Raw genomic sequence first — 57,008 nt, forward strand, 5'->3', positions numbered from 1 at the left:
TGCCGTTCCCACCGCCCTGTTGGCCCTTCTGCTCCTGTTCCTGCCCGCGGCCGCCGCGCTGGGCGCGCCCGCGCCCACCCCGACCGTCGAGCTGTCCGCGTCCCAGGCGGGCAAGGGCGGGGACCTCACCGTCAGCGGTGCCGGGTGGCGGGCGAAGACCCTGCTGATCCTGCTGATCTGCGGGAAGTCCTCGCCCGGCACGGGCGTCATCGGCGGCACCAACTCCTGCGCCAACGCCGACGGACGCGCGGTCACCACCGACTCCCGGGGCGCCTTCGACAAGAGGCTGCCGGTCGCCGAGCCGCCCGAGCCGTGTCCCTGTGTCGTGCACGTCGCCACGGTGACCGGTGAACAGCAGGTGGTGGACGCGGAGTTCGTGGTGGCGGGCCACCCCACCGAACCGCTTCCCGAGCAGACCGGCGACGGCCGCCTCGCCGTCCTCACCCCAACCCGGCTGCGGGGCGCGTCGGGCCTGCTGGTCCTCTTCGGCGCCCCGCCCTCCCGGACGCTCGAGTTCACCGTCGGCAATCTCGGGACGACGCCCGTGAAGGACCCCGTCTTCCAGGTCGGCACCGCCCACGGGGTGTTCGCGCCCCAGTGGGAGGAGCAGCAGTGGCGCGGCACGATCAAGCCGGGGGCCAAGGCGCGGATCGAACTGCCCGTCCGGCTCGCGGCAGGCGCCCACGGCGACTACGCGGTCTCGGTGAAGTACGGGGGCAAGGTCGTCGCCGAACAGCCCTGGGGCGTCGGCCGGCCCTGGGGCGTGACCGTCTTCTGGATCCTGCTGGCCCTGGTGGTGCCCACGGCGCTGTTCCGCATCGGCATGGCGGTCGTCGACCGCGTACGGCCGCCGGGCTCGCGGCACGCCCGCCGCACCGGCCGGGCCCGCCCGCCCGCCTCCCCCTCGACCACCACGGCGGCACTGCCGTGGTTCACCCCTGACTCCGCACCGTCAGAGAACCGGACCGACCGGCCCACGACGAAGGGACATTCGTGAGTACGCAACGGAGGATGAGCGCGGCCGGGGTCGCGCTGATGCTCGGCGGCGCGGGGATCCTGCTGGCCGCGAGCCCCGCACAGGCCGCCGAGGTCTCGTACGCGACGGAGTGCATTCCGCCGCCGATCTCCGGCCTGCCGCCCGTCCAGGGCACGACCACGGTGCAGATCACCGCGCCGGCGGAGGCCAAGGTGGGCGACGAGGTCGAGGTGGTCTGGAAGACGGTCCAGGCCGCCTCCAAGAACCCGGACATCCTGGACCTGCAGAAGGACACGGTCAAACCGACCGGCACGATCACCCTCGGCGGCGCCGCCACGGGCGAGCTGGCGATGGAGGGGCCCCGGCAGAACCCGCCGATCCCGAAGAACAGCCCGATGGTGCTGCCCGACATGAAGGGCACGCTGAAGCTGGAAGAGGCGGGCGAGGTCACGCTGACACCGGGGCCGTACGCCATCAACGTCTCGAAGCCGATCTCGACGGACACCAGGTGCGCGCCGAAGGAGACGGTCCGGGTCGGGGCGACGATCAAGGTGTCGCAGGGCGGCGGCACGAGTTCCGGAGGAACCACCTCCGGCGGCACGAGCTCCGGCGGAACCACCTCCGGCGGAACCACCTCCGGCGGAACCACCTCCGGCGGAACCACCTCCGGCGGAACCACCTCCGGCGGAACCACCTCCGGCGGAACCACCTCCGGCGGTACGACGGACGGAGGGGCGAGTTCGGGTGGTACGACGAGCGGCGGCGGCTCCGGCGGGACGTCCGGCGGCGGTGGCGGTGATCAGACGGACTTCGAGGGCAAGGAGATCGAGGTCGCGTACGAGTGCAAGACACCCATCGGCGACAAGAACGCCGTCTCCCCGGTCCGCATCAACGCCAGGAAGAACGGCGGCGACTACGGCCTCACCGTGAAGTTCTCCAAGTCCGTCATGGACAGCCCGGCCGACATCCCCAAGGACTCGGTCAAGCCGTCCATGGAGGTGAAACTCGGCGGCGCCGACAAGGGCTTCGTCCATGTCGAGGGGCCGACGAACAAGGACCCCATCAAGGCCGGCGACCCGATCGAGATCCCCGACCTGACGGGCACGTACAAGCCCGGTGCCACGGGCCGGACGACGCTCAGCCCGGGCGTTCTCACGGTGAAGGCGCTCGGCACGACCACCACCTGCACCCCGCCGGCGGACGTGCCGTTCTCCCTCGAACTCGACACCTCGGCCCAGCCGGGCGGAGCGGCCGGCGGCGGCACGAGCGGCGGCGCCGGCGGCTCCGCCACGAGCGGCGGCCTGGCCCAGACCGGCGCCGAGGACACCGGGGCCCTGCGCGCCCTGGCCCTGGTGGCGGGCACGGCGATCCTGCTGGGCGGCGCGGTCTTCACGTTCACGCCGTGGCAGCGCCTGCGCGGCACCCCCTGAACGGCGGAGGGCCGCCGCACCGAATCGGTGCGGCGGCCCTCCGTGCGCGTACGGGGCGTGTCAGTGCACGCCGCCCATGAGCGGCTGCACCTTCCTGCGGTACATGAAGATCGCGACACCGGCGATCACCGCGAGCGCGCCCTGGCTGGCGAACCACCACTCGGTGTCCGTCGGCGCGCCCATCAGCTGGAGCAGGGCGATGACCGAGTCGCCGGCGGTGACGGCCAGGAACCAGACACCCATCATCTGGGACGCGTACTTGGCGGGCGCCAGCTTCGTCGTCAGCGACAGGCCGACCGGGGACAGGGTCAGCTCACCCACGGTCTGGATCAGGTAGACCGAGCACAGCCACAGCGGGGTGACCATGACGCCGCCCGCGGAGGCGGCCTGGGCCAGCATCATCACGAAGAACGAGGCGCCGATGAGCACCAGGCCCTGCGTGAACTTGACCAGCGTGCTGGGCTCCTTGGAGCGGCGGGCCAGCGCGACCCACAGCCAGGCGAAGACCGGGGCGAGCGCCATCACGTACAGCGGGTTCAGCGACTGGAACCAGCTGGCCGGGAAGTCGAAGCCGAACAGGGTGCCCGAGGTGTTGTTCTCGGCGAACAGGCTCAGCGTGGAACCGGTCTGGTCGTAGATGCCCCAGAAGACGGCGGCGGCGACGAAGAACCAGACGTACGCCGACATCCGCGAGCGCTCGACCGGCTCCAGGTCGGAGTCGCGCTTGATACGGATCAGGTACCAGGCGGGCAGGACGAGACCCAGGATGGTCAGCGGCCACAGCACCCAGTCGATGGTGAACGAGCCGGAGAGGCCGACGACGCCGTAGGCGGCGGCCGCGACGGCGAGCCAGATCAGGGCCTTCTTGATGATGCCGGCGCGCTCGGCGTCGGACAGCGGGGCGGGCACCTGGTTCGACTCCGGGGCCAGGTTGCGGAAGCCCAGGAAGAAGAAGGCGAGACCGAGGGCCATGCCGACACCGGCCATGGCGAAGCCGTAGTGCCAGTTGATCTTCTGGCCCACGTAACCGATCGTCAGCGGGGCGACGAAGGCACCGAGGTTGATGCCCATGTAGAAGATCGTGAAGCCACCGTCACGGCGCGGGTCGTTCTTGTCCCGGTAGAGGTGGCCGACCATCGTCGAGATGTTGGCCTTGAGCAGACCGGAACCGGCGGCGATGAGCGCCAGACCGATGAAGAACGAGATTTCCATCGGCAGGGCCAGCATGAAGTGGCCGACCATGATGACCGTGCCGGAGACCGCCACGGTCTTCCGCGCGCCCCACACCCGGTCGCCGAACCAGCCGCCCGGCAGGGCGAGCAGGTAGACCATGGCGTTGTAGACGGAGTAGATGGCGACGGCGGTAGCCGTGTCGAAGCCGAGACCGCCCTTGGCCACGGAGGCCGACAGGTAGAGAACGAGCAGAGCCCGCATGCCGTAGAAGCTGTAGCGCTCCCACATCTCGGTCATGAAGAGATTGGCCAGACCGCGGGGGTGGCCGAGGAACGTCTTCTTGTAGCCAGGGGTGCTGGCCGAGTCCCTCGTCAGGCTGGACGCCATGGTCGATCCTTGCTCGCTCGGGACGCGGCGCTTCGTGAGCGGTGACGCGCCCGGTGGGGTCACTTCGCGCTGCCGTCAAGACCGGCAGGACAATCCTTTGCAGAAATGAGACCTTTGGCGCGTGGATTCGTCCAAAGGTCCCCAGTCACTACATCAGGCGTCTCGACACCTTACGCCATGACAGTGCGACATATAAAAGGACTTGAGATATGAATCACAGGTAAACGCGGAACCATCTGCCCTGAATCGAAGGCCGTCACCAGGATCGCATCCCTGAGTCCGGGCCCTTGTGGATCACGCCCCGGCGGCTGGGCCATGCGGACTACCATCACCTTCATGACCCGTGTACTGCTCGCCGAGGACGACGCATCCATCTCCGAGCCACTGGCCCGAGCCCTGCGCCGGGAGGGCTACGAGGTGGAGGTGCGCGAGGACGGTCCGAGCGCCCTCGACGCCGGACTCGCGGGCGGGGTCGATCTCGTCGTGCTGGACCTGGGGCTGCCCGGTATGGACGGCCTGGAGGTCGCGCGGCGGCTGCGCGCCGACGGGCACACCGTGCCGATCCTGGTGCTCACCGCGCGGGCGGACGAGGTGGACACCGTGGTCGGTCTCGACGCGGGCGCCGACGACTACGTCACCAAGCCGTTCCGCCTCGCCGAACTGCTCGCCCGGGTCCGGGCCCTGCTCCGGCGCGGCGCCGCCGAGCCCGCGCCCGCCCCCGCCACGCACGGCGTGCGGATCGACGTCGAGTCGCACCGCGCCTGGATGGGCGAGGAGGAGCTCCAGCTCACCGCCAAGGAGTTCGACCTGCTGCGCGTCCTCGTGCGCGACGCCGGACGGGTCGTCACCCGCGACCAGTTGATGCGCGAGGTCTGGGACACCACGTGGTGGTCGTCGACCAAGACCCTGGACATGCACATCTCCTGGCTGCGCAAGAAGCTCGGCGACGACGCGGCCAACCCCCGGTACATCGCGACCGTGCGCGGCGTGGGCTTCCGCTTCGAGAAGTCCTGAGAGGCACACGCCATGAGCCCTGACACGCAGACCCCATGCGCCGCCGTCTGATCCACTCCACGCTCGCCGTGGTGCTCGTCGTGATCGCCGTCTTCGGTGTCTCGCTGGTCCTCGTCGAGACCCGCACCATCAGCAGCAGCGCGCAGGAGAGCGTGGACTCGGAGGCGCTGCGCCTGGCCAGCATCGTCGACAGCAGGCTGGTCGGCGGCGAGCCGGTCAATCCGGACATCATCGCCCAGCAGGGCGACGTCACCCGCTACGCCCTGATCCGCATCGCCGGCCGCGACCCCATCGAGATCGGCAAGCGTCCCGGCGGCAGCGTCATCCGCGGCACCGCCGAGGGCGAGCGCAACATCACGGTCACCGTGGAGGAGTCTCGCTCGGTGGTGACGCGCGAGGTCGGCCGGTCGCTGCTGATCATCGGCGCGGTCGCGCTGGTCGCCGTCGTCGCGGCCGTGCTGCTCGCGGTACGGCAGGGAAACCGGCTCGCCGCGCCGCTCACCGACCTCGCCGAGACCGCCGAACGGCTCGGCTCCGGCGACCCCCGCCCCCGCCACCGGCGCTACGGGGTCCCCGAACTGGACCGGGTCGCCGATGTGCTGGACGCCAGCGCCGAGCGGATCGCCCGCATGCTCACCGCGGAGCGCAGGCTCGCCGCGGACGCCTCCCACCAGCTGCGCACCCCGTTGACCGCGCTGTCGATGCGGCTGGAGGAGATCACGGTCACCGACGACCCGGAGACCGTGAAGGAGGAGGCGAGCATCGCGCTGAACCAGGTCGAGCGGCTCACCGACGTCGTGCAGCGGCTCCTGACGAACTCGCGCGATCCCCGGATCGGTTCCGCCGTCGCCTTCGACCTCGACGAGGTCGTCAAGCAGCAGCTGGAGGAGTGGCGCCCGGCCTACCGCAGCGCGGGCCGCGCGATCGTCCACTCCGGCCGTCGCGGCATGCAGGCCGTCGGAACCCCGGGCGCGGTCGCCCAGGTGCTCGCCGCGCTCATCGAGAACTCGCTCATGCACGGCGGGGGCACGGTCGCGGTACGGACCCGGGTGACCGGCAACCAGGCCGTCGTCGAGGTGACGGACGAGGGGCCCGGCGTGCCGGCGGACCTCGGGGCCCGCATCTTCGAGCGGACCATCAGCGGCCGCAACTCCACCGGCATCGGCCTGGCCGTGGCCCGGGACCTCGCCGAGGCGGACGGCGGCAGGCTCGAACTGCTCCAGCAGCACCCGCCGGTCTTCGCCCTGTTCCTGAGTAAGGTCGCCCCCAAGCGCAAGGACGATGCCGGGCCGACCGTGAGGTGACGCGGCCGCCGGATCAGCGGGCGGCGCGGCCCGGCACGGGCTCCGGCCCGGCCCCCGCCCGGCGCTGCTCCAGGAGCGATTCGGCCTGCTGGACGGGCAGCGCCCGGAAGACCCAGGTCCGGTACGACCAGAACCGGAACAGCGTCGCTATCCCTATGCCGAGGAACTTGAACATGTTGTTCTGCAGCGGGGTGTTCCAGCCGAGGCCGTACGTCGCCGCGTACAGGATGCCGTGCTCGATCACCAGGCCGGCCCCGCTGAACGCCAGGAACAGCGTCAGTTCCCGGGTCCGGCCGCTCCTGTCGCGGTCACGGTAGGTGAAGTAGCGGAAACCCACGTAGTTGAAGCAGATCGCGACGAGCGTGGCGATGATCGACGCCCGGACGACCGGGATCTCGGTCGTGCTCCGCACCAGGTTGAAGACCCCGAGGTTGACGAACACGCCCGCGCCGCCCACCGCGCCGAACTTGGCGACCTCGCGCGCGAGCTGCCGCACCCGCTCGCGCAGTCCTCCGCCTGGTTCACTCATGGGGGACCAGCCTCATCGGATCGGCAGCGTCGAGCGGCAGCGTCGACACCGCCATGCTAACCAGCGGCTCTCCGGGTCGCCTGTGAGTCCTGAGAGTGATGTGACGGCCGCTACATCGCTTGTCGGAACCTACGGCGGACAGGGCCGGTCGGCTCGGCAGATACCCTGAAGGGGTGACGTTCCCGGTAGTCGGCATGGTCGGCGGCGGTCAGCTCGCCCGTATGACCCATGAGGCGGGTATCCCCCTCGGCCTGAAATTCAAGCTCCTCAGTGACACCCCCCAGGATTCGGCGGCCCAGGTCGTCAGCGATGTCGTCATCGGCGACTACCGCGACCTGGACACCCTGCGTGAGTTCGCGCGCGGCTGTGACGTGATCACCTTCGACCACGAGCACGTGCCGTTCGAGCACCTGCGGGCTCTGGAGGCGGACGGCATCCCCGTCCGGCCGGGCCCCGACGCGCTGGTGCACGCCCAGAACAAGGGCGTCATGCGCGCCAAGCTCACGGAGATCGGCGCGCCCTGCCCGCGCCACCGGATCGTGGCGGACCCGGCCGACGCGGCCGCCTTCGCCGAGGAGGGCGGGGGCTTCCCGATCATCCTCAAGACCGTGCAGGGCGGATACGACGGCAAGGGCGTGTGGTTCGTCCGTACGCAGGCGGACGCCGAGGCCCCCTTCAAGGCCGGTGTGCCGGTCCTCGCCGAGGAGAAGGTCGACTTCGTCCGCGAGCTCGCGGCGAACATCGTCCGGTCCCCGCACGGCCAGGCCGTCGCCTACCCCGTCGTCGAGTCGCAGCAGGTCGACGGCGTCTGCGACACGGTGATCGCGCCCGCGCCCGGCCTGTCGGACGAGCTGGCCGGCGAGGCACAGCAGCTGGCGCTGCGCATCGCCGAGGAGCTCGGCGTCGTCGGCCATCTCGCGGTCGAGCTGTTCGAGACGGCGGACGGGCGGCTGCTCGTCAACGAACTCGCGATGCGCCCGCACAACTCCGGCCACTGGACCCAGGACGGCGCGGTGACCTCCCAGTTCGCCAACCACGTCCGTGCCGTGCTCGACCTGCCGCTCGGCGACCCGCGCCCGCGTGCCAAGTGGACCGTGATGTGCAATGTTCTGGGCGGCGACTACCCCGACATGTACGCGGCCTACCTCCACTGCATGGCGCGGGACCCGCAGCTGAAGATCCACATGTATGGCAAGGACGTGAAGCCCGGCCGCAAGGTGGGGCACGTCAACACCTACGGCGACGACCTGGACGACGTGCTCGAGCGCGCCCGCCACGCCGCCGGCTATCTGCGAGGAACGATCACCGAGTGAGCAGCATGAGCCCCGTCGTCGGCATTGTCATGGGATCCGACTCCGACTGGCCCGTCATGGAGCTGGCCGCGCAGGCCCTGGACGAGTTCGAGATCGAGTACGAGGTCGACGTCGTCTCCGCGCACCGCATGCCGCGCGAGATGATCGCGTACGGCGAGGAAGCCGCCGGCCGGGGTCTCAAGGCGATCATCGCGGGCGCCGGGGGAGCTGCCCACCTGCCGGGCATGCTGGCCTCCGTCACCCCGCTGCCCGTGATCGGTGTCCCCGTTCCGCTGAAATACCTCGACGGCATGGACTCGCTGCTGTCCATCGTGCAGATGCCGGCGGGCGTCCCCGTCGCCACCGTCTCGGTCGGCGGCGCACGCAACGCCGGCCTGCTGGCCGCCCGCATCCTGGCCACGCAGGACGAGGAACTGCTCGGCCGGATGCGCGAGTTCCAGCAGGAGCTGAACGACCAGGCCACGGAGAAGGGCAAGCGTCTGCGTTCCAGGGTCGGAGGTGCGGAGTCCTTCGGCTTCGGGAAGTAACAGCCCATGGACACCCCCACGGACCACCTCCGCCGGGCGCGGGAGCTGCTCGCCGCCCATCCCGTCGTCGACGGCCACAACGACTTGCCCTGGGCGCTGCGCGAGCACGTCCGCTACGACCTGGACCGGATGGACATCGCCGGTGACCAGAGGGGCCGCTTGCACACCGACATCCCGCGGCTGCGCGCCGGCGGGGTCGGCGCGCAGTTCTGGTCCGTGTACGTGCGCAGCGACATGGCGGGTGACGAAGCGGTCAGTGCCACGCTGGAGCAGATCGACATCGTCGACCAGCTGATCACCCGCTACCCGGCGGACCTCGTGCGGGCGCTCAGCGCCGAGGACATGGAGATCGCCCGATCCGAGGGCCGTATCGCGTCCCTGATGGGCGCCGAGGGCGGTCACTCCGTCAACAACTCGCTCGCCACACTGCGCGCCCTGTACGCGCTGGGCGTGCGCTACATGACGCTCACGCACAACGACAACATCGCGTGGGCGGACTCGGCGACCGACGAGCCGGGCGTGGGCGGCCTGTCCGCGTTCGGCCACGAGGTCGTCCGCGAGATGAACCGCATCGGCATGCTCGTCGACCTCTCGCACGTCGCCGCGACGACGATGCGCGACGCGCTCGCCACCTCGGCGGCGCCGGTGATCTTCTCGCACTCCTCGTCCCGTGCGATCTGCGACCACCCGCGCAACATCCCCGACGACGTGCTGGCCCTGCTGCCCGCCAACGGGGGCGTCGCGATGGCCACCTTCGTACCGAAGTTCATCCTGCCCGCGGCCGTCGAGTGGACGCGGGCCGCGGACGAGAACATGCGCGCGCACGGGCTGCACCATCTGGACACCACGCCGCAGGCCATGAAGATCCACGAGGCGTTCGAGGCCGCGAACCCGCGGCCGGTCGCGACCGCGGCGACCGTCGCGGACCATCTCGACCACATGCGCGAGGTCGCCGGCGTCGACCACATCGGCATCGGCGGCGACTTCGACGGGACGGCCTTCACCCCGGCCGGCCTCGACGACGTGGCGGGCTACCCCAACCTGATCGCGGAGCTGCTCGGCCGCTGCTGGTCGGAGGCCGACCTGGCCAAGCTGACCTGGCAGAACGCGGTCCGTGTGCTGCGCGCCGCCGAGGACGTGGCCCGCGATCTCCAGGAGCTGCGCGGCCCGTCCAGCGCGACGATCGACCAGCTCGACGGGGTGTGACGGACGGGGGGTGCGCCGCTCCTCGGCGGCGCACTGCCCGAACGCAACTCAGCAGGCGCAGAGACAGAACGGGTGACCGGCCGGGTCGGCGTACACCCGCCAGCTCCGCTTGCGGTCCGCGGCGTCCAGCACGGTCGCGCCGATCGCCAGGACTCGCTCCTCCGCCGCGTCCATGTCCTCGACGGTCACATCGAGGTGGAACTGCTGCGACTTTTCGGGCGACGGCCACTTCGGCGGCACGTGTCCGGGCGAGAGCTGGAAGGCGAGGGGCGCGCCCGGCACGCCCTTCAGGTCGACCCAGCCCTCGCTGTCGTCCTCGATCTCCCCGCCGAGCAGCTCGGCGTAGAAGCGCCCGAGAGCGACCGGGTCGGGACAGTCCAGGACGACGGCTCCGAGTTTCGCGATGCTCATGCTTCCTCCTTGGTGTTACCCCTATGCACGCTCAACCGGTAACGGTTACTGCATGGTCCCGCATAGGAGGTAACGTCGCAAGCATGAATGACAGGGCACCCGCTCCTGGAGGCCTCGCGCTGATCGAGGCCCTGGTCAACACGCTGGACATCGACAGCGGTGCGGACAGCCTCGACGCGCCGGAGGCACAGGCGCGATTCGCCCTCACGCCGCAGGACGTGCCCGCGGCCCGTGTCCTGCGCGAAGCCCTGCGCGAGGCATGCCTGGCCCATGCGGGTCACGGGACGTCGACCGCCCTCGACGCCCTCCTCGCCGACGCGCCGCTGCGCGTCACGGTGTCCCCGTCCGGCGAGGCCGCGCTGCGCCCGTCGGGCCCGCCGACTCTGCTCGCGCGGGTCGCCGAAGCCGTCGCGACGGGGGCGGCGGACGGTACATGGATGCGCCTCAAGGCGTGTGAGGCCGACGACTGCCAGTGGGCGTACTACGACCGCAGCCCGGCGGCCCGCAGCCGCTGGTGCTCCATGGCGGTGTGCGGCGCCCGCGCCAAGATGCGCACCTACCGGGCCCGCCGTACCGCGGGCGCCGACTGACGGGCGGCGGACCGCCCCGGACCGGATCAGGCCCGCGGGCGTCCCATGGCGCGGTAGGTCCAGCCGGCCTCGCGCCACTGGTCGGGGTCGAGGGCGTTGCGGCCGTCCAGGATGATCGGGGTCGTCACGGCCTCGCCCAGTTCCGCCGGGTCGAGGTCGCGGAACTCGCGCCACTCGGTCAGGTGCAGCACCACGTCCGCGCCGCGTACCGCCTCCAGCGCCGAGTCGGCGTAGCCCAGGGTGGGGAAGAGGCGGCGTGCGTTGTCCATGCCCTTGGGGTCGTAGACCGTGACCTGGCCGCCCTGGAGGTGGATCTGGCCGGCGACGTTGAGGGCGGGGGAGTCGCGGACGTCGTCGCTGTCGGGCTTGAAGGTGGCGCCCAGCACCGCCACCCGCTTGCCGAGGAACGAGGAGCCGCCGACGGCTTCCCGGGCCAGCTCGACCATGTGGCCGCGGCGGCGCATGTTGATGGAGTCGACCTCGCGCAGGAAGGTCAGGGCCTGGTCCGCGCCCAGCTCGCCGGCGCGCGCCATGAACGCGCGGATGTCCTTGGGCAGGCAGCCGCCGCCGAAGCCGACCCCGGCCCGCAGGAACTTCTTCCCGATGCGCTCGTCGTGCCCGATCGCCTCCGCCAGCTTCGCCACGTCACCGCCGGCGGCCTCGCAGACCTCGGCCATGGCGTTGATGAAGGAGATCTTGGTCGCGAGGAAGGAGTTGGCGGCCGTCTTGACGAGTTCGGCGGTGGGGAAGTCGGTCACGACGAAGGGCGAGCCCTCGGCCACGGGCGTCGCGTAGACCTCGCGGAGCAGCTTCTCGGCGGCCTCGCTGCGCACGCCGACGACGATGCGGTCGGGGTGCAGGGTGTCGTCGACGGCGAAGCCCTCGCGCAGGAACTCCGGGTTCCACGCCAGCTCCACGTCGCCCGGGGCCCGCTCGTCGAGGAGGGCCGCCAGCCGGTCGGCGCTGCCGACGGGAACGGTGGACTTGCCGACGACCAGGGCCGGGCGGGTCAGCCGGGGGGCGAGGGAGGCGAAGGCCGCGTCGACATAGGACATGTCGCAGGCGTACTCGCCGTGCTTCTGCGGTGTGTTCACGCACACGAAGTGGACGTCGCCGAACTCGCCGACCTCCTCCCACGACGTGGTGAAGCGCAGCCGCCCGGTCGAGCCCTCGATTCCGGCGACGTGCTTGCGCAGCAGCTCCTCGAGACCGGGCTCGTACATCGGTACCCGCCCCGCCGAGAGCATCTCGATCTTCTCCGGGACGACGTCCAGCCCCAGCACCTCGAATCCCAGCTCCGCCATCGCCGCGGCGTGCGTGGCGCCGAGGTAGCCGGTGCCGATCACCGTGATCTTGAGGGCCATACGGATGCTCCAGTGCCGATGCGTGCGGGGTCCGCGCCCGAGCATATCGGCCGTGTCCGGGGTCCTCCCGGCATCGGATGACAGCGCTGTCGGCAAACTCACGTAGGCCACGGTCGACGCCGCCGTCTAAAATTGGGTTACTTAACGGTAGTTAGCACTTGGGGAGTGAGAGACCTTGGCAGGATCGGCCGATTTCGATCTGTACCGCCCGTCCGAAGAGCACGACATGCTCCGCGAAACGGTCCGCTCCCTCGCCGAGGCGAAGATCGAGCCGTTCGCCGCCGCGGTCGACGAGGAGGCGCGCTTCCCGCAGGAGGCGCTCGACGCGCTCGTCTCGTCCGACCTGCACGCCGTGCACGTACCGGAGTCCTACGGCGGTGCGGGCGCCGACGCCCTCGCGACCGTGATCGTGATCGAGGAGGTCGCCCGCGTCTGCGCGTCGTCCTCCCTGATCCCGGCCGTCAACAAGCTGGGCTCGCTGCCGGTGATCCTCTCCGGCTCCGAGGAGCTGAAGAAGAAGTACCTGGGCCCGCTCGCCAAGGGCGACGCGATGTTCTCCTACTGCCTCTCCGAGCCCGACGCGGGCTCGGACGCGGCCGGCATGAAGACCAAGGCCGTGCGCGACGGCGACTTCTACGTCCTCAACGGCGTGAAGCGCTGGATCACCAACGCCGGTGTCTCCGAGTACTACACGGTCATGGCCGTCACGGACCCTTCGATGCGTTCCAAGGGCATCTCCGCCTTCGTCGTCGAGAAGTCCGACCCGGGCGTCTCCTTCGGCGCGCCGGAGAAGAAGCTCGGAATCAAGGGCTCGCCGACGCGCGAGGTCTACCTCGACAACGTCCGCATTCCCGCGGACCGCATGATCGGCGCGGAGGGCACGGGCTTCGCGACGGCGATGAAGACCCTGGACCACACCCGCATCACGATCGCGGCGCAGGCTCTCGGCATCGCGCAGGGCGCGCTCGACTACGCCAAGGGCTACGTCAAGGAGCGTAAGCAGTTCGGCAAGCCGATCGCGGACTTCCAGGGCATCCAGTTCATGCTCGCGGACATGGCGATGAAGATCGAGGCCGCCCGTCAGCTGACCTACGCGGCCGCCGCCAAGTCCGAGCGCGGCGACGCCGATCTGACCTTCCAGGGCGCGGCGGCGAAGTGCTTCGCCTCCGACGTGGCGATGGAGGTCACCACGGACGCGGTCCAGCTGCTCGGCGGCTACGGCTACACCCGTGACTACCCCGTCGAGCGCATGATGCGCGACGCCAAGATCACGCAGATCTACGAGGGCACGAACCAGGTCCAGCGCATCGTCATGGCCAGGAACCTCCCGTAGTGACCCGGACGACGGCCCCCGGCAGCGCGTTGGGGGCCGTCGGCATGTCCGGCCCTACCGCTCGTCCTGCGGGAGGTGCGTCTTCGCGTCCTCGTACGTCCCCTTGCCCGGCTGCTTGGCGGGGGCGTAGAAGAGGTGCAGCACCCCCGTCTCGAAGGTCTCGGAGGAGAGCAGCTTCAGCGGGATCGGAGCGTCGCCCTCGTCGAACAGGCGCATGCCCTTGCGGACGGCGATCGGGTGCACCAGCAGCTGCAGCTGGTCCAGCAGCCCCGCGGCCAGCAACTGCCGGACGACGGAGACGGAACCGCTCATCGCGATGGCGCTGTCGCCCGGCTCCTTCTTCAGCGCCGTGACCGCCTCGACGAGGTCACCCTTGATCAACTCGGAGTTCCGCCAGGTGAACTCCAGCTGCTGCCGCGAGACGACGATCTTCCGGGCGTCGCCGAGGATCTTGGCGAAGGGAGCGTCCTCACCACCGGCCGCCTCCCGCTCGGGCCAGGCGCCGGCGAAGCTGTCATAGGTCCTGCGACCCAGGATCAGGGTGTCGGCCCTGCCGAGGACCGAGTCGACGGCGGCGCCCATCTCGTCGTTGAAGTAGGGGAAGTGCCACTGGTCGGGCGCCTCCACGACTCCGTCGAGCGAGATGAACAGCTGCGCGATGATCTTCCTCATGCCGGCCTCCACAAGTAATCGGTGCTCTCCCCTCAGTAGACGGCATGGGCCGGCCGGACTCATCGGTGACGCGACGCCGGGATCCGATGGCACGGACGTCGCGCGATAGGTCAAACGGGCTGTAGGAAGCCGGCTTCCGGTCCTGTGAGCCAGCGCAGGTGGTCCACCAGCCGCCCCACGGTCCGCGGGTCGCGCAGGATGATGCCTATCTCCACGTTGTCGCTGAGTGCACGATCGGTGAGGTTCGCGCTGCCCAGCAGAGCGATTCGGCGGTCGGCCGCTATTACCTTGGCGTGCAGACTGCCGCGGGCAGAGACGTCCGCGCGGTGCCAGATACGGACCTGGCCATGGAGCTGGCCGAAGGCCCGCGCAGCTGCGGTGGACTCCTCCAACAGGAGGTCTATACGGACGTTCCGGTCGGCGGCAGCGCGGAGTTCCGTCACGATCTCCGCGATCTTGTAAGCGGCGAAGCTTGCTATGAGCAATGAGTCGCGCGCTGATCGGATGACATCGATGGCAATGGCGCTGGTAAGGCGGACGGGTATCGCGTGGCTCGTCGGACCGCTTACGACGAGCTCTGCGGGCGGTGCTTCTGTCTGCTCGTAGGCATCCGCTGTCGAGAGGGACAGAGCGATGGCCGTTCCTGGCAGACCGGGCGCTTCGTCCCGCCATGCTGCCCGCATCGCGCCCAATTGCGAGGACAGACCAGCCGCCGGATGAGCTGCCGCCCATCTGTCGAGCAGAGGGTCTGCCGGACCATCGGCCAGGCGTAGGTGGCGCTGGGGGTCGGACATGCGGTGGGACGGCAGCCGCTTCGCGAGGGCCGCGAGGAGCACGGGAAGTCTGCCGTTCATGACAGGAAGGCCCTGAGGTCCCCTGCCAGGGTCTCGACGAGCAGCGCTCGGTCCAGGTAGTGGTTGCCCCGTTCGCACGAGGTCTCGGCGGCGAAGAGGCATGCGTGACAGGCGGCCCCGTGCAGGCGGCCGTGGACACGGGGGTCGTGTTCCGCGCACATGGGGTCGGAGCTGCAAAGGCGGGCCTTTCGAGGGCTTGGTCGATGACGGGCCCGAGGCGGTCCCGGTGGCCGAGGGAGACCAAGCCGCCCAGAGTGCCTTCGCTGTCGGGCGCTGCCGTGTACAGCAGGATGCCAGCCATGGGGTCTTTCCCGGAACGGGCGTAGACGCGCTCGGCGATTCCAGAGGCGCCATAGCCGCATTCGAGGGCGAAAGCGCGGATCAGGACGTGGGCGAGCGTGTGCAGGAGCACGTACCGGATGCCGGGCCACTGGGGCTCGATCCCGCGTGCCAGGCACCAGGTCACATGCGTCGCTTTGAGTACCCTCTCGCGGGCGAGGACCTCGGGACGCTTCTCCCAGTCGGCGAGGCGCTCCTCGCGGAAGGCCAGGAACACGCCCTCACCCCGCAGTTCGGCGCACGGGACCCAGGCGGGCGGTTCTCTGGTGAGGGACGCTGCATTGTGGGCTGTCGGTTCGTCATCCTGCGGCAGCCACTCCGGGGCGTCGATCCGGGTGAAGCCGGTGAGGGCGGACACCTCACGCAGGCGGTGCACGAGGATGACCCGCTCCAGCCAAGGGGAGGCGGTGGAGGGCACGGCCACCGATTCCGTGGTGAAGTCCGGCAGGGTGTACTGGTGCGGTGCGGTGAAGGCTTTCCACTCCGGAGTCGCCAGGTCGAAGCCCTCGTCGTCCGATTCGGGTGCGGAGGAGATGGACCGGGAGAGTGGCCGCCTCGTCGGTGACCGCCTTCCACACCTTCTCCGCTCCATAGGGCTCGAGTTCGGGCCAGCAGGCCTGCGTCAGCAGCAGCATTTTGGCGGCCTCCGCGGGGAGGGCCGCGAGAGGGCTGAGCGAGCTCCAGTGCTCGCGTACGGCTTGGGTCAGCGGTTCCTCCGCCCTTGGCAGGCTGAACACCCGCAGCTGGCAGGCGAACCAGCTGTTGGTGGCGCCGAGCGCGATGGTGCGGACCCGTTCGTCGCAGGTTTCGAAGGTGCCGAGGTGGGGGTGGTGCCCCCGACAGGCGGGCAGTTCCCGCTCGCCCCGCTTGCCCATGGCCTCTGCCATGGACCGATCGGGCACGTTCGCGCAGGAGCACTCCACGAAGATGTTCGCCGCCTCGCCCGTGGTGCCGCGTTCGCGCAGGCTGAGCGTGCAGTCGGGTGCGGCGGCGGCACCGCGGTGGACGAAGTACTGCCAGGGGAAGTCGTCCATGTGGCCGGCCGGGCAGGCGATGAGGAACCGAGCCGGTACGGCGGTGGGCCGTCGGCCGCCGGTGCCGAAGCAGGTGTGTACGTACCGTGTGTTCTCGGGCCGGAAGTAGTGCTCTTCCAGCTCGAACAGTCCGGACGACGCAGGCGACAGCTGGTTGCACTGCTCGCGGGAGCAGCGCAGCCACCTCGGGAACAGCGCCACCGGAACACCGACCCTTGTCCACTCGCCGAACGGGTCGGAGGTCTCCTGCATCTGTGGCGGCATCCGGAGCGTCGTGACCTGGGGGCCCAGCCGCCTTCGCACCGCGGCGAGCAACCGGTCCTCGGTCAACGGGGTTGCCCTGACGAGATCCCAGTGGTCGAGGCCCATCACCATGGTGGACAGGTTGGGCAGGTCCGCGACTGATCCCACTCCGTAGGTGTGCAGCAGCTGGCTGGGGCGCGGTTCGCCGACCCGCAGGGGGCCGTTGGACGGTGTGCTCACGGCTGCCCCCAGAGGGTGTCTGCGGTATCTGCGGTGTCGCCTTCGGACGGGGGCCGGGGCACGAACGGCGGCTCGGTGACGGGGTCCTGTCCGACATCACCTACGAACATCAGCTGGACGGGTGGCTCCACTTCGCGCAGCGAGGTGGGGCAGGTCATCAGCCGCCAGCCGGCTCCGTCGGGCTTCTTCAGCAACGGGGTGAGGTCGCCCTGGCGGCTCGCGGTGCTGTAGCCGAGGACTGCTCCGGGTGCCTTGCGGCGCAAGTCCCAGTGGTCGAGCCGTTGTTTGAGACGGGTGACGAGTTCCGCTCCGGTGTGCTTGACGTCGGTGACGTCCTCGGCACGACGCTGCAGAGAGCGCACGACGTGGTCGGCGAGTTCGCCACGGACGTCGAAGAACTGCGCTCCCCGATTGCCGTTGTACTGCTGCTTGAGGTTGCGCACGAGCGAGGCCAGCACCCCGGTGAGTCCTCGGTCCAGGGCACGGTCCGCGAAGGGCGTCACGGACAGGGCTTCGACGTGCTGGTAGACGGTGGCATGGAAGGACTCGAACGTCTCGTAGTGGGAGAGGTCCCGCGGGCGGGCCCAGTTGAGGACGGTGAACACCAGCCCGGGGGAACGCCGGCCGACGCGGCTGGTGGCCTGGATGTACTCGGCGGTCGACTTGGGCTGATTGTTGACTACCATCGCGCCGAGCCGGGAGACGTCAACGCCGACGGCGATCATGTTGGTGGCGAGAAGGACGTCGATGGGACGGGCGGTGCCCTTCTTCCTCATGCCGGTGAAAGTGAGTTCGAGCTTCTCCAGAATGCCGGGAATGGCGTCGGAGGACATGCGGGAGGTGAGTTCTGCCGGTTCGCCGATGTAGCGGACGGCGAGGTCGCGGCGGTCGGCGCGGATGAGCCGAGTGGAGATGTCGTCCTCCACCAGACGGCGCATGCCACCCAGATCACGGAGGCTGTTGAAGTAGCCCACCAGCGTCATGTACGGGTCTGTGAGCTCGGTCCGTCCGTAGCGCTGGTGGAGCAGTTCGGCGGCGGCCAGCTGGGCGACGTACACCCGGATCGCGACGGACTTGGTCCGCACGCCCTGCGCGCAGATCCCCACGTACCGGCGACCGGGCTTGACATCGGTCGCGCGGCGACGGGCGAAGAAGTTGTCGTCGGCGGTGAGGCCGGGCGGAGGGAAGACGGCGGTCCTGCGGCTGAACAGGTCTCTTATCTGCCGTTCGGCTCGCCGCACGGTGGCGGTGGAGGCGATCACCTTGGGACGCACCGTGCGCCCCGGCTCGACGTCCCAGCACGCGAGCCGGTCGATGGCCGCTTCGTAGAGCCCGGTCAGCGAGCCGAGAGGCCCGGAGATCAGGTGCAACTCGTCCTGAACGATGAGGTCCGGGGGCCTCACCCGGGGCACGTCGACCGTCGTTGCCGCCGGATGGTTGCCCTGGGCCGGATGGCTATGGCGCTCCCATTCGCTGTCGACGGCGTCGGCCGCCACGTATCCGTGGCGTGTGCACCGCTTGGATACCTGACCGAACAGGGCCTGTGTCTCTCCCTTCCAGGGAAGCTGGGCGAACTTGTCGACCGTGGCGATGACAAGGCTGGGCGGCAGCCGGTAGATCTCCTCGTCGACGACGAGCACCGGGAGCCCCCGCTCGTCGGCCGGCACACCGAAGGCACCCTCGCCGAACGGACACGCGAAGGCGTCGGGGCAGGTGATGATCGTGCGACGCAGGACCGTGTCGACGGTGATGTCCCGACCGGCGTCGAGCTTGGTGCCGCACCAGGGGCAACTGGTCAGCTGGTGTGGCGACCCGGAGCGGCTGCGCCGACCCCGGCCCTTCTCCTTGCGGCGATCCTTGAGCCAGGTGCTCGCCTGGTCGGTGTTGTTCGGCGTGACGCCGCCGCCCACCCACAGTCCGATACGGAATGGGGCGGTGCCCCAGAGCGCCGGGTCGGCCCTGCGGATCGTCTCGCAGGCGCAGATGAGGGCTGCGGCGCGCTGGAACTGCTGGATGGTGAGCAGACGCAAGGTGTAATGCATCAGCACGGCCACGCCGTGTTCGGCGTCCAGGCCGCCGAGGGAGGGCAGCCGGCGCCGTATCGCCAGAGTGAAGGCTGTCCCACCTGTGCAAGGACGCCGTGGTGAGGCTCGACGAACTCGGTTTTGGGGACCGTACGGAGATCCAGCGGCTCAGGTTCACCGGCAAGCAACGGCTGTACGGCTTTCTGGTGGGCAACGTCTTCGTCCTGTGGTGGGATCCGGAGCACGAGGTCTATCCGTCGCCTCTCAAGCACACCTGATCGGGCCACATCGTTCTCGAGGGGGAGCACAGATGTCCGACGAACCTGAGCCCGTTCCGCCGGCCGAAGCAGTGCGGAAGCTGCTCCATGCGCTGGCGCGAGGCGTTCGCCACGACGAAGGACTGACGCGCGCCCTGACCGACGGCCCGTGGCCGCTGGGACCAGTGCTCCACAGAGCAACGGAACTCGAACTGATCCGAGGGCGCCACCTCACCGACGCGGGCCGATTGGTACTCGGGGAGCCGGTGTACTGGCGCAGCCGCAGGGCCGCGGAGGCTCGACTGGAATCAGCCAACTTTGCGCGTGAGCACAGGTGTTACTGCGGATCATGCGTGGAAACAGGCTGTACCACCTTGCCGACCCCCTACTACCCTTTGTCCCTCAGGGAGGGGCGCTGAGATCTAGTACTGCCGGTTCCGTCGGAACCGGCCCAACCGGGTCTCGCAAGAGCCCGGGGGCAGGACCGCGCCGTGGGTGCGGCCCGTGAAGCAACTTCCGCGTGACGCTGAGGTCGGGCCGGGAGGAGAAAGTAAAGGTAGATGGTCAGCGCCTCCCCTCATCTCTACCTGAAGTCCGTCCCGGCCACCCGCTCGTCGCGGGCCGCCGAACGGGCACTGCGGCAGTCGGCGGCCGCTGAGGCGCGTGGTCTGCCCCCGGTGGTCACCCTTGGACATCTGGCGCATCTCACGGGAGTTTCCTACGGCAGCCTGCGCCGCGCGGTCGAGCGTCGCGGCTTCCACTACCGGCCGATTCACACCCCGGGACAGGCCGACAGAGGCCCCAGGAAGCTCCTTGCTCCCGAACCTGAGCTGATGACGGCCCAACGCTGGATCCTCCACGAGATCCTGGACGGCCTGCCCGTGCACCCCAGCGCCTTCGCGTACGTGCGGGGCCGATCCGTCGCGGAATGCGCCCGCAGACACCTGGGCGCGGACTGGCTGATGAAAATGGACATCGAGGACTTCTTCGGATCGATAGGCGAGCGCCGGATCCACCAGGCCTTCAGGAAGGCCGGGTACCAGCCACGGATCTCCTACGAGCTGACACGCCTCTGTACCTGGGAGGACAGCAAGGACGCGGTCGACCCCCAGCGGGCGGACCGCTACCCCAAGATCACCGCCTACCAGCGGGGCTGGGGAGGATTCCTTCCTCAGGGGGCGCCCACCAGCGGTGCGCTCGCGAACCTGGCGGTGCGCCCGATGGACGATCGGCTCGCGAGCATCGCCGCCCGCCACGGCCTCGTCTACACCCGGTACTCGGACGACATGGTCTTCTCGGGCGGGACCACCCCGTTCTCCCGGTCTGCGGCGGTCGCGCTGCTCAGGGAGTTCAGCCACACCGTGCAGGGGTTCCGCTTCACGGTCAACACTCGCAAGACCCGTGTCGTCCCGCCGGGCGCCCGCAGGGCCGTGCTCGGGCTCCTGGTCGACGGAGACGCCCTGCGCCTCACCCCGGACTTCAAGGCCAGGCTCCGCGGCCACCTGTACGGCATCGAGAAGTTCGGGCTCCGGTCCCACCAGCAGCACCGCGACCTCGCCTCGCTGGCGGGCATGGTCAATCACATCGACGGTCTGATCGCCTACGCCCTCGGCGCCGAGGCAGAGTGGGCCCGTCCGGTCCGTGAACGGTGGCAGGCTGCGTTGAGTGCACAGGGCTGGACGTTCGACTGACACAACAGGGGCGGGGCGGAGCAACGGCATGCGCTACAAGAACGAAGACCAGATCAAGAAGGCGCTGGGGATCGATTCCTGGAGACATCTCTCCAAGGACAAGATGGTCAGATTCGTGGCCATGATGCCCGACATGAGCACCGAGGTGGCTCTGAAGATCGTCGAGCAGTTCCCCGCGTTCAAGGACTTCGCCAAGAACGCCGTGGACATGATGCAGAAGGCGCACGAGTCCACGCTCACGGCCAACGAGCGGAGCCAGGAGCATGTGCACCGGTCCTTCCAGGAGATCAGGGAGATCCTCCGGAGGGAACTCGACAAGGGTGACCTGACCTGGGAGCAGCGGAAGTACCTCATCGAGCAGATCCAGGAGACCGGAAGGCAGCAGTCGCAGAAGGACAGCGAGAACAAGAAGTTCCTGGACGGGGCGCTCGGAAAGGCGCTCGCCGGCGCGGGTGTGCTGGCGGCCCTGGGCGTAGCCTTCGTCGGCGGAAGGGTGATGGCCGAGAGCAAGGACAGCCCCGAGGACTCCCTGGAGGCTTGACCTTGATTCTTCAACGGGGTCGCTGACCTCCCCCTCTGTCAGCCTTGGGCCTTCACGCCTCGTGCGGCGAGTCCGAGCAGGTACTCGGTGTCGTGGCGGTAGCCCGGCGGCGGGGCGGGGTGTTCTGAGCGGCGTCCTTTGACCGATCATCTCCTTGCCGTGTTCACATGTTGATGAGCTACCGTCGTCAGGGATCTGGCCGCAACATGGGGGAGAATTACGGTGGTTGAGGCACCGAAGCAGATACTCGACATCAAGACAGCTGATCTGAAGGCGTCGGCTCCGACGTTCCACGAGCAGAGTGAGGCACTGCGGCTCGCGGCCAAGGTCCTGGCAGAAAAGCTCGGTGAGCTCGGTACGCCCTGGGGCGACGACGAGCAGGGATCGCAATTCGCAGACGTCTACCTGCCGCATGTGAAGCAGATCACGCAGTCGACCGGAATCCTGATAGACGGTTTGGCCAGCATTCACCTGGCAATGACAGACATGGCCGACGGACACATCGAGAATGAGGCTTTGATCGCCGCCATGTTCTCGAGAATCAAGGCGGAAGGCGCCAGGGACGGGGGCGCACGGGACGGCAGCAACCAGTGAGCGTCGAGGAGACCGCCAAGGACGTCCTCATGAAGATGGGGATGTGGTGGCCGGACGCGAACTCGGGCAGCCTGCGCGCGGCGGCAGGGCACTGGCGCGACTACGCTGACGCCGTCGATGAGGTGTGCCGAATATCCAATGGCAAGGCTGCGTCCCTCATCCGCAACAACAAGGGCGAGGCGATCGACGCCTTCGAGGTCTTCTGGGGCCGGTACCACAGGGAGTGTGCCCAGGGCTGGCTCGACGACCTGGCTGCGGTGGCACGTCAGATGGCCAAAGCGCTTGAGGAGTTCGCCGACGCAGTCGACGACGCCATCCAGCAGCTTTGGACAGAGATCGGGATCGCGGCAGCCACCATCGCAGCGGGCATCGGTCTGGCGGTCTTCACTTTCGGTCTCTCCACTGCCGCTTCGGCTGCCGCCGCAACCACCATCATCGAACTTGCGGCAGGGCTCGGGATCACCGTTTCGACGACTGTGGCCAACATCGCAGCGATCACACTTACGGGAGTTGTCTTCGGCAGCATCGAGTCAGTGACGGTCGAGCTCGCGGTCGCCCAACCCTTGAAGATCTCAACCGGCCTGCAGGACGGCTTCAATCTCTCCCAGGCACAGGACGCCGCCGCCTACGGCGCCGCCTTCGGAGGCGCGCTCGGCGCGGGAGCCGGAACCGTGCGAGCCGCATCGGACGCCGGCGGGTTCGTCAAGATGTTTCAGGGGATCCCGATCAACGTGCGGGGCCCCGAACTGGCTTATCCAAACGGGCACCTGCTCCTACGACAAGGCGACTACAACGCGTGGCCACGGTCGAAGCGCAAAGGAGCGACCCAGCCAAAGTACAGAGCAGATCTGCCTGGCGATGAAGGAATGAAGGGCTCGCATACTCTCGACCGGCATGCAGACAAGACCGACCAAGAGCTGCGCTCCCGACTGCGCGAAGACAAGAACATCACCGGCAGCTCCAGCTTCCTTGACGAGTCATCTGCACAGCGATTCGTCGACGAGGCGATGCTCCAGAAACAGAGCGAGGTGAAAAGATGGCTCGAGAATACAACATCTGCACAGAAGGTCGTCCAGGCCAGATTCGATGAAGTCACGGGGCGCAGCCTCTCCCGCGAAGACTTCATTCGCGGTACCGGGCCTCACGACGTCCAAGGCGTCAAGCTGATCATCCGACGAGACCCTGACATGCCGAACGGCTATCGCATCCACACCGCCTACCCGACCTCCTAGCCCGACCGAGGAAGATTCCAGTGACCCATCCCCGAGATCTCAGGGACTACGAGCGGTTCCCCGCCCTCCACGAGCTGCTCGACGCATATGCAGAGACCGGCTACGCCTTCACGGACACCGCAGACGAGCCAGGGCCCGCACTACAGTCATATGCTCGAATTGCCGTTCAGTCGCCGGGCCGCCTGCACATGCTAATCAGCGAGATCAACGATCTTGTTCGACTGGGGTTGTTCAGCGCCGATATCGCAGACGACGTGGACCTACTGCCACGAATCAAGCCCCCGGCCGGTCGAACTGTTGAGCAGTGCCTCGAAGTCGCCAAGATCCACCTGGAGCGGATCGCGTCCGGAGCACCTTTTGCGCAGACGGCCCATCCTCAGAATCCATGGGAATGGCGTAAACGCTTCCCTGAACTGCATCAACTACTCGGATCCTACTTCCATCAAGATTTCTCCCTGGACTACGCGTCTCACAAAGAAGCCCTCGACGACTACCTCACAGGAAGCGACGAAGAGGCTCTCAAACGGGCGGCGATGGAAATCCACACACTGCTCTCGACCATCGAAACCGACAGAGAACTCAGCGTCGCGACTGACGCCCTTGGCCTTGAGGTAGTGCCACCGAAGAACGTGACTCTTCGGCAATGGCTGAGCGACATCAGGAGCATCATCATCCATCGTCTTCGTGGTTCACCAGAACGCACGCAAAGCCGCTGAACTGCGCGACCAGGCAACCCGTTTCGGAAGTTGTGTCGAGTCATGCTCACGCCGATGAACTCGTCGAAGTGTGCCGAAAGGTCAAACTTCTTCTTGTTCCCGGCGAGCCAGGCCGTGATCTCCTTTTGGTGACCTGCCATGGCGGCGTCTGTCTCGAAGCAGCAGGTGCCCATTGGGGGTCCGAGAGGGGCAGACGACCACCCTCCCGAGGCGAGGTCATGAGCTTGACATGCGACGAATGGGAAACGGGCCCAGTCCCTAAAATGCCCGGCGGGTGGAATGGGGCAGTGGCGTGCAAGTCGTTCTCCAAGCGCGACCCGTCGGCCGATCGGGGTATCGGATCCTCACCTCTTATCCCATCAGCTAACACAGAAACCGGTTGATGCATCAATGACGTTGATCAACGACCGCTTCAAGGAACTGCGGAACCTGCTGCGTTCCTATGAGGAGACCGGTTACACCTTCGATGACGCCCCCGATCGCCCCGGAGCGGCGCTCTCTGCGTTCTTTCGTCAAGCCGCACGCCACCCCGGCCAGGCCGCCGCAGTAGCGGCCGAGATTGACGATCTCCTTTCGAAGGGGCTGTTCAGTGAAGAGATCGCGGAAGATGTCGATCTCTTGCCGCACATCAACCCTCCCTCTGGTGCGACCGTAGAGGAATGCCTTCTCCTCGTCCGTCAGCATGTGGCTCATTTTCTTGAGGCACCCGAGCGGCCGACCCTGGTCACGCCCCAGACGGCTTGGGAGTGGAAGGGGCGCTTCCCTGAACTGTCACACTTCCTGAGCGCCTACTTCCATCAAGATTTCGAGACTGAGTACGCCTCGCACAGGGAGGCGGTAGATGATTATCTGGACGGCGTTTCAGAGAGCGACCTGCGCACCGTCATCACAGAGATTCAAGATTTTCTGGATATGAATGCAGACGATGCTTCTCTGCGTGCAGCCAGCGGGATACTCGGTCTGCGTATCAGTCCGCCAAAGGGCGTCTCCTTGCGGCGCTGGCTGAACGACGTACGCGAGATAATCGCTCATCGTAAGTAGCCTTTTCGGCGATGTCAGGGAGCCCTGGTCCGATGGACTCGATCACGACCTTCTGGTCGCCGAGGCCCGCGGGATGCGGCGTGGTGGCATCTCCGTCGGCGGCGTGCCGTGGGCTGCCCAGGCGCGTTGCTGCTCCTGCCGCCAGACGATCGCCAGTACCTGGTCGGACACGGGCCGGATGAACCCCAGTCGGGCGAGGATGTCCCGGGCTTCGGGCGGGGGACCGCCCGCCTGGGTAGTGATCAGGGCACTCAGGATCGGCACGTCGTCCGTCACCTTGCCCTCGGCGCGCACGAGGGTACGGAGGAGTCCGGTGGGCGGGAGTCTCGTCGCCACGCTGCCCTGCGGGCCGAACAGGTCGGAGACGGTGACCGTGCCACGACGGTGTGCCACCGTGACCAGATGGCGCCGCAGCTCCCGCAGGAGCGTGTCACCCCGCTGGACCGACTGTTCCAGAGCGGTGATCCGCTTGCTCAACTCCCTCTGCTGCCCTTGGGCCTTCCAGGCGCGGTAGGCGACTCCGCGCCGGCCGGCCTCGCGCCACTGCTTCTCCCAGGACCGGGCCTGCTCGATCGCGTTCGTCAGCTTCCGCCGGTCCTCCTCGCCCGCGAAGTCCAGCAGCTCGTGTGCCGTGGCCAGAAGCCTCTTCATGCGCGCCGTGTCGCGCCGGATCGTCTCCTGCCGTTTGCGGTCACCGCCCTGCGGTGAACCTTGGTGCGCCGAGAAGAGCCTCCGTGTCTGCTGGGCGCACCACTCGTCCCCGGCGTGTCCGCCGGGCACGAGGCGGCCGAGTGACCTCGCGTGGTCGCGGAAGTACGGAAGGGCGTGGCCGTTGTCCCTGCGGATCAGGGCGGACAGCAGCGGTTCCGTCGGGCGGGTCGCGGCGTCCACCATGCTGAGCAGTGTGCGGCAGCGGGAGGGGGCGAAGGTGTGGAGGTCGAGCCCGGTGATCTTTGCCAAGTCGCGCCAGGTCGTGGTCTCCCCGTGCGCGGCGCAGTACTCCAGGTAGTCCCGCACGACGAAGGCGGCCTTCTGGACGGGAGTTGCCGGGGTCGCCGGGGTCGCGGGCCGACGCTGGTGGCGTGCGCCGTCCGCCGTGCTCCCCTGCGGCTCGGGGCGGTACGGGGCCTTCTGGCGGTAGCGCGCGACGGGTGTTCCGGGTGGGGCGGCCTGGCGGGCGGCCGGTGTCATCAGACCGGCTGACGTGACCCAGCAGGCGTCGAGGTCCTGCCATGTGACACGGCCTCCGGGTAACTCGGTGCCGATCTGGACGCGTCGCTGCAACAGACCGTCGTTCCGCTTGCTGACCATGCGGAGCCGCAGGGCGTACCCGCGCCGGGCGCAGAGTTCGCGGGGCGTGGGGGTGTGCTCCCCGAGCAGCACTTCGTCGTAGCCGCCGCTGAGCGCGAAGTCCACCGCGGCGCGCGGCAGGGACGACCCGGCGTAGGGACAGTAGAAGCGCAGCTTCAGCCCGGGGGCGGGAAGGAAGGCGTCCAGGTACGTCCAGTCGCCGTCGGTCTGCTTGCTCGGTTCGAGCCGGTGGTCGAGCCCGCACGTCTCCAGCCAGCGGCGCACCCCCCGGCGGAGATACAGGTGGTCCCCACTGTTCTCGCCGGTGAACCGCCGCACGCACCGGTCCCCGGGGCGGTGCGCGAAGTGGCTGACACTGCGGTGGCATATGCGCACGGTCAGGATGTTGCCGCAGCCGCCGAGCAGCGTCCCGCACCAGAACGCGTCCGTGCCGTGGCGCCGCTTCACCAGCATGGCGTCGTCGTGCTCCTTGGGAAGAATCACCGGCTGGTCGGACGTCCGGCTCTGTCGTGCCGTACGCGTGAACCCTCCCGCACCGCACGGGCAGTGTCGTGCGATCCGCAGGGGATGGCGGCGGCGTCAGGCGGGTGGAGGCGTGTCGCCGACCAGGCGCAGAGCCGAGGTGTAGTCCGGTTTGCGTAGTCCATGTAGTGCACACGTGCACGTCGAACCCGGCTCGCGTAGGTGGTCTGAAGCCGAGACCCCAAGCGGAATGATCCATTTCGGTGCGGCTAGGCTGCGCTGCCGCCATCGAGCGGCGCGTCATCGGCACACATGGGGCGGGAGAAGGAAATGGGCGCTTCCGACAGACGGATCGCGTCGCTGCTGCGGCAGATCGCCACGCAGGACGTCGTCGTCCTGCGGCAGGAGATGGCGATCGCCAGGCAGATCGCGGCTCAGGCGTACGTCGCCGAGCAGTACGGCTTCGAGTACGGCGAGGCCCGCCGCGAGGGACCCAGGAAGCAGGTCCTCGCGGTGTACATCTACCGGGACCCGCGGCCCGAGGCGCGGGCCCGCGAGGCCGCGACCATCGCCGCCTTCCCGGAGGCCGGCAGGGGCGGGGCGGCGCCCGGCCTGCAGCCCGGGACGCTGAAGCCGACGGCCGAGGCCGAGGAGGCCGTCGACCGCATCAAGGACCGCATCGGCTACGACGTCATGGCCAAGGCGGCGGACGCCGGCCAGAAGGCGGTCGCCTGGGGCATGTGCGGCGTGCTGGTCGTGGTCCTGTTGCTGGCGCAGATGTACGTGGGCGCGCTGGTGGGCGGCGCGGCGCTGGCCGCGTTCCTCCTCGGCACATTCAGGGTCGGCGAGGCGCGCCGGCAGCGGATCGCGCAGCGCCTGACAGCCGCGGGGTTCACCGCCGTACGCGACGAGCACGGCAGGGACCGCTTCCTGCGACCGGGCCAGCAACTGCCGGGCCACGTCAACCCGTTCGCGGGCTGAGGGCGCACGCGCAAGGGCCCGCCGCACACGCGTGCGACGGGCCCTTGCGCGTGAGACGTCACTTGTCGGACACGGTGACCTTCTCGTCGTTCTGGATCTGCTGCACCAGCTGCCGCACCTTGGCCTTGTCCCAGACCAGGTTCCCGCCGCGGCTGCCCGACGTCGGCATGTTCAACGACGTACCGCTGCCGTCGGTGATGCCCTTCATCGCGAAGAACATCTCGCCCAGGTCGAACAGCGACATGTCCTTGTCCACGATCAGGGTGTCCAGGCCGGCGCCCATCGTCGGGTACAGCTTGAACGGGTTGAGGATCGTGCCGGGCGTCGCCGCCTGGTTCGCCATCGCCGACAGGAACTTCTGCTGGTTCTTGGTGCGCGCCAGGTCCGACTCCGCGAAGGCGTACCGCGTACGGACGTACGCCAGGGCCTGCTCGCCGTCGAGGGTCTGCTTGCCCGCCTCGAAGTCGGCGCCGGACTTCTTGTCCGTGAAGCCCTTCTCGATGTTCATCTCGACACCGCCGAGCGCGTCCACGATGTTCGCGAAGCCCGCGAAGCCGATCTCCGCGTAGTGGTCGATGCGCAGACCCGTGTTGTGCTCGACCGTGCGCACCAGCAGCTCGGGGCCGTCCTCCGCGTACGCGGCGTTCAGCTTCACCCGCCGGCCCGTGCCCTGGAACGTCTTGCCGGACTCCGAGCCCACGAAGGTGGGTATCTCCACGTCCGAGTCGCGCGGCAGGGACACCATCGTGTTCCCGCTGCCGCAGGCCGCGAGGATCATCATCGAGTCCGTGCGCTTGCCCTCGGCGGAGCCGGTGTGCAGCTTCTTCTTCTCCTCGGCCGTCATGCCCTCACGGCTGTCCGAGCCGACGATCAGGTACGTCGTGCAGTCGCCCTCCTGCGGCCGCTCGATGACCTTGGCGAGGTCGACCTCGCGCCGCACCTTGGAGTCGGCCCAGAAGTAGGTGCCGATCGCCGTGCCGAGCACCGCCACCAGCACCACGACCGAGCCGACCTTGAACCGGCGACGCCAGTCCGGGGCCGGTCCGGGCTGCCGGTAGGGGCCGCCCTGCGGCGGGATGCCCCGGCCGCCCCCGCCGGGGGCGCCGTAGACCTGGCCCGTGTTGTAGCCGCTGTCGTACCCGGGCTCGGCATAGCCCTGGTCGTAGCCGCGCTGCTGCGGGGGCACCGAGCCGCGCGGAGGTGCGGCCGGGCGCTGGACATGGCGCATCACGCGCGCCCCTTCGGGCTGCGCACCGGCGCTGCCACGCCCGTAGCCGCGTCCCGTGCCGCCGTCGTCGGTCCATCCTTCGGGCCAGTCGTTCATGCCGAACAGTGTGCCGGTGGGACGCGGTGCGCCGACAGGGCGGGTGGGAAATCACACCACGGCTGTAGCGAACCTGATGCAATGCGGCCCCGGCATATGGTGGAGGGCATGACAGATCAGGCCCAGCGCCCGGAGGACGAAATTCCGGGTAAGCCCACTTCGGCGTCACGTACCACGCTCAGCCACATCATGACCGGCAGTGACACGAATCTCCTCGGTACCGTGCACGGCGGCGTGATCATGAAGCTGGTGGACGACGCCGCGGGCGCCGTCGCGGGCCGGCACTCCGGCGGCCCGGCGGTCACCGCCTCCATGGACGAGATGGTATTCCTGGAGCCGGTCAGGGTCGGCGACCTGGTCCACGTGAAGGCCCAGGTCAACTGGACGGGCCGGTCATCGATGGAGGTCGGCGTACGCGTCCTCGCCGAGCGCTGGAACGAGTCGACGCCCGCGACCCAGGTCGGCAGCGCCTATCTGGTCTTCGCCGCGGTCGACGCGGACGGCAAGCCGCGGCCCGTGCCGCCGGTGCTCCCGGAGACCGAGCGGGACCGGCGGCGCTATCAGGAGGCGCAGATCCGGCGTACCCACCGGCTGGCCAGGCGCCGCGCGATCAAGGAGCTGCGGGAGAAGCGGGCCGCGGAGGGCATGGAGGACTGACGAGCGGGACACCGCTACGGGCAGACCACCTGGTCGCCCGTGACCGCGCCGAACTCGCCCTGGTGCGGATCGTGAGCCCGTACCGGCGTGACGCCCTTGTAGTCGGCGCCCACCACCACCCGCAGCGTCGGCCCCTGGTTCTTCACGGGCCGCAGTTCGGCGCCCGGCAGGGCCGCCCGGAGCGACTTCGCCGAGCGGTCCCAGCGTGGGTCGTACGTCACATAGGTGCGCCGCACCTGGCCCTTCCCGGTGTTGCGCGGGGCCTGGGTGGTGCGGAAGCCGGTGCCGCGCAGGGCCTTGTCGACCCGGTCGCCGAGGCCGGTCACCAGGGTGCCGTTGTCGACCTGCACCCGGATCTGCTGGGGCGAGACGTCGACCGGCGTCGCGCTCGGGCGCTCGGGGCGCTCTGGGCGGTGCGGGGCCAGCGGCTTGTCCTCCCGCAGCAGCTGGAACAGCTTCTTCGACTTCACGGGGTCCCACTTCACCGTGGAACCGACGCCCTTCACGTGGTGGCCCACGTCGCCGACGGGCACCGAGGTGAACTCCGACGAGGCCGGCGTGAAGCCCCGCATCGCCCTGCGCAGCGTGAGCATCTGCTCGGGGCCGAAGCCCTTGTCGGCCCGTACCGAGCCGAGCATCGTCGACGTGACCCTGCGGAACTTCACCGGGTTCAGCACGACCCCGCTGCTGGACGCCCGGTGGACGAGGGCCGCCAGGAACCGCTGCTGGCGCTGCATGCGCCCGAGGTCCGCCGCCCCGTCGATGTGACGGGCGCGCACGTACTGAAGCGCCTGACCCCCGTTCAGCTTGTGCGTGCCGACGGGCAGGTTCAGGCCGGTGTGCGAGTCCTTCATCGGGCGGGCCGTGCAGACCTCCACGCCGTCGACCGCGTCCACCGTCTTCATGAAACTGGTGAAGTCGATCTCCAGATAGTGGTCGATCTTCACCTTGGTCATGTGCTCCACCGTGCGCACCGTCAGCGCCGGGCCACCCTCCGAGTACGCGGCGTTCAGCTTCACCGGGTGCGTTTTGTGGTGCTTGCCGGTGGTGGCGTCGGTGTGCTCGGGGATCACGGCGTAGCTGTCCCGCGGCAGGCTCACCACACTGGCGCGCTCCCGGTCCTCCGAGATGTGCACCAGCATGATCGTGTCGGTGCAGCGGCAGCCTGCGCCGCCGAGCCGGTACTTCTTCTTCTGCTCGGGCGTGATCTTGTCCCTGCCGTCGGTGCCGACGATCAGGATGTTCATGCCGTTGCTGTCCCCGGGACGGTTCTTCATGTCGCGGAACGGGTCGACCCGCTCGATCCCGGTGTCGAGGTTCGTCACCACCGCGTGCCCGATCCCGCCGACGCCGAGCACCAGCACCGAGAGCGAGGTCACCATCCGCACGCCCCAGCGCGGCCGCTCGCGCCGGATCGGCGCCGCGGCCGGACGCCGTCTGACATGTCCCGCCGGGATCGGTGCCGGGCGACGGGGGCGGGGCGGTGGGGGCAAACGGGGGCGGGGCGGTGGGGGCAAGGGGACACCTCCGCGACGACAGGCGATCTTGAGCACCGTAGGCCCATACGATCTGCGACACCGGCCGCCGCGCCTGGGCGTCCCCCGTTCGCGGTAACGTGGCGGGCGATGAACGCCACGCCCGCTGTCTCCGTGATCATGCCGGTCCTCAACGAGGAGCGGCACCTGCGCAACTCGGTCCGTCACATCCTCGAGCAGGACTACGACGGCGAGATAGAGGTGGTGATCGCGCTCGGACCGTCCACGGACCGCACCGACGAGATCGCCGCCGAACTGGTACGCGAGGACCCGCGGGTCCACACCGTGCCGAACCCGACCGGTCGCACCCCCGCCGCGCTGAACGCCGCGATCAGGGCCTCGCGCCACCCGATCGTGGTGCGCGTCGACGGCCACGGCATGCTCTCGCCGAACTACATCGCGACCGCCGTCCGTCTCCTGGAGGAGACCGGCGCGCAGAACGTCGGCGGCATCATGCACGCCGAGGGCGAGAACGCCTGGGAGGACGCGGTCGCCGCCGCGATGACGTCGAGGATAGGAGTCGGCAACGCCGCCTTCCACACCGGCGGCACGGCGGGCGAGGCCGAGACGGTGTACCTGGGTGTCTTCCGGCGGGAGGCCCTGGAGCAGCAGGGCGGGTACAACGAGGAGTTCATCCGTGCCCAGGACTGGGAGCTGAACTTCCGCATCCGCGAGGCGGGCGGGCTGATCTGGTTCTCGCCGGAGCTGAGGGTGCAGTACCGCCCCCGGCCGTCCGTGCGGGCGCTCTCCAAGCAGTACAAGGACTACGGCCGCTGGCGCCATGTCGTCGCCCGCTACCACCAGGGCTCCATCAACCTGCGCTACCTCGCCGCCCCGACCGCGGTGTGCGCGGTCGCCGCGGGCCTGGTCCTGGGCGCGACCGTGACCCCGTGGGCCCTCGTCGTGCCCGGCGGCTACCTCGCCGCGATCACGGTTGGTTCGGTCCCCGCCGGCAAGGGACTGCCCCTGAAGGCCCGGGTGCAGATCCCCCTCGCGCTGGCGACGATGCACATGTCGTGGGGGTACGGCTTCCTGACGAGCCCGCGCTCGCTGGCGAAGAAGGTCATCGCGAGCCGACGCCCGTCGGTGAAGACCGCCGCGGCCTGACGCCCGCACCGTACGCCGGACGCCGGTCCGCCCCGCTGGGGCGGACCGGCGTCCGTATGGGCGCGTGGCCTCAGAAGCGGTAGGGCGCGTAGATGTCCATGCACGCGTTCTTGTCGTCGCCCATGACCGTCTCGGTGTTCTTCGGCGGGCCCGCGGCCGGCTCGGCCTTGGGGAAGGTGTCCCCGGTCCGCCAGTCGGCGCCGACCACCAGGGTCACGCCCGAGACGTCCGTCGACCTCTTCACCGCACTCGTGGGCACCCCGAGCGCCTTGGCGACCGCGTGTGCGTCGCCCTGGAGGTCGGCGCTCGGGAACAGCACCTGCGTGCGCTCCTGGGGATCGGGAGTCGAGTCGGCCTTGGCTCCGGTGAAGCCCTGTTGCGCCAGCAGGCTCGCGACGGCGTTGGCCCGCTGAGGCGTGGCCGGGCCGTCGGCCCCCGTGCCGTTGCGGACCATGACGCCGATGTCGGCGGGGTCGGCGGCCGGGTCCTTCGGCGCGGCCGGCTTCTTCGGCTTCGACGTCGGGGCCTTGCCGTCCACCGGGACGTCGTCGCGCAGCATCTCCCAGAGCCGGTCGGCCTCGCCCGGGGCGGGCAGCACATGGTTCTTCGGGTTGGCCGGGTCCGGGACGCGCGGCATGGTGAGCATCGCGATCCGGTCGGTCGGCACGTCCTTGAGCGTCATGCCGAGGTCGAACAGCTTCTTGACCGTGCCGATCTCCTCGGAGACCTGAAGGGACCTGGTGGCCGTCTCGGCCAGGTCCATGAGCTGTCCTCCGTCGGTGAAGGCGTTCTGCTCCTTGAGCTTGCGGATCACCGAGTTCATGTACATGTGCTGGGCCTTGGAGCGGCCGAAGTCGCTCTCGAAGGCGTGCCGGGTGCGCAGCCACTGGAGGGCCTTGACGCCCTGGATCTCGTGCGAGCCCTCGGTCAGCCTGAGGCCGGAGCCGCCGGGCACGCCCGGCTTGGGGCCGTCGTACACGTTGTGGTTGACGCAGACCTCGGCGCCGCCGATCGCGTCCGCCATGTCCACCACGCCCGCGAAGTCGACCATCATCCAGTGGTCGATGTAGACGCCGGTGAGCTCCTGCCAGGTGGCGAGGGTGCAGCCGGGGCCGCCGCGTCCGAGCGTCGCGTTGATCAGATCCCTCGTGGCGGCGTGCTCCTCCCCCGTCTTGGGGTCGGTGCACGCGGGTATCTCGACCTTGGTGTCACGCGGGATGGAGACCACCGAGGCGTTCTTGCGGTCGGCCGAGACGTGCAGCAGCATCTGCACGTCCGCGAGCGGAGGCGCTCCCACACTCTTCTTCGAGCCGCCGAGTTCGAGGTTCTCGGTGGAGTTCCTGCTGTCGGAGCCGATCAGCAGGACGTTCAGCGGGGTCTGCCCCGCCGCGTTCGGGGCCGACTTCTTCACGTCGGAATCGCCCGAAGTGCGTTGGCCCTTGCGGATGTTGCTGTTGAGGTGCTCGTAGTACAGGTACCCGGCCCCCGCGGTACCCAGGACCACCACGGACACGGTCACCGCGACCCCGCGCAGTATGCGGCGTCTGCCGCGTTTCGCGCGCCGGGTGGGTGCCGGGCGGCGGTGCGGGCCGGAGCCCTCCGCCGCCGTGTCCCGCTCGCTCTCTCGGTCCTGCTCGTCGTCGAGGGCCGTACGGGCGCCCGGGACGCGCCCCGCCTCGTCTTCGTACAGGCTGTCGTCCCAGCCCAGATCGCGGGCGTGCGGTCCGCGTCGCCGCGTCCCCTCCCCACGCACGCTGCTGTTTCCCACCCCTAGAACCCCCTGTGTCCAGGCTCTCCCCATGAGCCGCCGGCCGGTGTCATTTGGCGCACATCCTCTTGTCCGCCTGCACCGCGTCCTTGGGCGCCTTCGCCGGACCGGTGATGGGCACGCCCGCACCCCTGAAGTCCGGCCCGAGCGTCAGCGTCATCGCCTCCAGGCCCTGGGCGTCCTCCGTGCCCGGCTTGAGCGCCGCGGCGGGCAGGCCCATCAGGTCCGCGAGCTTGCGGGCCTGGTCGGCCTGGTTCGGCGCGTACTCCAGCGTCGTCCTGGTGACGTCCGCCGGCGCGTTGCCCTTGTTGGTGGACTTCAGCACGCCCTCGGTGTTCTGGAGCCAGTCCAGCGTCTTCTGCGCGGATCCGGTGGGGCCGCCGCCGTTGAAGACGTCGACACGGACGTCGGAGGCCTCGGCCCTCGTCCCCTTGAGCAGTTCGGCCTGCTTGTCCTTGGCCGCCTTCTTCTTCTGCTCGACCTCGGTCAGCGACACGTCGTTCCTGACCATCGAGAACAGCGCGTCCGACTTGGACGTGTCCAGCACGACCGTCGCCTTGACCGTCTCCGCCGGGTTGTCCAGGACGGGCACCGTGGCGAAGGTGAGGTTCTTCATGTCGAATTTACCGAGCTCCAGACCGAGGTCGCGGAGCTTCCCTATGTCGTCGATCTTGGAGTCGACGGTCAGGGCATCGGTGCCCGCCTCCGCGAGCTTGACCAGCTTCGTCGGGCTCGTGAGCGTGTCGTTCGACTTCAGTTTGCGCATCAGGGAACTGAGGAACTGCTGCTGGATCTTGATGCGGTCGAGGTCGCCGCCGAAGCCCACCGCGTGCCGTGTGCGGACGAAGGCGAGCGCCTGCTCGCCCTCGAGGACGTGATCGCCCGCCGGCAGGTCCAGCTTCGACTTGTCGTCCTTGATGTCCTTGTCGAGGCAGATCGGCACGCCGCCGACCGCCGACGAGAGCGTCTTGACGGCGTTGAAGTCGGCCACCATGAAGTGGTCCATCTTGATGCCGGTGAGCTCGGTGACCGTACGCATGGTGCAGCTCGGCGTACGGCCCGACTGGCCGAGGCTCTCGTTGAACCGCGTGCCCTGTGTTCCCGGGATGACCTTGCTGGAGCCGTCCTCCTGCGTCGTCGGGCAGTCCGGGATGTCGGTGATCAGGTCGCGGGGAATGCTCAGCGCTGTCGCGTTGGTGCGGTCCTTGGAGACGTGCAGCAGCAACGTGGTGTCCGCGTGGCCGGGACTGTTCTTGTCGCCGTAGCTCCCGTTGCCCTCGCCCGTGCGCTTGTCCGTGCCGATCAGCAGGATGTTGATCGCCCGGTCCTTGCTGAAGCCGCCGGTGCCGGCGTTGTCGTCGGGGACGGACGTGATGTTCGAGTTCAGGTGCTCGTAGTAGAGGTATCCCGCGCTCGCGGTCGCGACCATCAGCAGCGCGAGGGTGCCACCGGTCCACAGCAGCGCCTTCTTCTTGCCCGAGGCGGCCTGCTTGCGCTTGCGCCGCCCGGCCTGCTGCTGCGGTACGCGGCCCTGCGCGCCACCCGCGCGGCGGCTGCGCTGCGCGGGGACCTCGGTGGCCGGGTTCGCCGGCCTGCGGCGCGTGGCGGTGCCGGCTGCCGGGGTCGCCGCCTCGGAGGACTCGGCGGACCGCCGAGACCTTCTTGCGCCCGAGACTCTGCTGGGGGAGGCTGACGACTGCGGTGCGGATTGGTCCAGTCGCAGTTCGTAGTTACCGGTGTGCGGGTTCATCACCCACTGGTCGGCGGGGTCGATCTCGTCCGCCCGTCCACGGCCTTGTGCATCCACGGTTGCTTGAGTCCTCCGTCGGTGCCACGCGAGGCGCCTCCCCCGGCAGGCGCTCGGTCCTTCGATCCAGCAGTGCGCGACACAGGGTCGGAAGCACCGGATCGCGTCACACTATCCGCCCAGTTCAGCTGCGAGCGACGGCGGTGACAAATTCCACGGCCCTTACAAGGGGCCATTCCGCCCAATCCGCCTGAGCTGTCGGCCCTTGTTTGGCCATTGCCTTACTCACACATGCCCTCGGCCGCGTTGATGCCCGAGAAGGTCGGCGTCGGGGCGGGGCTCGCGCCGTCGCCTGCCTCGCGGTCCGTCTTCTCCTTCGGCACGACCGCGACCTCGGCGTCCTCCCTGAGCCGCTCGAAGAGCTCGCTCGCCTCCGGCTCCATCAGCTCGTCCCGGTTCGGATCGAGATGGTACGGCTTGCGCGGGACGGTCAGGAACTGCACCTTTTCTGCTGGTACGTTGCGGAGTGCCCGGGTCAGGTCGTAAAGGTCCTTGAGCGAGTCGAGCCCCGCGTCCGTGGTGACCGACTTGGTCGCCGCGTCCAGCACCGGATAGAGCCGGGTCGGATTGAGCAGCACACCGTTGCTCTGCACCTTCTTGACCAGCGCGCCCAGGAACTGCTGCTGGCGCTCCATGCGTTCGGTGTCGCTGCCGTTACCCAGCGTTTTCCGCGCCCGCACGAACCCGAGAGCCTGCTCGCCGCGCAGCGTCTGGCGGCCTGCGGGCAGCTTGAGTCGTGCGGCCTTGTCGTCGATCGGCTCGGTCAGACACACCTCGACGCCGTCCACCGCGTCGACCATGTCCTTGAAGCCGCGGAAGTCGATCACCATGTGGTGGTCGACACGGATACCGGTGAACCGCTCGACCGTACGGATGGTGCAGGCCGCGCCGCCGAACTGGAACGCCCAGTTGAACTGCGCGGTCTGCTCCCTGGTCCGCTTGCCGTCGGGCTCGCCGCAGCCGGGGATCGTGACCATCAGGTCGCGCGGGATGGACATGGCGGTCACGCTCTGCCGGTCCCCGGCGATGTGCAGCAGGATCGTGGTGTCGGAGCGCTGGCTGCCGTTCGCGTCCTTGCCGTACCTGTCGTTGCCCTCGCCCTCCCGCGTGTCGGAGCCGAGCAGCAGGATGTTCTGCGCGCCCGTGACGAGCGCGCTGGGGCGCTCCTTCTCGTACGCCTCCAGCTCCGCCGCGGCCGAGGTGTCGGTGGTGATGTTGCCGTCGAGCTTGCGGTAGAGCCACCAGCCGGCGCCCGCGGCGGCGAGCACGACGACCGACGTGCCGAGCGCGGTCCAACGCAGCCAGTGCCGCTTGTGGTTGGACCCGGAATCGGCGTCCGCCGCCTCGTCACCGCTCCCGGACCCGCCGTCCACGCCCTCCGGAGCTCCGGCAGCGGCGTCCGGGCCGGAGTCCGCATCCGTGGCGGCCGCGTCCGACGGCTCGGCCTCGTCCCCGGTCGGGCCGTCCGGTTCGGCGGGCGTACCAGCCTTGTCCGTCACGTGTGCGTCCATCCTTCATGGCATCGGCGGCGCGCTGGGCCGCCGGACACCCGGCTGGACAGCTGAACCCGGCGCTTGGTTGTGCGTGGCAAACGCGCTTGTCGCCGATCATCCACCGGAGTTGACGCCCGGGCCGGGAGGGCTCGGCCCGGGTGTGCGCCACATGAGTGGACCTCAGCGGCTTGTCATACCGCGGTGCCCGTGACCCGCTCGCTCTCGATCCGCTTCGCCAGCCCGTCCTCGGACAACTCGCCGAGATTGCGGCACAGTACGACGGAACCACCGGCCGCCAGCGGAGCGAACAGCCCGGCGGACAGTCCCTCCCAGGTGTCGTACGGCAGACCCGACAGGAGCCGGGAGCCCGGGCCGAGCCCGAGCCGTTCCGCGTCGGCGCGTGCCCGCTCGACGAGTTTTGCGCCGGTCAGCTCGAGACCGGCCACCGTGAGAGCGGCCTCGCCCGGGTCCACCGGCGCGTACGGGGCGAACCGGTCGCCCTGACTGGGGACCTCCACCGCGTAGTCGGCGTAGCCGGCCGGAGGGACGGGGAAGCGGCGGCCGAGCGGTGCCAGCGACAGGGCGATCCGCTCGCCCCGGCACGCGAGACCGGCGTCGAACTGGCCCGGACCCGCGACCACGTGGTCCGCGCGGGCCGGATCGCCGCCGACGTCCGCGACGACGCCCACCGACGAACAGGCCAGCAGCCACACGGCGGTCTGCCAGTGCGCCGGCAGCAACAGCGCCAGGCGTTCGCCCTGTTCGGCGGCGAGGTCTCCCTGAAGGAGATTGGCGGTCTTGGCCACCCAATTGGCGAAGGTCGCGACGGACAATTCCACGCGCTCACCGGTGGCATCGTCGTAGAAGGTGACCAAGGGGCGTGCCGGATCCGCGGTGAGCGCGGATCGCAGCAGGTCGGCAGGGGTACGGTCGCTGGCGTTCACCCGCGCAAGCGTACGCCGGGGCGCCCCGCGGGACGGCCGTACCGGTGAACGGGGTCCTCCGGTCGGCCGGGCGCGGGGCCGGTTTTCCCGGCAGGCGGTCTCCGTGCACCCGTCCCAGGATTTCTGCCATGCGTGGATACCTGGCATCTTCGATCACCGTGGCGTGCGCGGCCGCGCTCGTCCTTCCGCTCTCGCTCACCTCCGGCGCGCTCGCCGCACCCCCGGGCGACGTACCGGACGTCCTCGGCAGCACGCGGGGCGACGTGTCGGGCGTCCCCGGCAGCACGCGGGGTGACGTACCGGACGTCCCCGGCAGCACGCGGTCGATGCCGCTGCAGCCGCTCGGCACGGCAACCGCCGACCGCACGCTCCAGGCCCCGGTCCAGGGCCTGCCCCGCCAGGACGTGGAGTCGTTCTCCCTGGTCGGCATCGTCTGGGACGACGCCTCCGTCCCGCTGGACGGCACCGTCGAGGTCCGCACCCGCGGCGCCGGCTCGCGGACCTGGTCCGCCTGGCAGGAGGTCGAGACCCACAACGAGGACCACGCCGCCGACCCCGGCACCGCGGAGAGCGAGTCGGGCCGGGTGCGCGGGGCCACGGCGCCCCTGTGGGTCGGTGCGTCCGACGGCGTGGAGGTGCGGGTGCAGGCCCTCCGCCGGGCGGGCGGGCTGCCGGAGGGCATGCGCCTGGAACTCGTCGATCCCGGTGACGACCCGGCGGACACCGGGACCATCGCCTCGGGCCCCGGCACCGAGGGCTCCGAAGGGCGTGCCCCGGTAGGGGGACTGGAGATCCCGGCGCTCAACCAGCTGGACACGGAAGTGGAGGCAGCGGCGGCGGGCGACCTCGTGTTCGACGCCGTGACGGCCAAGCCCTACATCGGGCCCCGCCCGCGCATCGTCACTCGCCAGGGGTGGGGCGCGGACGAGAGCCTGCGCGAGGAGGGCTTCGTCTACACGAACTCCGTGAAGGCCGCCTTCGTGCACCACAGCGACACCGGCAACAACTACAGCTGTCAGGAAGCGCCCTCCGTCCTGCGCAGTATCTACCGCTACCACGTAGAGAGCAGCGGCTGGCGCGACATCGGCTACAACTTCGCCGTCGACAAGTGCGGAAACATCTACGAAGGCCGGGCAGGAGGCGTGGCCAAGCCGGTGCAAGGCGCCCACACCCTCGGTTTCAACAAGAACAGCACCGGAATCGCCGTCCTCGGCTCGTACAATTCCTCCAGTCCGCCGGCGGCCGCCGTGACCGCCGTGGCCAGGCTGACGGCGTGGAAGCTCGGACTGTACGGCGTCAACCCGAAGGGCAGGGTCACACTCACCTCCGGGGGCAGCGGCAAGTACGCGGAGGGCACGAAGGTCACACTCAACGCCATCGCCGGACACCGCGACGGGTTCGACACGGACTGCCCCGGCGGCAGGCTCTACGGCAAACTCGGCATCACCCGTACGGCATCGGCCACTTACCAGGGCCGCTGACCCGTACCCCGGGGCCGTGCGCGTCGTGACAGCCGCACCCCCTGCATAAACTGGCCGGTCCAACCAGCGACCGTGCCGGCCCCAGCAGGAAGCAGAGACCGCATTGAACCAGGCTCCAGAAGCGATTCTCCTGGTCGGAGGCAAGGGCACCCGGCTGCGTCCGCTGACCGTCCGGACACCGAAGCCGATGGTCCCCGCGGCCGGTGTGCCCTTCCTCACCCACCAGTTGGCGCGGGCGCGGTCCGCGGGCGTCGAGCACATCGTGCTCGCCACCTCCTACCTGGCCGAGGTGTTCGAGCCGTACTTCGGCGACGGCTCGGCGCTCGGACTCCACCTGGAGTACGTGACCGAGGAGGAGCCGCTCGGCACCGGCGGCGCGATCCGCAACGTCGCCTCCCGGCTGCGGTCCGGGCCCGACGACCCCGTTCTCGTCTTCAACGGCGACATCCTCACCGGCCTCGACATCGGGGCCCTGGTCGACACCCACCGCGCGACCGGTGCGGACGTCTCCCTCCACCTCACCCGCGTGGACGACCCTCGCGCCTACGGCCTCGTGCCGACGGACGTCACCGGACGCGTCACGGCCTTCCTCGAGAAGCCGCAGACGCCACAGGAGATCGTCACCGACCAGATCAACGCCGGCGCCTACGTCTTCCGCCGCTCGGTCATCGACACGATCCCCGACGGCCGGTCCGTCTCCGTCGAACGCGAGACGTTCCCGAAGCTGCTGCGTTCCGGCGCCCACCTGCAGGGCATGGTGGACTCCACGTACTGGCTGGACCTCGGCACCCCGCACGCCTTCGTGCGCGGCTCCGCCGACCTGGTGCTCGGCCGTGCCCCGTCCCCGGCGGTCCCCGGCCGGCGCGGCGACCGGCTGGTGCTGCCTTCCGCGCGCGTGGCGGCCGACGCGAAGCTGACCGGCGGCACGGTCGTCGGCGAGGGCGCCGTGGTGGGCGAGGGCGCGCGCATCGACGGCAGCACGGTCCTCGCGGGCGCCGTCGTGGGGGCGGGCGCGGTGATCTCCGGCTCGCTCGTCGGCGAAGGCGCGCGTATCGGCGCCCGCACGGTCCTGTCCGGCGTGGTCGTCGGCGACGGCGCGGTGGTCGGGGAGGACAACGAGCTCAGGGACGGCGCGCGGGTGTGGTGCGACGCGGTGCTCCCGGCGGGCGCGGTCCGCTTCTCCTCCGACCAGTAGCCTGACCGCATGGCAGGACGCTTCGAACCGGGCGCCGGCCGCGCGGGGGTGCGCGGCGGCGCGACACGCGTACCCGCCGCCGTACCGCGTCAGGTCTCGGCCGCCCGCACACGCCGGTGGACGCCGCCGTGGCCACTCGACCTGGGCCTGGTCCTCGGGCCGCTGCGGCGCGGGCCGGCCGACCCCACCTTCCGTACGACGCCCGACGGCTCCGTCTGGCGGGCCAGCCGCACGCCCGAGGGCCCCGGCACGCTGCGGGTCGCCCTGCGGGGCGGCACGGTGGAGGCCGAGGCGTGGGGCGCGGGCGGCGAGTGGCTGCTCGACCGGCTGCCCGACCTGCTCGGCGCGGCAGACACACCCGAGGGCTTCACGCCGCGCCACCGCCTGGTCGCCGCCTCTCAGCGCCGCCGGCCGGGGCTGCGGCTGGTGCGCACGGGGCTGGTGACGGAGTCCCTGATCCCCTCGATTCTCGAACAGAAGATCACGACGGACGAGGCGTACCGGGCGTGGCGGCTGCTGGTCCGCCGGTACGGCGAGCCGGCGCCCGGCCCGGACGAGCGGCTGCACGTCATGCCGGATCCGCGCGGCTGGGCGATGATCCCGTCCTGGGAGTGGCACCGCGCGGGCGTGGACAACAAGCGTGCCTCGACGATCCTGCGGGCGGTGAAGGTGGCGCGCCGCCTGGAGGAGGCGGCGGCGATGGAGCCCGTACAGGCCAGAGCCCGGCTGGAGTTGATCCCGGGCATCGGCCCGTGGACGTCGGCCGAGACGGTGCAGCGCAGCAACGGCGCGGCCGACGCGGTGACGGTGGGCGACCTCCATCTGCCCCGGATCGTGGGTTACGCCCTGGCGGGCGACCGGAACGCGGACGACGCGGCGATGCTGGAGCTGCTGGCCCCTTACGAGGGCCAGCGCCACCGTGCCGCCCGGCTGATCCTGCTCTCGGGCCGCGTGCCGCCCCGCCGCGAGCCCAAGATGCGCCGGGTGGACATCGCGGCGTGGTGACCCCGCCCGGTGCGGCCCCGACCGTGCTCGGGGGCGTGCCCCGGGCCGCCGCCCGGCCGAGTGCTACCGCACCTCGATGAACGACGCCGCGTCCCGCGCCGGCCGTGCCGTCGGCGCGGCCGCCGGGTGACCGATCGCCACCGCGCCCATCGGGTCCCACGTGGACGGCAGCCCCAGCACCTCGCGCACCACCTCGCGGCAGAACATCGTCGACGACACCCACGCCGAGCCCAGCCGCTCGCCCGCGAGCGCGACCAGGAAGTTCTGGATGCCCGCGCCCACCGCGGTCACGAACATCTCGCGCTCGGCGGTGTCCCGGCGTTCGTCGCCGTATGTGTGCGCGCCGTCGGCGACCAGGCAGGGGACCACCAGGTAGGGCGCGCGCCGCAGGACGTCCCCGCGCCGTACGCGCCGCGCGATCGCCTCCTGCGACGCGCCGTCGCGCCGCAGATCCGCGACCCACGCCTCGCGCATCGCGTCGAGCAGACGGACGCGGGAGGACGCGGACTCCAGCAGGACGAAGCGCCACGGCGTGGTGTGGTGCGGGGCGGGCGCGGTCACCGCCGCGGCGACCGCGCGGCGCACCGCCCCGCCGTCCACCGGCTGGTCCGTGAACGCGCGTACCGTACGCCGCTGCGTCACCGCCTCGCGCACCGCCTCCGACGTCCCGAGCCGGAACATGTCGTCGGCCGCGTCCCGTACGAGCGCCCGCGCGCCGGGGCCGGCCTCGTCGACCACGTGCGCCAGTCCCCGGACGACGGCGACGGGCAGCCCCTCGGCCTTGCCCTTCACCAGGTCGCCCGCGGCGGCGAGCTCGTCGGCCGTGGCGACCACGGTCGCGGTCAGCGGATTGCCGTACGCGTCCGTGCCGCCGCGCAGATCGTCCAGCACGCGGACCCCGGCGGCGCCGATCGCGACGTCGGTCAGCCCGCTGCGCCACGGCCGCCCGGACGTGTCGGTGACGATCACGCCGATCTCGACGCCCAGTTCGTCGCGCAGCCCGTCGCGGATCGCGCGGGCCGAGGCGTCGGGGTCCTCGGGAAGCAGGAGCACGGTGCCCGCGGGGGTGTTGGAGGCGTCGACCCCCGCCGCGGCCATGACCAGGCCCTGGCGGTTCTCGACGATGCGCAGAGGGCCCCGCCGCGCGACCACCCGCACCGTCTCGGCGTCGATCGCCGCCTCGCGGTCCGCCGCCTCGACGATCCGGCCCTCGGCCTTGCTGACGATCTTCGAGGTGACGAGCAGGACGTCGCCGTCGACGAGTGCGGGCGCGGTCGCGGCGATCAGCTTGGCCAGGTCGTCGCCCGGCCGGACCTCGTCGATGCCGGGCAGCGCCCAGACCCGGTAGGAGGGCGAGCTCACCCCCGTACCTCCTCGGCCAGCGCCAGGGCAGCGCGGGCCATCTCCGCGGTCGCGTCGGTGCCGGTCATCATCAGCGGCACGGCGCGGCAGCGGATGCCCGCCGCCTCGACGTCCGGCACGGCGGCGGCGTCGACCGTGTCGACGAGCCAGCCGTCGAGCAGCCCGGAGCCGTAGTGCCGGGCGACGGCCGCCGCCGTCGCCTCCACGCCCACGGCGGCGAGCACCTTGTCGGCCATGCCGCGCACGGGCGCGTCGCCGACGATGGGGGACAGGCCCACGACCGGCACGCCCGCGTCGGCGATCGCCTCGCGGATGCCGGGCACGGACAGGATGGTGCCGATGCTGACGACGGGGTTGGACGGCGGGAAGAGGACGACGTCCGCCTCGGCGATCGCCTCCAGCACGCCGGGCGCCGGCTTGGCCTGCTCGGCGCCGACCGGCACGACGGCCTCGGCGGGCACGGATGCCCGCAGCCTGACCCAGTACTCCTGGAAGTGGACGACCCGGCGCTCTCCGTCGAGGGTGACGGCGACGTGCGTCTCGACGCGGTCGTCGGACATCGGCAGCAGCCGTACGCCCGGCTGCCACCGGTCGCACAGCGCCTCCGTGACGGCGCTGAGCGGGTAGCCGGCGCCGATCATCTGGGTGCGGACGATGTGCGTGGCGAAGTCGCGGTCGCCGAGCCCGAACCACTCGGGCCCGACGCCGTACGCGGCCAGCTCGTTCTTGACCTGGAACGTCTCGTCGCTGCGTCCCCAGCCCTGCTCCTCGTTGATGCCACCGCCGAGGGTGTACATCACGGTGTCGAGGTCGGGGCAGACCTTCAGCCCGAACAGATGGATGTCGTCACCGGTGTTGCCGATCACCGTGACGTCCGCCTCGGGCGCGGCCTGCTGGAGACCACGGAGGAAACGGGCGCCGCCGATACCGCCGGCCAGAACCACAATGCGCATGTGCCCATCTTGGCAGGCGCGCCGACGGCCCCTCAGACCGGAACGGACTCCTGCGTGCACCGGGCGGAGGTGTGCATGGGCATCTCGGTCAGGCCCGGGTAGTACACGTGCAGACTGACGGCCGGCTCCAGGGAGTCGTTGACGACCTCGTGGACATAGCCGGGGGCGAAGACGCGCTGCGCGCCCGCGGCCAGGGACCGCTCGCCGCCCTCGGTGCGTTCGGTGAGCTCGCCGTCGAGCACGGTGAGCACGCCGGAGGAGGCGCCGTGGCCGTGCAGGCCGCTGCCCTGGCCGGGGACCCAGCTCAGCAGCCAGACCTCGTAGCCGGGGCCGGTCTGCAGGCGGTGGTACCAGCGGGAGGTGGCGTCGTACTCGACGAGGTGCTCCCAGCGCGCGCGGTCGGCGGCGATGGACCGGGCGAGCCCGGCGAACTCGGCCACGGTGGCGGGGTGCTCGCGGGCGGGCTGGAGCAGGTGCTGGACGGCGAGGATGTCGCCGGCGATCTGGAGGTCGCTGTCGCTGTTCATGGGTGCGGGGGTTCCTCGGCAGGAAGTGCTGGGGTGTCGCAGAGCAGGCAGTGCGGGGCGATGCGAGAAGAAGAAGCTGGAGCTCGTGGGCGTCAACAGCTGGAACAGCAACAGCAACAGCGCGCCTGGACAGCGCTGCGGAACCCGCGGAGGCGGGTCGCGTAGGGCGCTGAGGTCGCTGGCATGGGATCAAAGGTGACTGCTCCCCTTACCCGATGTCAACCCAATGACCGATTTGGCGGCAATGTTTCATCACATCCGGTTACTGCGAGCAGAGAAAGGTTTGTGCAGTCGCGGACCGGGAGACATGCGGCAGCAACCGTTCTCGCAAACGCCGTTGGGGCGCCGTGACCGTACTGTGATCCGGATCGCTTCGATGGCTTGATCGCAACATGATCGATGTTTGCGACGTCTTCCCCCTCTGAGGGAGGAGGTGCGGAACAGGCCGCTGGCATGTGTCAGATTTTTGGTGATTTGAACACTTTCCGCATAGCCTTGGTTCCGCAGAGTGAATACCGGGCTCAATAGCAGATCGTGGCTTGACTGGCCCGGAGCCACACACTTGTAATTTCACTCGTGTCGTTCGGCCGAAAACGATCGCGGCAACATCACGGGGACGTAAAGACAGACGAGGGGCGCACATGACCGAGCTGTTCCAACAACTGCTGGTCGAGGACGCGGACGAGGAACTCGGCTGGCAGGAGCGCGCGTTGTGCGCCCAGACCGATCCCGAGTCCTTCTTCCCCGAGAAGGGCGGTTCCACCAGGGAGGCCAAGAAGGTCTGCCTCGCCTGCGAGGTCCGCTCCGAATGTCTTGAGTACGCCCTCAACAACGACGAGCGATTCGGAATCTGGGGCGGCCTCTCGGAGCGCGAGCGCCGTCGGCTCAAGAAGGCCGCGGTCTGATCGCGGACGGTCACCGACCGGCCAAAAGGCACAACTGACCACAAAGTGAACGGTCCGCCGTCTGTGCCCGGTGCACAGGCGGCGGACCGTTCGCCCTCTCGTCGCCCGACCACCGCCCCTCAACGAGGCGCTCCGCGCCGCAGCGCTTTCCTCGTGCCGTTAGTGTGGGGCCCCGTCCGTGACGCACCAACGCCCCTTCGGGGCGACCTTGGCCGGAGGGCCCGTACCTCAATGTCCGCCACCACCGCCGCGTTTGTCCCGGCACACGCGCCCGAGTTCCCGAGGCACGTCGTCACCGCCGTGCTCGTCTCCCACGACGGCGCGCGCTGGCTGCCCGACGCCCTCGCGGGACTGCTCGGCCAGGAACGCCCCGTACAGAACGTCGTGGCCGCCGACACCGGCAGCGCCGACGACTCGGCGCAGACGCTCACCGACGCCCTCGGCGCCGACCGCGTCCTGCACCTCGCCCGGCGCACCGGCTTCGGCGCCGCCGTCGACGAGGCCGTCCGCACCGCCGGGGTGCTCACCCCCGACGACCTGCCCTACCTGAAGCGGCCCAGCGGCTGGGACCCGGTCACCAGGACCTGGCGCGACGAGGCGTACGACATGCCCGAGCTGCCGCACGGCGAGCCCGTGCAGTGGCTGTGGCTGCTCCACGACGACTGCGCACCCGAGCCCACGGCACTCGCCGAGCTGCTGCGCGTCGCCGACTCCGACCCCTACGCCGCGGTCGTCGGCCCCAAGCTGCGCGGCTGGTACGACCGCAAGCAGCTCCTCGAAGCGGGCGTCTCCATCGCCAACAGCGGCCGCCGCTGGACCGGACTCGACCGGCGCGAACAGGACCAGGGCCAGCACGACCAGATCCGCTCGGTCCTCTCCGTCTCCTCCGCGGGCATGCTCATCCGCCGCGACGTGTACGAGGAGCTCGGCGGCTTCGACCGCAGGCTGCCGCTGATGCGTGACGACGTCGACCTGTGCTGGCGCGCCCACGCCGCCGGACACCGCGTCCTCATCGCCCCCGGCGCCGTCCTGCGCCACGCGGAGGCCGCCGCCCGCGAGCGGCGCACCGTCGACTGCGTGGGCCGGTCCGTCGCCAGCCCGCACCGCGTCGACAAGGCCGGCGCCGTCTACACCCTGCTGACCAACACCCGCGGTGTCGCCCTGCCCTGGGTCCTGCTGCGCCTCGTGGTCGGCACCCTGCTGCGCACCCTGGCCTATCTCGTCGGCAAGGTCCCGGGCCAGGCCGTCGACGAGGTCATGGGTCTCTTCGGCGTCCTGCTGCGGCCCGAGCGCCTCCTCGCGGGCCGTCGCAGACGCGCACAGCGGGCGGTCGAGGCGAGCGAGCTGCGACCGCTGTTCCCGCCGCCCGGAGCGACCGTCCGCGCCACCGTGGAACAGGTCGTCTCGGACTTCGGCGGCTCGCAGGCCGACTCCGGCGGCTCCCGGCACGGCGTCGTCGAGTCGGGGCCCGGCGACGACGACGCGGAATTCCTGGAGATCGAGCAGTTCGCGCGGCTGAAGAAGATCGCTCGCAAGCCGGGGCCGCTCCTGTTCGCCGTCCTCCTCGTCGTCTCCCTCATCGCCTGCCGGGGACTGTACGGCGGCGGCGCGCTGGCCGGCGGCGCCCTGCTGCCCGCACCCGCCGACGTCGCCGACCTGTGGAGCCGTTACGCGGACGGCTGGCACCCGGTCGGCGCCGGCGGCACCCAGACGGCACCCCCCTACCTCGCGGTCCTCGCCGTCCTGTCCGTGCTGTTCCTCGGCTCCACCGGCCTCGCCCTGACCGTGCTGCTCGTCTGCTCGGTCCCGCTCGCCGGCCTCACCGCATACTTCGCGTCCCGGCCCATCGTCGAGTCCCGCCTGCTGCGCGCCTGGGCGAGCATCGCGTACGCCTTCCTGCCCGCCGCGACCGGAGCACTCGCCACCGGACGGCTCGGCACCGCCGTCCTCGCGATCGTGCTGCCGCTCGTCGCCCGTGCCGCCGTCGCCGCACACGGACTGCGCATCAGGGGCGGTGGTCGCGGCAGCTGGCGGGCCACTTGGGCGTACGCCCTGCTGCTGACCTTCGCGATGGCCTTCACACCTGTGGTGTGGCCGCTCGCCCTGTTCACCGGCATCGCCGTGCTGGTCCTGCGACGGAACGACATCACCGCCTACGCGCTGCGCTTCCTCGCCGCCGTCGGCACCCCGATGCTCGTCCTCGCTCCCTGGTCGCTCTCCCTGCTGACCAGCCCCTCCGGGTTCTTCCGCGAGGCCGGTCTGGAGTTCGGCAGCGGCTCGGCCGACGCGCTCGACCTGCTCGGCATCAGCCCCGGCGGCCCCGGAGCCGTCGGCGGCGTCCTGATGCTCGGCATCGTGCTGGCCGCGCTCGCCGCCCTGCTGCGCGAGGAACGGCAGTTCGCCATCCGTACCTCCTGGGCCGTCGCCCTGGTCGCCCTGGTCCTCGCGGCCCTGACCAACGGCTCCGGCTGGGCCGGGCCCGCCACCCTCGTCTACGGCATCGCGCTGCTGTCCGCGGCCGTGCTCGGCGCCGAGGGCGGGCGCACCCGCGTCGCCGCCCAGAGCTTCGGCTGGCGGCAGCCCGTCGCCGCCCTGATCGGGCTCGCCGCGGCGCTCGCACCCGTCGCCGCCGCGGCCGGCTGGATGATCGACGGCGCCGCGGGCCCGCTCACGCGCCGGGACCCGGTCCAGGTGCCCGCGTTCGTCGCCGAGGAGAGCGACACCCGCGACCAGCCCCGCACCCTCGTCCTCGGCGGCACCTCGGCCGACAAGGTCTCGTACACCCTGGTGCGCGGCTCCGGCGGCCGGCTCGGGGACGCCGAGCTCGCCGAGGCGGGCGGCGGCGACACCCGCCTCGACAAGATCGTCGCGCACCTGGTCGCCGGCTCCGGCGCCGACCAGACCGACCAGCTCAGCGGCTACGCGATCCGCTACGTGCTCGTACGCGACGGATCGCCCCGCCAGACCAGCCGCGTCCTCGACGCCACCCCCGGACTGAGCCGGCTCAGCCAGCTCGACGGCAGCGCGCTGTGGAGGGTCGACCGCCAGGTCGCCCGGGCAACGATCGTCGACGGCAGGAGCGAACCGCTGCCCGTCGCCTCCGACGCCGTCGAGGCGCACACCAAGATCCCCGCCGGCGGCTCCGGCCGCGTCCTGCGCATCGCCGACCGCGCCGCCGAGGGCTGGCAGGCCACACTCGACGGCCGCCCGCTGGAGAAGACGACCGTCGACGGCTGGGCACAGGGCTTCGAACTGCCCGCCGAGGGCGGACGGCTCGACCTGACGTACGAGGACCCGGCGACGCACACGGCGTGGATCTGGATCCAGGCGTTCCTCGCGCTCGTCCTGGTGGTGCTCGCGCTGCCGGGCCGCCGCCGTGAGATCGACGACGACCTGCCCGAGGAGGAACTCGCCGTTCCCCTCCAGCCGGAGGCCGGCGAGGGCCGCAGGGCGCGCCGGCTGCGCGCCCAGGCCGAGGCCGAGGCGGCAGCCGCCGAGGACAGCGCACCCGACCCCGGCCCGTACGCCCAACAGCCGGACGCGCCCGCTCCGTTCACCGCCGGACAAGGCGAACAGGCCGCTCCCTACGCGGCGGTTCCCCAGCAGGGTTACGGCGACTGGCAGGCCCAGCAGCCCTACGGCGACGGCGGCTACGCGTACGGCGCCGAGCAGTACCCGGGCGGCCAGTACGCCGGCGAGCAGCCCTACGGATCCCAGCAGCCCTACGGCGACGGCGCGTACCAGCAGCCCTACCAGGGCGACCCGTACGGGTCGGAGCCCTACGGCGACGAGCAGTACCCGCAGGACGGGCGCGACCACGCCCCCTACGGATACGGCGAGCAGTACCCCGACGGCGGCCCGTACCCCGAGCCGCCCGCCCAGGCCCCCGGCACGACGCGAGGCGAGTCAGAGTGAAGCGCACGACCATCTCCCTGATCGCGGTCACCACCGCCCTCGCGGCGGTCACCGGATTCGCCTCGCTGACCGTCCCGGACGGCACCGAGCCGACGCGCGGCGACCTCGCGCTGCCGCTGCCCGTGGAACGCTCCAGCCTGCTGTGCCCTGCGCCGAGCAGCTCCGAGCTCGCCGAGACCCGCTACACCTCGTTCACGCCCGCGCGGAAGCAGAGCGGGGGACAGAAGGACGCCGGCGAGCCGGCGGACTCGGCCGAACTGCGGCCTTCGGCCGCCGTGTTGGCAGACACCGACGCCGCGCCCGCCAAGGACGGAAAGAAGAAGGACGCGGCCAAGGAAGGCGCGAAGAAGCCCGCTCCCGAGAAGCCGGTCGTCGCCGTGAAGGAGCCCGGCAAGCCGGTCTCCGCCGAGGTGGACGGCGGCGAGGCCCCCGCCCTCGTCGGCACCGCCACCGGCTCCCTCGCGCCCGGCTGGACCACCCAGCAGACGACGTCGGTCACCGCGGGCAGCGGGCGGGGGCTGCTCGGCGTCAGCTGCACCGGACCCGACACCGACTTCTGGTTCCCCGGCGCCTCCCTCGCCGAGGGCCGCCAGGACTACGTGCACCTGACCAACCCCGACGAGGCCGGGGCCGTCGCCGACATCGAGCTGTACGGCAAGGACGGGGCGCTCAGGACGACGCTGACGGAGGGCATCCCCGTCCCGGCAGGCTCCAGCGTCCCCGTGCTGCTCCCGACGCTCACCGCCGACAAGGCGGACGAGGTGACCGTCCACGTGACCACCCGTACCGGCCGCGTGGGCGCGGTCGTACGGGCCGCCGACGAGACCGACGGCAGCGACTGGCTCGCCGCCTCCGCCGACCCGGCCGGCACCGTCGTACTGCCCGGTATCCCGTCGGACGCGACGTCGGTGCAGCTGGTGGCCTTCGCCCCGGGCGACGACGACGCCGCGCTGAAGGTCCAACTCGCGGGCCCCACCGGGACGATCACCCCGGCCGGACACGAGTTGCTGCACGTGAAGTCCGGGATGACGGCGAGCGTCGACCTCGCCGACATCGCCAAGGGAGAGGCCGGATCGCTGATCCTCAGCCCCGCGGAGAAGGGACGCGCCACGCCCGTCGTGGCGGCGCTGAGGGTGGTGCGCGGCAAGGGCGCCGAGAAGGAGATCGCCTTCGTTCCCGCCGCCGCGCCGGTCGGCGAGCGGGCCACCGCCGCCGACAACCGCGCGAAGGGCTCGGTCCTCTCGCTCACCGCGCCCGGCGAGGCGGCCGAGGTCAGGGTCACGGCGTCGGCGGGCACGGAAGGGGGCGCACAGGCCGTCAAGACGTACAAGGTGAAGGCCGGCACGACCCTGGCGATCACGCCGCTGGTGCCGGCCGGGCTGAAGGGCTCCTACGCGGTGACGGTCGAGACGCTCTCGGGCGGACCGGTGCACGCGTCGCGCGCGCTGGAGATCGCGGACGACGGCATCCCGATGTTCACGATCCAGAACCTGCCGGACGACCGGGGCACGGTGGTCGTCCCGGAGGCGGAGCAGGACCTGTCCGTGCTCGACGACTGACGATGCGCGACGGGCCCGTGCCCCGCGGCGCGCGAGCCGGACAGGTCGTGGGCCCCCCGCGGCGCGCGGGCCGGACAGGTCGTCGTGGGGCCCTCCTCCGGCGGGCCCGACCGGCAGTCGTGAGTCCCGGGAGCGGCCTTCGACGGGCCGCCGGGTCAGTCCTGGCCGTAGCGGGGGTCGACCGACTCGGGCGAGAGCCCGAGCAGTTCCGCGACCTGCTCGACGACCACTTCGTGCACCAGCAGAGCCCGTTCGTCGCGGTTCTTCGTCCGGATCTCGACGGGCCGGCGGTAGATCATGATCCGCGCCGGACGGTCCTTCGCCGCGGGCTCCGCACTGCCGAGCGGCACCGAGTCGTCCGGTGAGCCCGGTACGTCCAGGACCAGGAAATCGACATCGGCCAGCTGCGGCCAGTGCCGCTCCAGGCGCTCCACGGAGTCCTGCACCAGGTCGCGGAAGGTCTCCGAGCGGCTGGCGGCCAGCGGGACCTGCGGCGGGGCGACGGGGCCGCGCATGCCCCGGCCGTGGCGGTCGCGGCGGCGCGGTCTCGGCTCGGTCGGGCGGGGCGGTACAGGACTGTCCATCACCGACGCAGGGTAACTCTCCCGCGCGAGCGGCGACCGGCGCGCGGCCCCGCCCACGCCCCTTGTCGCCAATTGACCATTCCGGCCAAGGTTCGGCTCGATTGCACGACCCGGGAGATCGGTGATCTCGGCCCGATTGACATTATTCGCCCCAAGTCGTGACCGGCTCCTGTGCGACCGTCGCCCGTGTGGTTCTCTTTCCGTGCAGGTCAGGCCAGTTGCAGGAACAGCCGTTATGTCGGATGTCACACCACGACACGGGGGAGTGACCTGGTGGAGAGTCGTCGCAGCCCGCTCAAGAGTGCGGTACCGTCCAACGTCGTGAGCCCTGTACGTCGCTGTTCGCGCACCGCGTGCGGCCGCCCTGCCGTCGCGACACTGACGTACGTCTATGCCGATTCGACTGCGGTCCTCGGCCCGCTCGCCACCTACGCCGAGCCCCACTGCTACGACCTGTGCGCCGAGCACAGCGAGCGGCTGACCGCTCCACGCGGCTGGGAGGTCGTGCGGCTCACGGACGGCTCGGCCCCGGCCCGCCCCAGCGGTGACGACCTCGAAGCGCTGGCGAACGCGGTGCGGGAGGCGGCCCGGCCTCAGGGACGTACCGCGGAGGCGGGCGGACAGGGCGGTCGCCGCCCGGCCGACCCGATGGAGGTCGCGCGCCGCGGCCACCTGCGGGTGCTGCGCTCCCCGGACAACTGAGCCGCACGCTCCCCTCGCCCCTCCGCCCCGCCGCTTCCCCGATGCCCGGCCGCGCCCTCCGCGCAGTCGCCCGGACGCCTCCCCGGCGTCCCGCCCGCTCCCCGCACGCACTGCTGTTCCCGGCCAACTCGCGCCCACCACCGCCCGCTTGACCCGTCCCCGCCGCCCCGGCCGCCGCGCCCGGCGCGTACGGCACCCGGCCCGGGCGGGCGCGCCGCAGCGGATCACTTCCCAGAAGCCCGGTCCGGGCACGCTGCGCACACCTGCGGCGGGTAGTTTGATGCGACCGCCAAGACTTCAGGAGGATTGGGCCGTGGCTGCTGATCTGTCGCAGATCGTGAAGGCGTACGACGTCCGCGGAGTGGTGCCGGATCAGTGGGACGAGCAGGTCGCCGAGCTCTTCGGCGCCGCGTTCGTCCAGGTGACCGGCGCCGACGCGATCGTCGTCGGCCACGACATGCGGCCGTCGTCGCCCGGTCTGTCCGGCGCGTTCGCGCGCGGCGCCGCCGCCCGCGGCGCGGACGTCACCCTGATCGGCCTGTGCTCGACCGACCAGCTGTACTTCGCCTCCGGGCACCTGGGCCTGCCGGGGGCGATGTTCACCGCGTCGCACAACCCCGCCCAGTACAACGGCATCAAGATGTGCCGCGCCGGCGCCGCGCCCGTCGGCCAGGACACCGGCCTCGCCGACATCCGCGACCTCGTCACCGCCTGGTCCGCCGACGGCGGGCCCGAGCCGGCCGCCCGGCGCGGCACGGTCACCCAGCGGGAGACGCTCGCCGACTACGCGGCCCACCTGCTCTCGCTCGTCGACCTGTCCGCGATGCGCCCGCTGAAGGTCGTCGTGGACGCGGGCAACGGCATGGGCGGCCACACCGTCCCCACCGTTTTCGGTTCCCTCCCCGTCACGCTCGTCCCGATGTACTTCGAGCTCGACGGCACCTTCCCCCACCACGAGGCCAACCCCCTCGACCCCGCGAACATCGTCGACCTCCAGGCCCGCGTCGTCGCCGAGGGCGCCGACCTGGGCCTCGCCTTCGACGGCGACGCCGACCGCTGCTTCGTCGTCGACGAGCGCGGCGAGGGCGTCTCGCCGTCCGCGATCACCGCCCTCGTCGCCTCCCGCGAGCTGGCCAGGCACCCGGGCGGCACGGTGATCCACAACCTGATCACGTCATGGTCGGTCCCGGAGGTCGTGCGCGAACAGGGCGGCACGCCGGTGCGCACCCGGGTGGGGCACTCGTTCATCAAGGAGGAGATGGCCCGCACCGGCGCCGTCTTCGGCGGCGAGCACTCCGCGCACTACTACTTCCGCGACTTCTGGAACGCCGACACCGGCATGCTGGCCGCGCTCCACGTGCTCGCGGCCCTCGGCACGCAGGACGGCCCGCTGTCCCGGCTGGTCGACCGGTACGACCGGTACGCCGCCTCCGGCGAGATCAACTCCCAGGTCGACGACCAGGCCGGCCGGTCGGCCGCGGTACGGGCCGCCTTCGCCACCCGCGAGGGCGTGACGACCGACGAGCTGGACGGTCTGACCGTGGCCACCGACGACTGGTGGTTCAACCTGCGGGCCTCCAACACGGAGCCACTGCTGCGGCTCAACGTCGAGGCCCGGGACGAGGCGCTGATGACGAAGATCCGCGACGAGGTCCTCGCACTCGTCCGCGCCTGAGCCCGGCACCGCCGGCTTCGCCGGGCCGCCCGGCCCCTCCGGCGACGCACGCCCGCCGGCCGCCTCCGGCGCGCCGGACCGCCGGGGGCGTGGTCAGAACGAGCCGCACCCCGCTTCCCGGCGGTAGGCTGACGAGGCCCGAACCGCAAGACCGTGACCGCACGTCCGACGCGACCGAACCGCACCCCGGACCTGTGAGACGCCCGAAGGGACACCGCTGACATGCCGCTCGAAGCCGGCCTCCTGGAGATCCTCGCCTGCCCGGCGTGCCACGCACCGTTCGACGACCGCACGGCGGCCGAGACGCCCGAGCTGATCTGCACCGGCGCGGACTGCGGTCTGGCCTACCCCGTACGGGACGGCATCCCGGTCCTCCTGGTCGACGAGGCCCGCCGCCCCGCCTAGCGCGGCCGTCCCGCCCCGCGGGACCGGCCCCACCACCGCCCCCCCCGCACGCGTACGGCGATCGGAGGCCCCACCCCATGCTCGACGAGTCGCTCCTCGACGCCCCGGACGCTCTCGCCCGCATCGACCACCGAGGCCTCCTGCGCGGCGCCGCCGAAGCCGGGGCGCGGGTACGCACCGCGGCCCGGCACGCGGCCGAGGCCGGAGTCGCCGAACTCACCCCCGAAGGACGCCCACGGGTCGTGCTCGTCGCCGGGCCCGGCACCGCCGCCGTCGGGGTCGCCGACCTCATCGGCGCCCTCGCCGGGGCGTCCGCCCCCGTCATCGCGCTGCGGCCCACGGGCGTGGCCCACGCCGCGGGCGCCCTGCGCTGGGCCCTGCCCGGCTGGGCGGGCTCGCTGGACCTGCTGCTGGTCGTCACCACCGACGGCAGCGAACCGGGCCTCGCCCTGCTCACCGAGCAGGCCTACCGGCGCGGCTGCACCGTCGTCGCCGTCGCACCCCGCACCTCCCCGCTGTCCGAGGCGGTCGACGGCGCCCACGGCCTGGTCGTCCCGATGGCCACCGCCCCCTACGAGCTTTACGAGGAGGGCCAGGCGGCGAGCCCCGGAGCCCTGTGGGCCCTGCTGACACCGCTGCTGTCCCTCCTCGACCGCGTGGGGCTCCTCGAAGCGCCCCCCGAGATCCTCGCCAAGGTCGCCGACCGGCTCGACCGCACCGCCGAGCGGTGCGGGCCCGCCATCGCGACGTACAGCAACCCGGCCAAGACGCTCGCCGCCGAACTCGCCGACAGCCTCCCCCTCATCTGGACGGAGGGCACGGGCGCGGCCCCCGCGGGCCGTCGCTTCGCCGCCGCCCTCGCCGAGCTCGCCGGTCTGCCGGCGCTCGCCGCCGAGCTTCCGGAGGCGCTGCCCGCCCACGGCGTGCTCCTGGTCGGGGACTTCGCGGGCGGGGCGGACCCCGAGGACTTCTTCCGTGACCGGGTCGACGAGCCGCAGGCGCTGCGGGCCCGCATCGTCCTGCTGCGCGACCGGCCCGCGGGCGGGCTCACCGCCGCGCCGGCTGCACGCGAACTCGCCCTCGGTCACGACACCCCGATCAGCGAACTCGAACCGGAGGACGGCTCGGAACTCGAATCGATCGCCGAGCTGCTCGCCGTGACGGACTTCGCCGCCGTGTATTTGTCGCTCGCGGAATCGGGCGACCGCGGCCGGGGCGACCAGTCGTAGGCGATCTCGCGCAGCGGACACCCGCCGGACACCGGGCGTCCGCCGAACCGGCGCTCCGCGTACGCGGGCCCGCCGTATCAAGGGCCGACGAACCGGAGCCGGTGCCCCGCAGCCGGCCGTACCGCCCCGCACACAGCCGTACCGAAGAAGGACCGAGAAGCCCATGGATCGCCTCGCCAACACCGTGCGCCCCTACGCCTGGGGGTCCACGACCGCCATCCCGGAGCTGCTCGGCGTCGCTCCCACGGGCGAGCCGCAGGCCGAGATGTGGATGGGTGCCCACCCCGGTGCGCCTTCCCACGTCAGCCGTGGCGGCGAGAACGCCCGGCCGCTGTCCGAGGTCATCGCCGACGCACCCGAGCGGGAGCTCGGCGCGGCGGCCGTCGCCAAGTTCGGCCCCCGGCTGCCGTTTCTGCTGAAGCTGCTCGCGGCCGGTGCCCCGCTGTCCCTCCAGGTCCACCCCGACCTCGCCCAGGCGAAGGCCGGATACACCGCCGAGGAAGAGGCTGGCGTTCCGCTCGACGCCCCGCACCGCAACTACAAGGACGCCAACCACAAGCCCGAACTGATCTGCGCGCTCACGCCGTTCGACGGCCTGTGCGGCTTCCGCGCACCCGCCGAGGCCGCCGATCTGCTCGCCGGTCTCGACGTGGACTCCCTCAAGCCGTACGTCGACCTGCTGCACGCCCACCCCGAGGAGGCAGCCCTCCGCGAGATCCTCACCGCCGTACTGACCGCGGACCGCGAGGAGATGGCGGCCACGGTCCACGAGGCGGCGGCCGCCGCCGAACGGCTCGGCGGCCCCTACGCCCCGTACGCCTCCATCGCCCGCCACTATCCCGGCGACCCGGGTGTCATCGCGGCCATGCTGCTCAACCACGTCCGACTCCAGCCCGGCGAGGCCCTGTTCCTCGGCGCCGGAGTCCCGCACGCCTACCTGACCGGCCTCGGCGTCGAGATCATGGCCAACTCCGACAACGTGCTGCGCTGCGGACTGACGCCCAAGCACGTCGACGTACCCGAACTGCTGCGCATCGTCCGCCTCGAGGCGACCGACCCTGGTGTGCTGCGCCCCGAGCCCTCGCCC

Annotated in this window: 50 protein-coding genes and 1 pseudogene (2 of these 51 cut by a window edge); 30 read left to right on the forward strand and 21 right to left on the reverse strand. The window is 70.6% G+C overall.

The window, feature by feature from the left end; genetic code table 11:
- A protein-coding gene (locus QFZ82_RS24120; protein ID WP_307715139.1) for a hypothetical protein crosses the window boundary here: on the forward strand, positions 1-997 show its 3' portion. The gene continues 8 nt to the left of window position 1, outside the view; only the last 997 of its 1,005 coding nucleotides appear in the window; the start codon falls outside the window, past its left edge; it ends in the stop codon at positions 995-997.
- A 14-nt stretch (positions 998-1,011) separates the two neighbouring features.
- Positions 1,012-2,406 carry a hypothetical protein gene (locus tag QFZ82_RS24125; RefSeq protein ID WP_307715140.1) on the forward strand — a complete coding sequence of 465 codons (1,395 nt, stop codon included), beginning with the start codon at positions 1,012-1,014 and terminating at the stop codon, positions 2,404-2,406.
- A gap of 60 nt (positions 2,407-2,466) precedes the next feature.
- On the opposite strand, the gene QFZ82_RS24130 is transcribed toward QFZ82_RS24125, so the two are convergent.
- Entirely contained in the window at positions 2,467-3,966 is a 1,500-nt protein-coding gene (locus tag QFZ82_RS24130) for a peptide MFS transporter (RefSeq protein WP_307715141.1), read from the reverse strand.
- A 336-nt stretch (positions 3,967-4,302) separates the two neighbouring features.
- Here QFZ82_RS24130 and QFZ82_RS24135 point away from each other — a divergent pair, with 336 nt between their 5' ends.
- Both QFZ82_RS24135 and QFZ82_RS24140 read left to right on the forward strand, forming a co-directional pair.
- Complete coding sequence (locus QFZ82_RS24135; RefSeq protein ID WP_307715143.1) at positions 4,303-4,980, forward strand: response regulator transcription factor; 678 nt, start codon at positions 4,303-4,305, stop codon at positions 4,978-4,980.
- Between the two features lie 35 nt (positions 4,981-5,015).
- Positions 5,016-6,284: an ATP-binding protein gene (locus QFZ82_RS24140; RefSeq protein ID WP_307715144.1), complete on the forward strand. Its 1,269-nt coding sequence runs from the start codon at positions 5,016-5,018 to the stop codon at positions 6,282-6,284.
- Positions 6,285-6,297: 13 nt separating this feature from the next.
- On the opposite strand, the gene QFZ82_RS24145 is transcribed toward QFZ82_RS24140, so the two are convergent.
- Positions 6,298-6,813, reverse strand: a complete 516-nt coding sequence (locus QFZ82_RS24145) for a GtrA family protein (protein ID WP_307715145.1) — start codon at positions 6,811-6,813, stop codon at positions 6,298-6,300.
- 194 nt (positions 6,814-7,007) lie between these two features.
- On the opposite strand from QFZ82_RS24145, the gene QFZ82_RS24150 reads away from it, so the two are divergent.
- From QFZ82_RS24150 to QFZ82_RS24160, 3 genes are read left to right on the forward strand one after another with little or no spacing between them, the layout of a single operon-like run.
- Positions 7,008-8,126: a 5-(carboxyamino)imidazole ribonucleotide synthase gene (locus tag QFZ82_RS24150; protein WP_373429439.1), complete on the forward strand. Its 1,119-nt coding sequence runs from the start codon at positions 7,008-7,010 to the stop codon at positions 8,124-8,126.
- A 5-nt stretch (positions 8,127-8,131) separates the two neighbouring features.
- A complete protein-coding gene (purE, locus tag QFZ82_RS24155; protein WP_177152397.1) occupies positions 8,132-8,653 on the forward strand; it encodes a 5-(carboxyamino)imidazole ribonucleotide mutase in 522 nt (173 codons plus the stop codon).
- A gap of 6 nt (positions 8,654-8,659) precedes the next feature.
- Positions 8,660-9,859, forward strand: a complete 1,200-nt coding sequence (locus QFZ82_RS24160) for a dipeptidase (RefSeq protein ID WP_307715147.1) — start codon at positions 8,660-8,662, stop codon at positions 9,857-9,859.
- A 48-nt stretch (positions 9,860-9,907) separates the two neighbouring features.
- Here QFZ82_RS24160 and QFZ82_RS24165 read toward each other — a convergent pair whose 3' ends face one another.
- Positions 9,908-10,270: a VOC family protein gene (locus QFZ82_RS24165; RefSeq protein ID WP_307715148.1), complete on the reverse strand. Its 363-nt coding sequence runs from the start codon at positions 10,268-10,270 to the stop codon at positions 9,908-9,910.
- A gap of 83 nt (positions 10,271-10,353) precedes the next feature.
- Here QFZ82_RS24165 and QFZ82_RS24170 point away from each other — a divergent pair, with 83 nt between their 5' ends.
- The gene (locus QFZ82_RS24170; RefSeq protein WP_307715149.1) at positions 10,354-10,860 is read left to right on the forward strand and encodes a CGNR zinc finger domain-containing protein; all 507 of its coding nucleotides are present in this window, start codon (positions 10,354-10,356) and stop codon (positions 10,858-10,860) included.
- A 26-nt stretch (positions 10,861-10,886) separates the two neighbouring features.
- On the opposite strand, the gene QFZ82_RS24175 is transcribed toward QFZ82_RS24170, so the two are convergent.
- On the reverse strand, positions 10,887-12,224 hold the full coding sequence (locus tag QFZ82_RS24175; protein WP_307715150.1) for a UDP-glucose/GDP-mannose dehydrogenase family protein: 1,338 nt from the start codon (positions 12,222-12,224) through the stop codon (positions 10,887-10,889).
- 175 nt (positions 12,225-12,399) lie between these two features.
- On the opposite strand from QFZ82_RS24175, the gene QFZ82_RS24180 reads away from it, so the two are divergent.
- The gene (locus tag QFZ82_RS24180) at positions 12,400-13,557 is read left to right on the forward strand and encodes an acyl-CoA dehydrogenase (protein ID WP_307715151.1); all 1,158 of its coding nucleotides are present in this window, start codon (positions 12,400-12,402) and stop codon (positions 13,555-13,557) included.
- Between the two features lie 54 nt (positions 13,558-13,611).
- On the opposite strand, the gene QFZ82_RS24185 is transcribed toward QFZ82_RS24180, so the two are convergent.
- From QFZ82_RS24185 to QFZ82_RS24210, 6 genes and pseudogenes are all read right to left on the reverse strand, one after another.
- Complete coding sequence (locus QFZ82_RS24185; protein WP_307717825.1) at positions 13,612-14,229, reverse strand: dihydrofolate reductase family protein; 618 nt, start codon at positions 14,227-14,229, stop codon at positions 13,612-13,614.
- A 110-nt stretch (positions 14,230-14,339) separates the two neighbouring features.
- On the reverse strand, positions 14,340-15,083 hold the full coding sequence (gene drmC, locus QFZ82_RS24190; protein WP_307715152.1) for a DISARM system phospholipase D-like protein DrmC: 744 nt from the start codon (positions 15,081-15,083) through the stop codon (positions 14,340-14,342).
- Positions 15,080-15,244: a hypothetical protein gene (locus tag QFZ82_RS24195; RefSeq protein ID WP_307715153.1), complete on the reverse strand. Its 165-nt coding sequence runs from the start codon at positions 15,242-15,244 to the stop codon at positions 15,080-15,082. The genes drmC and QFZ82_RS24195 overlap by 4 nt, the downstream gene beginning before the upstream one ends.
- A gap of 20 nt (positions 15,245-15,264) precedes the next feature.
- Positions 15,265-15,885: pseudogene (gene drmB, locus QFZ82_RS24200) on the reverse strand (DrmB family protein); the annotation flags it as partial.
- Entirely contained in the window at positions 15,782-16,939 is a 1,158-nt protein-coding gene (drmB, locus tag QFZ82_RS24205; protein WP_307715154.1) for a DrmB family protein, read from the reverse strand. The pseudogene drmB (QFZ82_RS24200) and the gene drmB (QFZ82_RS24205), both read right to left, overlap by 104 nt.
- Entirely contained in the window at positions 16,936-18,981 is a 2,046-nt protein-coding gene (locus QFZ82_RS24210; RefSeq protein WP_307717826.1) for a helicase-related protein, read from the reverse strand. Before QFZ82_RS24210 ends, drmB (QFZ82_RS24205) begins: the two co-directional genes overlap by 4 nt.
- A 101-nt stretch (positions 18,982-19,082) precedes the next feature.
- Here QFZ82_RS24210 and QFZ82_RS24215 point away from each other — a divergent pair, with 101 nt between their 5' ends.
- From QFZ82_RS24215 to QFZ82_RS24245, 7 genes are all read left to right on the forward strand, one after another.
- The gene (locus QFZ82_RS24215; RefSeq protein WP_307715155.1) at positions 19,083-19,241 is read left to right on the forward strand and encodes a hypothetical protein; all 159 of its coding nucleotides are present in this window, start codon (positions 19,083-19,085) and stop codon (positions 19,239-19,241) included.
- Positions 19,242-19,780: 539 nt separating this feature from the next.
- Positions 19,781-20,911 (forward strand): reverse transcriptase family protein, encoded by a 1,131-nt coding sequence (locus tag QFZ82_RS24220; RefSeq protein WP_307715156.1) that lies wholly within the window; start codon positions 19,781-19,783, stop codon positions 20,909-20,911.
- Between the two features lie 28 nt (positions 20,912-20,939).
- A complete protein-coding gene (locus tag QFZ82_RS24225; protein WP_307715157.1) occupies positions 20,940-21,452 on the forward strand; it encodes a hypothetical protein in 513 nt (170 codons plus the stop codon).
- A 222-nt stretch (positions 21,453-21,674) separates the two neighbouring features.
- Complete coding sequence (locus QFZ82_RS24230) at positions 21,675-22,046, forward strand: hypothetical protein (RefSeq protein ID WP_307715158.1); 372 nt, start codon at positions 21,675-21,677, stop codon at positions 22,044-22,046.
- A complete protein-coding gene (locus tag QFZ82_RS24235) occupies positions 22,043-23,278 on the forward strand; it encodes an RNase A-like domain-containing protein (RefSeq protein WP_307715159.1) in 1,236 nt (411 codons plus the stop codon). The genes QFZ82_RS24230 and QFZ82_RS24235 overlap by 4 nt, the downstream gene beginning before the upstream one ends.
- Before the next feature lie 20 nt (positions 23,279-23,298).
- Positions 23,299-23,994, forward strand: coding sequence for a contact-dependent growth inhibition system immunity protein (locus QFZ82_RS24240; RefSeq protein ID WP_307715160.1), 696 nt, complete (start codon positions 23,299-23,301; stop codon positions 23,992-23,994).
- A gap of 390 nt (positions 23,995-24,384) precedes the next feature.
- Positions 24,385-25,035 carry a contact-dependent growth inhibition system immunity protein gene (locus tag QFZ82_RS24245; RefSeq protein WP_307715161.1) on the forward strand — a complete coding sequence of 217 codons (651 nt, stop codon included), beginning with the start codon at positions 24,385-24,387 and terminating at the stop codon, positions 25,033-25,035.
- A gap of 42 nt (positions 25,036-25,077) precedes the next feature.
- Here QFZ82_RS24245 and QFZ82_RS24250 read toward each other — a convergent pair whose 3' ends face one another.
- Complete coding sequence (locus QFZ82_RS24250) at positions 25,078-26,829, reverse strand: hypothetical protein (protein ID WP_307715162.1); 1,752 nt, start codon at positions 26,827-26,829, stop codon at positions 25,078-25,080.
- A 309-nt stretch (positions 26,830-27,138) separates the two neighbouring features.
- Between QFZ82_RS24250 and QFZ82_RS24255 the strand changes: the two genes are divergently transcribed.
- A complete protein-coding gene (locus QFZ82_RS24255; RefSeq protein ID WP_307715163.1) occupies positions 27,139-27,789 on the forward strand; it encodes a hypothetical protein in 651 nt (216 codons plus the stop codon).
- A 58-nt stretch (positions 27,790-27,847) separates the two neighbouring features.
- Here the strand turns inward: QFZ82_RS24255 and QFZ82_RS24260 are convergent, their stop codons facing one another.
- Positions 27,848-29,113 (reverse strand): LCP family protein, encoded by a 1,266-nt coding sequence (locus QFZ82_RS24260; RefSeq protein ID WP_307715164.1) that lies wholly within the window; start codon positions 29,111-29,113, stop codon positions 27,848-27,850.
- Positions 29,114-29,221: 108 nt separating this feature from the next.
- Here QFZ82_RS24260 and QFZ82_RS24265 point away from each other — a divergent pair, with 108 nt between their 5' ends.
- Positions 29,222-29,770 carry an acyl-CoA thioesterase gene (locus tag QFZ82_RS24265; protein ID WP_177152318.1) on the forward strand — a complete coding sequence of 183 codons (549 nt, stop codon included), beginning with the start codon at positions 29,222-29,224 and terminating at the stop codon, positions 29,768-29,770.
- Positions 29,771-29,784: 14 nt separating this feature from the next.
- On the opposite strand, the gene QFZ82_RS24270 is transcribed toward QFZ82_RS24265, so the two are convergent.
- Positions 29,785-31,152 carry an LCP family protein gene (locus tag QFZ82_RS24270; protein WP_307715165.1) on the reverse strand — a complete coding sequence of 456 codons (1,368 nt, stop codon included), beginning with the start codon at positions 31,150-31,152 and terminating at the stop codon, positions 29,785-29,787.
- A gap of 243 nt (positions 31,153-31,395) precedes the next feature.
- Between QFZ82_RS24270 and QFZ82_RS24275 the strand changes: the two genes are divergently transcribed.
- The gene (locus QFZ82_RS24275) at positions 31,396-32,412 is read left to right on the forward strand and encodes a glycosyltransferase family 2 protein (RefSeq protein ID WP_307715166.1); all 1,017 of its coding nucleotides are present in this window, start codon (positions 31,396-31,398) and stop codon (positions 32,410-32,412) included.
- Positions 32,413-32,482: 70 nt separating this feature from the next.
- Here the strand turns inward: QFZ82_RS24275 and QFZ82_RS24280 are convergent, their stop codons facing one another.
- The 4 genes from QFZ82_RS24280 to QFZ82_RS24295 all read right to left on the reverse strand — a co-directional run bounded on the left by QFZ82_RS24280 (position 32,483) and on the right by QFZ82_RS24295 (position 38,424).
- Positions 32,483-34,180, reverse strand: a complete 1,698-nt coding sequence (locus tag QFZ82_RS24280; RefSeq protein WP_307715167.1) for an LCP family protein — start codon at positions 34,178-34,180, stop codon at positions 32,483-32,485.
- Between the two features lie 49 nt (positions 34,181-34,229).
- Positions 34,230-35,987 (reverse strand): LCP family protein, encoded by a 1,758-nt coding sequence (locus QFZ82_RS24285; protein WP_307715168.1) that lies wholly within the window; start codon positions 35,985-35,987, stop codon positions 34,230-34,232.
- Between the two features lie 221 nt (positions 35,988-36,208).
- On the reverse strand, positions 36,209-37,498 hold the full coding sequence (locus tag QFZ82_RS24290) for an LCP family protein (protein ID WP_373429314.1): 1,290 nt from the start codon (positions 37,496-37,498) through the stop codon (positions 36,209-36,211).
- Between the two features lie 173 nt (positions 37,499-37,671).
- Complete coding sequence (locus QFZ82_RS24295) at positions 37,672-38,424, reverse strand: TIGR03089 family protein (RefSeq protein ID WP_307715170.1); 753 nt, start codon at positions 38,422-38,424, stop codon at positions 37,672-37,674.
- 128 nt (positions 38,425-38,552) lie between these two features.
- On the opposite strand from QFZ82_RS24295, the gene QFZ82_RS24300 reads away from it, so the two are divergent.
- The 3 genes from QFZ82_RS24300 to QFZ82_RS24310 all read left to right on the forward strand — a co-directional run bounded on the left by QFZ82_RS24300 (position 38,553) and on the right by QFZ82_RS24310 (position 42,105).
- Entirely contained in the window at positions 38,553-39,905 is a 1,353-nt protein-coding gene (locus tag QFZ82_RS24300) for an N-acetylmuramoyl-L-alanine amidase (RefSeq protein WP_307715171.1), read from the forward strand.
- A 103-nt stretch (positions 39,906-40,008) separates the two neighbouring features.
- Positions 40,009-41,100: an NDP-sugar synthase gene (locus QFZ82_RS24305; RefSeq protein ID WP_307715172.1), complete on the forward strand. Its 1,092-nt coding sequence runs from the start codon at positions 40,009-40,011 to the stop codon at positions 41,098-41,100.
- A 9-nt stretch (positions 41,101-41,109) separates the two neighbouring features.
- Entirely contained in the window at positions 41,110-42,105 is a 996-nt protein-coding gene (locus tag QFZ82_RS24310) for a DNA-3-methyladenine glycosylase (RefSeq protein WP_307715173.1), read from the forward strand.
- 63 nt (positions 42,106-42,168) lie between these two features.
- Here the strand turns inward: QFZ82_RS24310 and QFZ82_RS24315 are convergent, their stop codons facing one another.
- From QFZ82_RS24315 to QFZ82_RS24325, 3 genes are read right to left on the reverse strand one after another with little or no spacing between them, the layout of a single operon-like run.
- Positions 42,169-43,467 carry a coenzyme F420-0:L-glutamate ligase gene (locus QFZ82_RS24315; protein ID WP_307715174.1) on the reverse strand — a complete coding sequence of 433 codons (1,299 nt, stop codon included), beginning with the start codon at positions 43,465-43,467 and terminating at the stop codon, positions 42,169-42,171.
- Positions 43,464-44,420, reverse strand: a complete 957-nt coding sequence (gene cofD, locus QFZ82_RS24320) for a 2-phospho-L-lactate transferase (protein WP_307715175.1) — start codon at positions 44,418-44,420, stop codon at positions 43,464-43,466. Before cofD ends, QFZ82_RS24315 begins: the two co-directional genes overlap by 4 nt.
- Positions 44,421-44,452: 32 nt before the next feature.
- Positions 44,453-44,947, reverse strand: a complete 495-nt coding sequence (locus QFZ82_RS24325; protein WP_177152307.1) for a cysteine dioxygenase family protein — start codon at positions 44,945-44,947, stop codon at positions 44,453-44,455.
- Positions 44,948-45,588: 641 nt separating this feature from the next.
- Between QFZ82_RS24325 and QFZ82_RS24330 the strand changes: the two genes are divergently transcribed.
- The 3 genes from QFZ82_RS24330 to QFZ82_RS24340 all read left to right on the forward strand — a co-directional run bounded on the left by QFZ82_RS24330 (position 45,589) and on the right by QFZ82_RS24340 (position 51,326).
- Positions 45,589-45,852: a WhiB family transcriptional regulator gene (locus tag QFZ82_RS24330; protein ID WP_018846780.1), complete on the forward strand. Its 264-nt coding sequence runs from the start codon at positions 45,589-45,591 to the stop codon at positions 45,850-45,852.
- A 231-nt stretch (positions 45,853-46,083) separates the two neighbouring features.
- Positions 46,084-49,767 (forward strand): glycosyltransferase family 2 protein, encoded by a 3,684-nt coding sequence (locus tag QFZ82_RS24335; protein ID WP_307715176.1) that lies wholly within the window; start codon positions 46,084-46,086, stop codon positions 49,765-49,767.
- On the forward strand, positions 49,764-51,326 hold the full coding sequence (locus tag QFZ82_RS24340; RefSeq protein ID WP_307715177.1) for a DUF5719 family protein: 1,563 nt from the start codon (positions 49,764-49,766) through the stop codon (positions 51,324-51,326). Before QFZ82_RS24335 ends, QFZ82_RS24340 begins: the two co-directional genes overlap by 4 nt.
- Positions 51,327-51,481: 155 nt before the next feature.
- Here the strand turns inward: QFZ82_RS24340 and QFZ82_RS24345 are convergent, their stop codons facing one another.
- A complete protein-coding gene (locus QFZ82_RS24345; RefSeq protein ID WP_307715178.1) occupies positions 51,482-51,910 on the reverse strand; it encodes a metallopeptidase family protein in 429 nt (142 codons plus the stop codon).
- A gap of 273 nt (positions 51,911-52,183) precedes the next feature.
- Here QFZ82_RS24345 and QFZ82_RS24350 point away from each other — a divergent pair, with 273 nt between their 5' ends.
- From QFZ82_RS24350 to manA, 5 genes are all read left to right on the forward strand, one after another.
- Complete coding sequence (locus QFZ82_RS24350; RefSeq protein ID WP_307715179.1) at positions 52,184-52,612, forward strand: DUF3499 domain-containing protein; 429 nt, start codon at positions 52,184-52,186, stop codon at positions 52,610-52,612.
- Positions 52,613-52,925: 313 nt separating this feature from the next.
- Positions 52,926-54,287, forward strand: a complete 1,362-nt coding sequence (locus QFZ82_RS24355) for a phosphomannomutase/phosphoglucomutase (RefSeq protein WP_307715180.1) — start codon at positions 52,926-52,928, stop codon at positions 54,285-54,287.
- A 222-nt stretch (positions 54,288-54,509) separates the two neighbouring features.
- A complete protein-coding gene (locus QFZ82_RS24360) occupies positions 54,510-54,692 on the forward strand; it encodes a Trm112 family protein (protein ID WP_307715181.1) in 183 nt (60 codons plus the stop codon).
- 77 nt (positions 54,693-54,769) lie between these two features.
- On the forward strand, positions 54,770-55,921 hold the full coding sequence (locus QFZ82_RS24365; protein WP_307715182.1) for an SIS domain-containing protein: 1,152 nt from the start codon (positions 54,770-54,772) through the stop codon (positions 55,919-55,921).
- A 163-nt stretch (positions 55,922-56,084) separates the two neighbouring features.
- Positions 56,085-57,008: the 5' portion of a mannose-6-phosphate isomerase, class I gene (gene manA / locus QFZ82_RS24370; protein ID WP_307715183.1), read on the forward strand. Its footprint extends 255 nt past the window's final position; 924 of the gene's 1,179 nt are visible here — the first part of the coding sequence; the start codon lies at positions 56,085-56,087; its stop codon lies beyond the right edge, outside the window.

This window comes from Streptomyces sp. V4I23, assembly GCF_030817975.1.
Lineage (GTDB): Bacteria > Actinomycetota > Actinomycetes > Streptomycetales > Streptomycetaceae > Streptomyces.

Coding starts and splice junctions, on each gene's coding strand:
- QFZ82_RS24125 (WP_307715140.1), top strand. CDS start 1,012: ATGAGCGCGGCCGGGGTCGCGCTGATGCTCGGCGGCGCGGGGATCCTG.
- QFZ82_RS24130 (WP_307715141.1), bottom strand. CDS start 3,966: ATGGCGTCCAGCCTGACGAGGGACTCGGCCAGCACCCCTGGCTACAAG.
- QFZ82_RS24135 (WP_307715143.1), top strand. CDS start 4,303: ATGACCCGTGTACTGCTCGCCGAGGACGACGCATCCATCTCCGAGCCA.
- QFZ82_RS24140 (WP_307715144.1), top strand. CDS start 5,016: ATGCGCCGCCGTCTGATCCACTCCACGCTCGCCGTGGTGCTCGTCGTG.
- QFZ82_RS24145 (WP_307715145.1), bottom strand. CDS start 6,813: ATGAGTGAACCAGGCGGAGGACTGCGCGAGCGGGTGCGGCAGCTCGCG.
- QFZ82_RS24150 (WP_373429439.1), top strand. CDS start 7,008: ATGGTCGGCGGCGGTCAGCTCGCCCGTATGACCCATGAGGCGGGTATC.
- purE (WP_177152397.1), top strand. CDS start 8,132: ATGAGCCCCGTCGTCGGCATTGTCATGGGATCCGACTCCGACTGGCCC.
- QFZ82_RS24160 (WP_307715147.1), top strand. CDS start 8,660: ATGGACACCCCCACGGACCACCTCCGCCGGGCGCGGGAGCTGCTCGCC.
- QFZ82_RS24165 (WP_307715148.1), bottom strand. CDS start 10,270: ATGAGCATCGCGAAACTCGGAGCCGTCGTCCTGGACTGTCCCGACCCG.
- QFZ82_RS24170 (WP_307715149.1), top strand. CDS start 10,354: ATGAATGACAGGGCACCCGCTCCTGGAGGCCTCGCGCTGATCGAGGCC.
- QFZ82_RS24175 (WP_307715150.1), bottom strand. CDS start 12,224: ATGGCCCTCAAGATCACGGTGATCGGCACCGGCTACCTCGGCGCCACG.
- QFZ82_RS24185 (WP_307717825.1), bottom strand. CDS start 14,229: ATGAGGAAGATCATCGCGCAGCTGTTCATCTCGCTCGACGGAGTCGTG.
- drmC (WP_307715152.1), bottom strand. CDS start 15,083: ATGAACGGCAGACTTCCCGTGCTCCTCGCGGCCCTCGCGAAGCGGCTG.
- QFZ82_RS24195 (WP_307715153.1), bottom strand. CDS start 15,244: ATGTGCGCGGAACACGACCCCCGTGTCCACGGCCGCCTGCACGGGGCC.
- QFZ82_RS24210 (WP_307717826.1), bottom strand. CDS start 18,981: ATGCATTACACCTTGCGTCTGCTCACCATCCAGCAGTTCCAGCGCGCC.
- QFZ82_RS24220 (WP_307715156.1), top strand. CDS start 19,781: ATGGTCAGCGCCTCCCCTCATCTCTACCTGAAGTCCGTCCCGGCCACC.
- QFZ82_RS24225 (WP_307715157.1), top strand. CDS start 20,940: ATGCGCTACAAGAACGAAGACCAGATCAAGAAGGCGCTGGGGATCGAT.
- QFZ82_RS24245 (WP_307715161.1), top strand. CDS start 24,385: ATGACGTTGATCAACGACCGCTTCAAGGAACTGCGGAACCTGCTGCGT.
- QFZ82_RS24255 (WP_307715163.1), top strand. CDS start 27,139: ATGGGCGCTTCCGACAGACGGATCGCGTCGCTGCTGCGGCAGATCGCC.
- QFZ82_RS24260 (WP_307715164.1), bottom strand. CDS start 29,113: ATGAACGACTGGCCCGAAGGATGGACCGACGACGGCGGCACGGGACGC.
- QFZ82_RS24265 (WP_177152318.1), top strand. CDS start 29,222: ATGACAGATCAGGCCCAGCGCCCGGAGGACGAAATTCCGGGTAAGCCC.
- QFZ82_RS24270 (WP_307715165.1), bottom strand. CDS start 31,152: ATGGTGACCTCGCTCTCGGTGCTGGTGCTCGGCGTCGGCGGGATCGGG.
- QFZ82_RS24275 (WP_307715166.1), top strand. CDS start 31,396: ATGAACGCCACGCCCGCTGTCTCCGTGATCATGCCGGTCCTCAACGAG.
- QFZ82_RS24290 (WP_373429314.1), bottom strand. CDS start 37,498: ATGGACGCACACGTGACGGACAAGGCTGGTACGCCCGCCGAACCGGAC.
- QFZ82_RS24300 (WP_307715171.1), top strand. CDS start 38,553: ATGCGTGGATACCTGGCATCTTCGATCACCGTGGCGTGCGCGGCCGCG.
- QFZ82_RS24310 (WP_307715173.1), top strand. CDS start 41,110: ATGGCAGGACGCTTCGAACCGGGCGCCGGCCGCGCGGGGGTGCGCGGC.
- cofD (WP_307715175.1), bottom strand. CDS start 44,420: ATGCGCATTGTGGTTCTGGCCGGCGGTATCGGCGGCGCCCGTTTCCTC.
- QFZ82_RS24325 (WP_177152307.1), bottom strand. CDS start 44,947: ATGAACAGCGACAGCGACCTCCAGATCGCCGGCGACATCCTCGCCGTC.
- QFZ82_RS24330 (WP_018846780.1), top strand. CDS start 45,589: ATGACCGAGCTGTTCCAACAACTGCTGGTCGAGGACGCGGACGAGGAA.
- QFZ82_RS24335 (WP_307715176.1), top strand. CDS start 46,084: ATGTCCGCCACCACCGCCGCGTTTGTCCCGGCACACGCGCCCGAGTTC.
- QFZ82_RS24345 (WP_307715178.1), bottom strand. CDS start 51,910: ATGGACAGTCCTGTACCGCCCCGCCCGACCGAGCCGAGACCGCGCCGC.
- QFZ82_RS24360 (WP_307715181.1), top strand. CDS start 54,510: ATGCCGCTCGAAGCCGGCCTCCTGGAGATCCTCGCCTGCCCGGCGTGC.
- QFZ82_RS24365 (WP_307715182.1), top strand. CDS start 54,770: ATGCTCGACGAGTCGCTCCTCGACGCCCCGGACGCTCTCGCCCGCATC.